The 57,671-nt window shown below is 44.6% G+C and carries 53 protein-coding genes and 2 tRNA genes (1 of these 55 running past the window's edge); 27 read left to right on the top strand and 28 right to left on the bottom strand.

The features are described from left to right. On the bottom strand, positions 1 to 58 hold the start of the coding sequence (locus tag LT679_RS13460; protein ID WP_232178124.1) for an ABC-F family ATP-binding cassette domain-containing protein. It extends 1,853 nt beyond the left edge of the window; 58 of the gene's 1,911 nt are visible here — the first part of the coding sequence; its start codon is at positions 56 to 58; its stop codon lies off the left edge, out of view. A 129-nt stretch (positions 59 to 187) separates the two neighbouring features. Between LT679_RS13460 and LT679_RS13455 the strand changes: the two genes are divergently transcribed. Continuing rightward, positions 188 to 1,225: a quinone-dependent dihydroorotate dehydrogenase gene (locus LT679_RS13455; protein WP_232178123.1), complete on the top strand. Its 1,038-nt coding sequence runs from the start codon at positions 188 to 190 to the stop codon at positions 1,223 to 1,225. Positions 1,226 to 1,263: 38 nt separating this feature from the next. Here the strand turns inward: LT679_RS13455 and LT679_RS13450 are convergent, their stop codons facing one another. The 3 genes from LT679_RS13450 to LT679_RS13440 form a co-directional block, all read right to left on the bottom strand. Then, entirely contained in the window at positions 1,264 to 1,434 is a 171-nt protein-coding gene (locus LT679_RS13450) for a spore protein (RefSeq protein ID WP_228950374.1), read from the bottom strand. A gap of 35 nt (positions 1,435 to 1,469) precedes the next feature. Further along, positions 1,470 to 1,540 (bottom strand) — tRNA-Cys (locus tag LT679_RS13445). A gap of 49 nt (positions 1,541 to 1,589) precedes the next feature. Next, complete coding sequence (locus LT679_RS13440; RefSeq protein ID WP_232178122.1) at positions 1,590 to 2,339, bottom strand: TrmH family RNA methyltransferase; 750 nt, start codon at positions 2,337 to 2,339, stop codon at positions 1,590 to 1,592. Between the two features lie 44 nt (positions 2,340 to 2,383). Here LT679_RS13440 and tamL point away from each other — a divergent pair, with 44 nt between their 5' ends. Then, positions 2,384 to 4,723 carry a translocation and assembly module lipoprotein TamL gene (gene tamL / locus LT679_RS13435; RefSeq protein ID WP_232178121.1) on the top strand — a complete coding sequence of 780 codons (2,340 nt, stop codon included), beginning with the start codon at positions 2,384 to 2,386 and terminating at the stop codon, positions 4,721 to 4,723. An 11-nt stretch (positions 4,724 to 4,734) separates the two neighbouring features. Here the strand turns inward: tamL and LT679_RS13430 are convergent, their stop codons facing one another. Then, positions 4,735 to 5,265, bottom strand: a complete 531-nt coding sequence (locus tag LT679_RS13430) for a hypothetical protein (protein ID WP_232178120.1) — start codon at positions 5,263 to 5,265, stop codon at positions 4,735 to 4,737. A gap of 45 nt (positions 5,266 to 5,310) precedes the next feature. Beyond that, entirely contained in the window at positions 5,311 to 5,811 is a 501-nt protein-coding gene (locus tag LT679_RS13425; protein ID WP_232178119.1) for a TspO/MBR family protein, read from the bottom strand. A gap of 82 nt (positions 5,812 to 5,893) precedes the next feature. Between LT679_RS13425 and LT679_RS13420 the strand changes: the two genes are divergently transcribed. Both LT679_RS13420 and LT679_RS13415 read left to right on the top strand, forming a co-directional pair. After that, positions 5,894 to 6,259 carry a cupin domain-containing protein gene (locus LT679_RS13420; protein ID WP_232178118.1) on the top strand — a complete coding sequence of 122 codons (366 nt, stop codon included), beginning with the start codon at positions 5,894 to 5,896 and terminating at the stop codon, positions 6,257 to 6,259. A 19-nt stretch (positions 6,260 to 6,278) separates the two neighbouring features. Further along, the gene (locus LT679_RS13415) at positions 6,279 to 6,680 is read left to right on the top strand and encodes a transmembrane 220 family protein (protein ID WP_232178117.1); all 402 of its coding nucleotides are present in this window, start codon (positions 6,279 to 6,281) and stop codon (positions 6,678 to 6,680) included. Between the two features lie 2 nt (positions 6,681 to 6,682). On the opposite strand, the gene LT679_RS13410 is transcribed toward LT679_RS13415, so the two are convergent. Together LT679_RS13410 and LT679_RS13405 are read right to left on the bottom strand one after the other, a co-directional pair. After that, positions 6,683 to 7,528, bottom strand: a complete 846-nt coding sequence (locus LT679_RS13410) for a transglutaminase-like domain-containing protein (RefSeq protein WP_232178116.1) — start codon at positions 7,526 to 7,528, stop codon at positions 6,683 to 6,685. A 14-nt stretch (positions 7,529 to 7,542) separates the two neighbouring features. Continuing rightward, positions 7,543 to 8,283 carry a peptidase gene (locus LT679_RS13405; protein WP_232178115.1) on the bottom strand — a complete coding sequence of 247 codons (741 nt, stop codon included), beginning with the start codon at positions 8,281 to 8,283 and terminating at the stop codon, positions 7,543 to 7,545. Positions 8,284 to 8,507: 224 nt separating this feature from the next. On the opposite strand from LT679_RS13405, the gene LT679_RS13400 reads away from it, so the two are divergent. Beyond that, positions 8,508 to 8,687, top strand: coding sequence for a hypothetical protein (locus tag LT679_RS13400; protein WP_232178114.1), 180 nt, complete (start codon positions 8,508 to 8,510; stop codon positions 8,685 to 8,687). Between the two features lie 21 nt (positions 8,688 to 8,708). Next, positions 8,709 to 9,554 carry an SPFH domain-containing protein gene (locus LT679_RS13395; protein ID WP_232178113.1) on the top strand — a complete coding sequence of 282 codons (846 nt, stop codon included), beginning with the start codon at positions 8,709 to 8,711 and terminating at the stop codon, positions 9,552 to 9,554. Between the two features lie 34 nt (positions 9,555 to 9,588). Here the strand turns inward: LT679_RS13395 and LT679_RS13390 are convergent, their stop codons facing one another. From LT679_RS13390 to LT679_RS13370, 5 genes are all read right to left on the bottom strand, one after another. Then, entirely contained in the window at positions 9,589 to 11,577 is a 1,989-nt protein-coding gene (locus tag LT679_RS13390) for a PAS domain S-box protein (protein WP_232178112.1), read from the bottom strand. 116 nt (positions 11,578 to 11,693) lie between these two features. After that, entirely contained in the window at positions 11,694 to 13,430 is a 1,737-nt protein-coding gene (locus LT679_RS13385; RefSeq protein ID WP_232178111.1) for a phospho-sugar mutase, read from the bottom strand. A gap of 179 nt (positions 13,431 to 13,609) precedes the next feature. Next, positions 13,610 to 14,299: a GNAT family N-acetyltransferase gene (locus LT679_RS13380; RefSeq protein ID WP_232178110.1), complete on the bottom strand. Its 690-nt coding sequence runs from the start codon at positions 14,297 to 14,299 to the stop codon at positions 13,610 to 13,612. Between the two features lie 79 nt (positions 14,300 to 14,378). Further along, positions 14,379 to 14,936, bottom strand: coding sequence for a hypothetical protein (locus tag LT679_RS13375; RefSeq protein WP_232178109.1), 558 nt, complete (start codon positions 14,934 to 14,936; stop codon positions 14,379 to 14,381). A gap of 85 nt (positions 14,937 to 15,021) precedes the next feature. Next, entirely contained in the window at positions 15,022 to 15,663 is a 642-nt protein-coding gene (locus tag LT679_RS13370) for a hypothetical protein (protein ID WP_232178108.1), read from the bottom strand. Positions 15,664 to 15,817: 154 nt separating this feature from the next. Here LT679_RS13370 and LT679_RS13365 point away from each other — a divergent pair, with 154 nt between their 5' ends. Continuing rightward, positions 15,818 to 16,216 carry a DUF1398 domain-containing protein gene (locus tag LT679_RS13365; protein WP_232178107.1) on the top strand — a complete coding sequence of 133 codons (399 nt, stop codon included), beginning with the start codon at positions 15,818 to 15,820 and terminating at the stop codon, positions 16,214 to 16,216. A gap of 57 nt (positions 16,217 to 16,273) precedes the next feature. Here LT679_RS13365 and LT679_RS13360 read toward each other — a convergent pair. Together LT679_RS13360 and LT679_RS13355 are read right to left on the bottom strand one after the other, a co-directional pair. Then, positions 16,274 to 16,345: transfer RNA gene (locus LT679_RS13360), tRNA-Arg, on the bottom strand. A gap of 93 nt (positions 16,346 to 16,438) precedes the next feature. Then, positions 16,439 to 17,020: an HPP family protein gene (locus LT679_RS13355; protein ID WP_232178106.1), complete on the bottom strand. Its 582-nt coding sequence runs from the start codon at positions 17,018 to 17,020 to the stop codon at positions 16,439 to 16,441. A gap of 216 nt (positions 17,021 to 17,236) precedes the next feature. Between LT679_RS13355 and LT679_RS13350 the strand changes: the two genes are divergently transcribed. After that, complete coding sequence (locus LT679_RS13350) at positions 17,237 to 18,544, top strand: hypothetical protein (RefSeq protein WP_232178105.1); 1,308 nt, start codon at positions 17,237 to 17,239, stop codon at positions 18,542 to 18,544. 56 nt (positions 18,545 to 18,600) lie between these two features. On the opposite strand, the gene LT679_RS13345 is transcribed toward LT679_RS13350, so the two are convergent. From LT679_RS13345 to LT679_RS13320, 6 genes are all read right to left on the bottom strand, one after another. Next, on the bottom strand, positions 18,601 to 20,301 hold the full coding sequence (locus tag LT679_RS13345; RefSeq protein WP_232178104.1) for a sodium/sugar symporter: 1,701 nt from the start codon (positions 20,299 to 20,301) through the stop codon (positions 18,601 to 18,603). 77 nt (positions 20,302 to 20,378) lie between these two features. Next, on the bottom strand, positions 20,379 to 21,869 hold the full coding sequence (gene araA / locus LT679_RS13340; RefSeq protein ID WP_232178103.1) for an L-arabinose isomerase: 1,491 nt from the start codon (positions 21,867 to 21,869) through the stop codon (positions 20,379 to 20,381). Positions 21,870 to 21,905: 36 nt separating this feature from the next. Next, a complete protein-coding gene (locus tag LT679_RS13335; protein ID WP_232178102.1) occupies positions 21,906 to 23,777 on the bottom strand; it encodes a glycoside hydrolase family 97 protein in 1,872 nt (623 codons plus the stop codon). Positions 23,778 to 23,823: 46 nt separating this feature from the next. Then, positions 23,824 to 24,525, bottom strand: coding sequence for an L-ribulose-5-phosphate 4-epimerase (locus LT679_RS13330; protein ID WP_232178101.1), 702 nt, complete (start codon positions 24,523 to 24,525; stop codon positions 23,824 to 23,826). Then, positions 24,522 to 26,222 (bottom strand): ribulokinase, encoded by a 1,701-nt coding sequence (locus LT679_RS13325; protein ID WP_232178100.1) that lies wholly within the window; start codon positions 26,220 to 26,222, stop codon positions 24,522 to 24,524. The genes LT679_RS13330 and LT679_RS13325 overlap by 4 nt, the downstream gene beginning before the upstream one ends. Positions 26,223 to 26,349: 127 nt before the next feature. Further along, the gene (locus LT679_RS13320; RefSeq protein WP_232178099.1) at positions 26,350 to 27,060 is read right to left on the bottom strand and encodes an NUDIX hydrolase; all 711 of its coding nucleotides are present in this window, start codon (positions 27,058 to 27,060) and stop codon (positions 26,350 to 26,352) included. Between the two features lie 306 nt (positions 27,061 to 27,366). Between LT679_RS13320 and LT679_RS13315 the strand changes: the two genes are divergently transcribed. The 9 genes from LT679_RS13315 (at position 27,367) to LT679_RS13275 (ending at position 42,624) form a co-directional block, all read left to right on the top strand. Next, entirely contained in the window at positions 27,367 to 28,503 is a 1,137-nt protein-coding gene (locus LT679_RS13315; protein ID WP_232178098.1) for an aldose epimerase family protein, read from the top strand. 77 nt (positions 28,504 to 28,580) lie between these two features. Continuing rightward, the gene (locus tag LT679_RS13310; protein WP_232178097.1) at positions 28,581 to 30,083 is read left to right on the top strand and encodes an alpha-N-arabinofuranosidase; all 1,503 of its coding nucleotides are present in this window, start codon (positions 28,581 to 28,583) and stop codon (positions 30,081 to 30,083) included. 29 nt (positions 30,084 to 30,112) lie between these two features. Continuing rightward, a complete protein-coding gene (locus LT679_RS13305; RefSeq protein WP_232178096.1) occupies positions 30,113 to 32,083 on the top strand; it encodes an alpha-L-arabinofuranosidase C-terminal domain-containing protein in 1,971 nt (656 codons plus the stop codon). A gap of 41 nt (positions 32,084 to 32,124) precedes the next feature. Beyond that, positions 32,125 to 33,756 carry an alpha-L-fucosidase gene (locus LT679_RS13300; RefSeq protein ID WP_232178095.1) on the top strand — a complete coding sequence of 544 codons (1,632 nt, stop codon included), beginning with the start codon at positions 32,125 to 32,127 and terminating at the stop codon, positions 33,754 to 33,756. 15 nt (positions 33,757 to 33,771) lie between these two features. Beyond that, positions 33,772 to 34,764: a glycoside hydrolase family 43 protein gene (locus LT679_RS13295; protein ID WP_232178094.1), complete on the top strand. Its 993-nt coding sequence runs from the start codon at positions 33,772 to 33,774 to the stop codon at positions 34,762 to 34,764. 8 nt (positions 34,765 to 34,772) lie between these two features. Continuing rightward, positions 34,773 to 37,127: a glycoside hydrolase family 127 protein gene (locus LT679_RS13290; protein WP_232178093.1), complete on the top strand. Its 2,355-nt coding sequence runs from the start codon at positions 34,773 to 34,775 to the stop codon at positions 37,125 to 37,127. A 4-nt stretch (positions 37,128 to 37,131) separates the two neighbouring features. Beyond that, complete coding sequence (locus tag LT679_RS13285) at positions 37,132 to 38,109, top strand: arabinan endo-1,5-alpha-L-arabinosidase (protein ID WP_232178092.1); 978 nt, start codon at positions 37,132 to 37,134, stop codon at positions 38,107 to 38,109. Between the two features lie 196 nt (positions 38,110 to 38,305). Continuing rightward, positions 38,306 to 39,205, top strand: coding sequence for a hydroxypyruvate isomerase family protein (locus LT679_RS13280; protein ID WP_232178091.1), 900 nt, complete (start codon positions 38,306 to 38,308; stop codon positions 39,203 to 39,205). Positions 39,206 to 39,240: 35 nt separating this feature from the next. Next, positions 39,241 to 42,624 (top strand): ThuA domain-containing protein, encoded by a 3,384-nt coding sequence (locus tag LT679_RS13275; protein ID WP_232178090.1) that lies wholly within the window; start codon positions 39,241 to 39,243, stop codon positions 42,622 to 42,624. Between the two features lie 63 nt (positions 42,625 to 42,687). Here the strand turns inward: LT679_RS13275 and LT679_RS13270 are convergent, their stop codons facing one another. Both LT679_RS13270 and ychF read right to left on the bottom strand, forming a co-directional pair. Continuing rightward, on the bottom strand, positions 42,688 to 44,457 hold the full coding sequence (locus tag LT679_RS13270; protein ID WP_232178089.1) for a DUF885 domain-containing protein: 1,770 nt from the start codon (positions 44,455 to 44,457) through the stop codon (positions 42,688 to 42,690). A 243-nt stretch (positions 44,458 to 44,700) separates the two neighbouring features. Further along, positions 44,701 to 45,801 carry a redox-regulated ATPase YchF gene (ychF, locus tag LT679_RS13265; RefSeq protein ID WP_232178088.1) on the bottom strand — a complete coding sequence of 367 codons (1,101 nt, stop codon included), beginning with the start codon at positions 45,799 to 45,801 and terminating at the stop codon, positions 44,701 to 44,703. A gap of 196 nt (positions 45,802 to 45,997) precedes the next feature. Between ychF and mgtE the strand changes: the two genes are divergently transcribed. Beyond that, complete coding sequence (mgtE, locus tag LT679_RS13260; protein WP_232178087.1) at positions 45,998 to 47,368, top strand: magnesium transporter; 1,371 nt, start codon at positions 45,998 to 46,000, stop codon at positions 47,366 to 47,368. Positions 47,369 to 47,375: 7 nt separating this feature from the next. On the opposite strand, the gene LT679_RS13255 is transcribed toward mgtE, so the two are convergent. After that, the gene (locus LT679_RS13255) at positions 47,376 to 47,975 is read right to left on the bottom strand and encodes a Crp/Fnr family transcriptional regulator (RefSeq protein WP_232178086.1); all 600 of its coding nucleotides are present in this window, start codon (positions 47,973 to 47,975) and stop codon (positions 47,376 to 47,378) included. A gap of 231 nt (positions 47,976 to 48,206) precedes the next feature. On the opposite strand from LT679_RS13255, the gene LT679_RS13250 reads away from it, so the two are divergent. After that, positions 48,207 to 48,785 carry a hypothetical protein gene (locus LT679_RS13250; RefSeq protein WP_232178085.1) on the top strand — a complete coding sequence of 193 codons (579 nt, stop codon included), beginning with the start codon at positions 48,207 to 48,209 and terminating at the stop codon, positions 48,783 to 48,785. Positions 48,786 to 48,860: 75 nt separating this feature from the next. On the opposite strand, the gene LT679_RS13245 is transcribed toward LT679_RS13250, so the two are convergent. Beyond that, complete coding sequence (locus LT679_RS13245) at positions 48,861 to 49,187, bottom strand: DUF3276 family protein (RefSeq protein ID WP_232178084.1); 327 nt, start codon at positions 49,185 to 49,187, stop codon at positions 48,861 to 48,863. Positions 49,188 to 49,318: 131 nt separating this feature from the next. Continuing rightward, positions 49,319 to 51,103 (bottom strand): ABC transporter ATP-binding protein, encoded by a 1,785-nt coding sequence (locus LT679_RS13240; protein WP_232178083.1) that lies wholly within the window; start codon positions 51,101 to 51,103, stop codon positions 49,319 to 49,321. A gap of 199 nt (positions 51,104 to 51,302) precedes the next feature. On the opposite strand from LT679_RS13240, the gene nusB reads away from it, so the two are divergent. The 8 genes from nusB to LT679_RS13200 all read left to right on the top strand — a co-directional run bounded on the left by nusB (position 51,303) and on the right by LT679_RS13200 (position 56,256). Next, positions 51,303 to 52,250: a transcription antitermination factor NusB gene (nusB, locus tag LT679_RS13235; protein ID WP_232178082.1), complete on the top strand. Its 948-nt coding sequence runs from the start codon at positions 51,303 to 51,305 to the stop codon at positions 52,248 to 52,250. A 38-nt stretch (positions 52,251 to 52,288) separates the two neighbouring features. Next, a complete protein-coding gene (locus tag LT679_RS13230) occupies positions 52,289 to 52,738 on the top strand; it encodes a DUF1573 domain-containing protein (RefSeq protein WP_232178081.1) in 450 nt (149 codons plus the stop codon). 38 nt (positions 52,739 to 52,776) lie between these two features. Further along, the gene (yajC, locus tag LT679_RS13225; protein WP_232178080.1) at positions 52,777 to 53,067 is read left to right on the top strand and encodes a preprotein translocase subunit YajC; all 291 of its coding nucleotides are present in this window, start codon (positions 52,777 to 52,779) and stop codon (positions 53,065 to 53,067) included. Positions 53,068 to 53,133: 66 nt separating this feature from the next. Further along, complete coding sequence (locus LT679_RS13220; protein WP_232178079.1) at positions 53,134 to 54,081, top strand: CdaR family protein; 948 nt, start codon at positions 53,134 to 53,136, stop codon at positions 54,079 to 54,081. Next, entirely contained in the window at positions 54,082 to 54,675 is a 594-nt protein-coding gene (gene coaE / locus LT679_RS13215) for a dephospho-CoA kinase (RefSeq protein ID WP_232178078.1), read from the top strand. It begins immediately after the preceding gene. Beyond that, the gene (locus LT679_RS13210) at positions 54,675 to 55,613 is read left to right on the top strand and encodes an MBL fold metallo-hydrolase (protein ID WP_232178077.1); all 939 of its coding nucleotides are present in this window, start codon (positions 54,675 to 54,677) and stop codon (positions 55,611 to 55,613) included. Before coaE ends, LT679_RS13210 begins: the two co-directional genes overlap by 1 nt. After that, positions 55,613 to 55,771, top strand: coding sequence for a DUF5522 domain-containing protein (locus LT679_RS13205; RefSeq protein ID WP_262909300.1), 159 nt, complete (start codon positions 55,613 to 55,615; stop codon positions 55,769 to 55,771). Before LT679_RS13210 ends, LT679_RS13205 begins: the two co-directional genes overlap by 1 nt. 35 nt (positions 55,772 to 55,806) lie before the next feature. Then, complete coding sequence (locus LT679_RS13200; protein WP_232178076.1) at positions 55,807 to 56,256, top strand: MarR family winged helix-turn-helix transcriptional regulator; 450 nt, start codon at positions 55,807 to 55,809, stop codon at positions 56,254 to 56,256. A gap of 6 nt (positions 56,257 to 56,262) precedes the next feature. Here the strand turns inward: LT679_RS13200 and LT679_RS13195 are convergent, their stop codons facing one another. Both LT679_RS13195 and LT679_RS13190 read right to left on the bottom strand, forming a co-directional pair. Beyond that, positions 56,263 to 56,973, bottom strand: coding sequence for a ZIP family metal transporter (locus tag LT679_RS13195; RefSeq protein WP_232178075.1), 711 nt, complete (start codon positions 56,971 to 56,973; stop codon positions 56,263 to 56,265). Next, positions 56,970 to 57,545: a phosphatase PAP2 family protein gene (locus LT679_RS13190; protein ID WP_232178074.1), complete on the bottom strand. Its 576-nt coding sequence runs from the start codon at positions 57,543 to 57,545 to the stop codon at positions 56,970 to 56,972. Before LT679_RS13190 ends, LT679_RS13195 begins: the two co-directional genes overlap by 4 nt. Positions 57,546 to 57,671 lie beyond the last annotated feature (126 nt).

The following is a 57,671-nucleotide window of genomic DNA, read 5'->3' as shown; positions in this document are numbered from 1 at the left end:
CTTCATCATACAACTTGCGAGCACCTATCTCAAACGTCAGATTATTTATTGCGATCATTTGCGCGCAAAGATACGAAACCCCACCTAAATCCTCCCCAATGGGGAGGACTTTTTAACGTGTGGTGTAATTGGCTACTAAAATCACTATTCACCAATCACCTTTCACTATAATACATACCTTTGCGGCATGTATAGTTTACTCAAGCCATTGCTGTTTCAGTTCGATCCGGAGAAGGTACATTATTTTGTTACCCGCAACCTGCGCAGGTTCAATAAATTTCCGGGTGGGGCGGCTGTTAGTCGCGCCACCTGGGATATGAAGGATCAGCGACTGGAAAAGGAAGTATTCGGCTTAAAATTTATCAACCCTATTGGCCTTGCTGCCGGTTTTGATAAAAATGGTGAAGTAATAGCCGAAATGGCTAACCTGGGTTTCGGTTTTGTTGAGGTGGGTACTGTAACACCCTTGCCGCAGCCGGGCAATCCAAAACCGCGTATGTTCCGCCTGCCGCCCGATGAGGCGTTGATTAACCGTATGGGTTTTAATAACCTGGGTGTTGATGTGGTTGCTGCGCGTTTGGCCGCCTATCGTAAAAACCGACCAAAGGGGCAGGAGGGTGTAATTATCGGCGGTAACATCGGTAAAAATAAGGTTACGCCTAACGAGGATGCCGTAAGCGATTACATAAAATGTTTCGACAGGCTTTTTGATGTGGTTGACTATTTCGTGGTGAACGTTAGTTCGCCTAATACACCCGGCCTGCGTGCTCTGCAGGAAAAAGAGCCGTTGATGCAGATTTTGAACACGTTGCAACAGCGTAATAACAAAGGCGGTGTCAGCAAACCAATCCTGTTAAAAATTGCGCCGGATTTGACTGACGAGCAGTTGGATGATATTGTGGAGATTGTTACCGAAACAAGAATTGCAGGCGTTATTGCCACTAATACAACCATCAGCCGTGAAGGATTGACCGGTAAGCACAAAGCCGAAACAGGCGGATTAAGCGGAAAGCCCTTAACTAAACGATCAACGGAAGTAATCGCTTACCTGCATAAAAAATCAAACGGCGCATTTCCGATTATCGGAGTAGGAGGTATACACTCTGCTGATGACGCTATAGAAAAGCTGAACGCTGGCGCTTCGCTGGTGCAGTTATATACCGGCTTTATATACGAGGGGCCGGGATTGATAAAGCGTATCAACAAAAAAATCCTGTCGGTATAACCAACAGGATTTTTTTATTTCAATAAGATATCTTTTACTTATTTGCTCAGGCTTGCTAAAACTTCGTTGTTTTTAGCTAACTGATCTTTAGTTGACTGAGCTGAACGGCTGCCTGGTTGAAGGTTAGTAGCCAGTTTCAGGAATTGAACTTCCAAACGTGAGAAAGTTTTATTTCTTCTATCTTTTCTTTTTAAACGAGTAACGCCCATGATACTTAATTTTTTAATACTTTAATAACCCTGTGAGGTCGGGAGCGGATTCGAACCGCTGTAAAAGGTTTTGCAGACCTCTGCCTAGCCACTCGGCCACCCGACCATTTTTTAAGGAACGCAAAAGTAGTAAATATTTTTATTGACTACCAACTTTATTTCAATGTATTTCTTTTTATTTCTGAACAAAATATGGCCGTAGCTATGCCAACGTTCAGTGATTCAGCCTGCCCGGCCCTTGGGATGGTTATTGCTTTTTGTATTAATCGTTCAATCGATGGCCTGATGCCGTTACCCTCGTTACCCATAATTACTAATCCTTCATCGCCAAAGTTCGTACTATAAATATTATTGCCGTTTAGCAGCGCGCCGTATACGGGCAATTGGGTTTGTTTTAAAAAGGCTTCAATATTAACATAGTGTACCTTTATGCGCGATAACGAGCCCATGCTGGCTTGTACTACTTTGGGGTTATAAGCGTCAGCAGTATCTGAAGAGCAGATAACATCGGTAATTCCAAACCAGTCGGCTGTGCGTATTATGGTGCCCAGGTTACCGGGGTCTTGTATGCCATCTAAAACAATTGAAAACTTTTTGCTTAGGCTTTGGTTAGTAAGTGCGGGCCAATCAGGTATTTTTACCAGTGCTACTACATCCTGCGGCGTTTTTAACGAGCTGATTTTTTCAAGATCATTAAGGGATATTTGCTGACTGTTTATTTTTTGCGATAAATTCAGCAATTTTGGGTCGGAAGTATACGTTTGGAAGATCGTATCAATCTGATAGTGCGAATTGGCAAACTCATTAACCGATTTGTGGCCCTCAACAAGGAACACGCCATGCTCGGTACGAAACTTTTTATGTTGTAAGGATTTTAATAAATTGATCTGAGATTTTGAAAGCATACATTCCCCCTGCTAATTATCGCCTTACAATATTAACCATTCTTTTGCTCATAATATCTTCGGGCTGTAGTTTAACCCGTAAACTTAAGGACGATCAGGCACTGGTGCGTAAGATCACCATTAAGGGCATTGATGATGATTATAAGGACCTTGCGCTGAATTATGTTGATAAGGAGCAGCAACCAAATAACTGGCTTAACCTGCAATTTTATTATCTCTTTAGCAAAAACGGTAAAAAAAATATTGGGGAGCCACCTGCCATATTGGATAGCAGCCTGGTTGAATACTCGCGCCTGCAAATGGAGAAATTCTTGCAGAACAAAGGCTATCTAAAAGCCAAGGTTAGCGATAGCATCCATATTAAAAAGAAGAAAGCAGAGCTGATATTTACAGCCGAGCAGGGGCCAATGTTCCATGTGCGTAATTATAAGGATAGTATTGGCGATGCCCGTGTACGCTCTTTATACGATGGATATAAAGGCAAGGCGCACGTAAAACAAGGTAGCCGGTTTGACAGGGATAGCCTGGCGTATGACCGCGATGAGCTTTACACCGTAATGAAACGTAACGGTTATTACGACTTTTACCGCCAATACATAAGCTACGATTACGATTCAACTTACAATAACAGTGTGGTTGATGTTAAGATAATTATCGATAACCCACCGGGGAAAAAAGAGCATCCAATTTATAAGATCAACAATACGCTGATCACTATTGCACGCAGCACAGGCCGTGCAACCGGGCAGGCCGACACTTTGCAGGTAGATACGCAATTCAGGTTTGTTGATTATTCCGGCCGTTTTAAACCGCGTACTGTGACCGATTATGTGTTCCAGAAAAAGGGTGAATTATATGATATCGATCGTCAGCAACTCACCACAGCTCGTTTGTCTGAACTGAACGTGTTCCGTAACGTACCCAACCCTACGTATACTAAACTTGCTGATAGCAGTAACCGCCTTGATACCCGGATAGACATCATTCCATTAAAACGTATGAACGACCGTATTGAGGGCGAGTTCCTTTTTAGCAGCGGCCGTTATGGTTATAATATTGGTAACACCTTTACCAATCGTAATATGTTTAAGCAGGCAGCTATACTGCAGCTTAAAATAAACTGGAGCGTTTTATTTGATAACGGAAGCAACTCCGCGTCTCGCGGTAGTATTGAAAACCAGGATTTCAAGGTAGGTTTAAGCCTAAGTTATCCAAGGTTGATATTACCTTTTACGGCGCCTATATTGGGTAAATATGGTGTGCCCCATACTACCTTTGCCAGTAACTACCAGTTGTTTTATCAGAAAGGCCTGGTAAAGCGGCAAAGTTTTGTTAACTCCATCACTTACGATTTTTTTGAAACGCCGGACAAGCGCCATACCGTTACGCCTTTGTTCATCGAGTTTTCGCGCGGTACCATTGATCCAACGGCGTATCGTTTACTGCTCAGTCAAAACCGGTTCTCGTATATCTACCTTATCGGGCGTACTATACTTACTTCAGGTAGTCAGTATACATATCAGCTGAATGCCAACAAATTGAACTGGCTTACCGACTTCCTGTATTTCAGAGGTAGCCTTGATGTGGGCGGCAATGCGTTTAGTCTGTTGAGCCATGTGTTCAATACCAAACCTGATAGTACCGGCCGCCGTACGCTGTTTGGCTACAACTATGCGCAGTACGCAAAAACTGAAATAGATCTGCGCTTATACCGTACCTTCTCGCACGAGCGGCAGTTTATTTTCCGTATAAACCCGGGCGTTGGTATACCTTATGGTAATAGCGATGAACTGATATTCGAAAAAAACTTTTACGCCGGCGGTGCAAACGATATACGTGCCTGGCTGCCGCGTACGTTGGGGCCGGGGCAGTTTAACCGTGCCAGCTACGGCAGCAACGCCATTGCCGATACCCTACGCAGCCAATTACGTTACATTGACCAGGTAGGCGAGGTGAAGATTGTAGGTAATGCGGAATATCGTTATCTGCTGGCCAATAACTTCTTTGGCTCAAAGTTAAAAGGCGCGTTCTTTATGGATTTTGGTAACGTTTGGCGGTTAAAAAAGCAGGAAGAGAGCCCGAATGGCGAATTCCGTTTAGGTAACCTGTGGAACTCGACGGCCATTGGTATTGGTACAGGCCTCCGTTTTGATTTGCAATTTTTTGTATTCCGTTTTGATATCGGCCTTAAGTTTAAGGACCCGCAGTTCAGCGGGTCAGACCAATGGGTGCTGATTAAACATGGCGATGAACTGTTCCGTACAGGCGACTTTAAGCGGGCTTACAAAGAGGCCAACAAAACCGGTGTCGATAAGGATGGCAACATTCTGGGCGACGGATACAGTTTTATGCAGCTAAACTTTGGTGTCGGGCTGCCATTCTAAATTGAAACTGTTTAAAACAATCCTTTCAGGCCATCAACAATACTTTCAAAAAAGCGGCCCATGCTTAAACCATTATGGTGGTTAAAGTAAAAGAAGATTATAAATATGATTACCGCGATGATAATAAAACGCTTAAACATATAAGCTAATAATATCAGCGCGCAAGGTATGGCAAGCAGCAATACCCAGCTTATATGCCACGGCGCCAATTTGCTACCGTTTTTATAAACGTAGTACAGTATAGAATGTGTACCGTTATCGTTTACATGCTTAGCATACAAAAAGGTCGACTTATCAATTTTATGGCGGTAAAAAGCGGTGCCTTTATCAAACTGCAGCGTCTCATTAAAACCATTCATCGTAAAGTTGAAGGTGCCATTAATATCCTCGCGCACCTTGCCTAACGAGTCGGTAGCCTGCACCGCAACTTCATCCTGTGCAAAGGGATTCTCTACAATGGCAAAGTGATCTATTGATATCGTATCAGCAAATGAGGTAGTAAACGCTAATAATGCTATGCAGAGAAGTAATAGTTTTTTCATGTGTGCAGCCTAACTGGTTTCGGCAACTAAAAATAGTGTTTTGCGCTATTTGTTAAGCAAATAAATACTAAAATTCAACACCGAGGCAAAGCTTACCCATAAAAGGTAAGGTACAAGCAGCCAGGCCGCCGCTTTACTGAAGCGTGAAAAGCATATTATGCAGCCAATAATACTTACAAGCAACATAATGATCACGATAAACGCACCCAGCATTTGGTGCAAGCCAAAAAACACCAGCGACCAGCAGAAGTTAAGCACAAGCTGAACGATGTAAACGTTACGCGCTTTAGCGTAAGCGGCGCTGCCATCTCGGCGTTGCCATACCAGGTAAGCGGCTATGCCAATCATAATGTAAAGCGTTGTCCATACCGGGCCAAAGAGCCAGTTGGGCGGGCTGAACGACGGTTTTTGTAAATCCGCATACCATCCGGGAATTTCGGGCCGTGTAAAATACGATGCCGTAAAACCTATTGCCAGCGTTATTGCTATGCTGATAATAAGCGCGCCCCATTGGAGTCCGCGTTGTTGTTGTGCCACTGTGTTCATATACGATAATTGTAATCAACAACTGTTGCCATGCTTAAGTTTGCGGTATTATTGTACTTTAGCAATTAGTAATATTACAGGCATGATAAGAGCTATTAAACTCTATACCGGGGATGACGGGCATTCGCATTTTATAAAGGGAACTTTGGTTGAAAATGAATTACACCGGGCAGGAAGCATACGCTTTCGCGAAACCGCGCCGGGTTCATCGTACGATTGGCATAACGCGCCTACCGAACAATATGTAATTACGCTCACCGGTACGCTTGAATTTGAAACGCGCTTAGGCGAAACATTTACGCTATCACCCGGCGAGGTGCTCATCGCCCTGGATACCACCGGAACGGCACACCGCTGGAAGATGCTGGGCAATGACCCGTGGAAGCGCGCTTATATAGCCTTTGATAAAAATGATGAGATAAATTTTGTGCCTGACGGTCAGGAGTAAGCCTTCCAAATTTTACAGTATGAAGATCTTCAATAGTATATTTATTGTGTTGTTCATAGTTTCCGCAGCGTTGCAGTACAATGATCCCGATCCGTATTTGTGGGTGCCGCTTTATTTGTATGCGGCACTGGTATGCTTGTTAGCCTTCAGGGGTAAGTATTATCCGGTGATGTATTACATAGGGCTTGCCGGTTACCTGGCTTATGCCATTTACAAAGTGTTTGACAGTAATGGCGTAATAGATTGGGTAACACAACACGATGAGGAAAGCCTGGTACAAACAATGAAGGCCGCCAAACCCTGGATTGAAGAAGCACGTGAGTTTTTTGGCTTACTGATTTGCTGGGCGGTGTTGCTTATCAACTTCATTCATTATAAAATTACAAGCAGGCGACTGCCCAAAAACAAGTATTCCTTTTAACTTTAGCTATAGCTGATGCCTTGCAGACTGCCAGAAGTATAGTAAAACGGCTTAAAGGCATCGTCGGCAAGTGTACAGTTAACCAGCATGGTGTTAAAAATTATATCGCCAAATATATTGGCTAATGCCGCATCTGCAGCATCGCGGCCGGTAGCCAATTTAACCATACCGTTAAGCGGTACGAGTTTCGTAGCATCAAATAATATCCAGCTGCCGCCTATATAAGCTTCAAAACAGGCATGAAAATCTGCCGGATGAAGTTTGTAAGCATATCCGGTAAAATATCTCGCGGGGATGGTAAGTGCACGGCAAAGCGCGATGCCCAAATGCGCAAAATCGCGGCAAACGCCGGCCTGTTCGGTAACCGTATCAAAAGCTGATGTCTCTGAGTTGGTTGATCCGCTGAGGTATTGTATGTTGGTGTATATCCACTCCACCATATTAATCACAGTCACAAATGGGTTATCGATATCGCCAAACATATTATGTGCAAGCCTGAATAGCTTATCGGACTGGCAATACCTGCTTGGATGCAAATAAGTTAATACTTCAGGAGGTAGTTGATGTACAGGTGTTTCCTTGATTCCGCTCATATCAACGAGGCGCCAGCCGTTATCAACAGTAGCATGATAGCTGATATCGATATTGCAGGGCTCGCTTATCTGCATGCGGATCAGGCGGTTTTCACCGGCGATGTCTTTCAACTCTTCCTCGTCCATCTCAGGCGTAACCCTTAACTCTTCAGCCACTACGCTTTGCGTAGCGTTGTTCAGGGCGTTTATATTCAATATAAGCGTACCGGCTGTATTTGCCGTGTAGGTCATTTCAGCCTGTACTTTAAATTTCATATTGGGGTAATGGCTTAAGGAGTGTTTTTGTTTTCGGAAGGTAATTTATCAAAGGCAACGTTCATCCAATCTTCCGATACGTTTATCAGGGCGTTTTTCAATTCGTCATCCCATTGTGCTGATATGGCATCCAGGTCGCGCGCCTCATAGCGTTGTTCCACCAGTTCATAACTGTCTTTTTTATACAGTACCACATCAATCGGGTAGTCAACATTGTTAGAGCTTACGCGGGTTGAATCAAACGATAAAAAACCGGCTTTAAGTGCAAGCCTCATACTGGAGCTTTCGCTGAGTACCCGGTTTAATATCGCCTTACCATGGCCCGAATTGCCGATTACTACATATGGCGCGCCTTGCCCGAGTTCAACCCAATTACCTTCCGGGTAAAGTAGGTATAGCTTATGTTCGGCATCATCCTTTAGCTGGCCGCCGATTATGGTGTTAAGGTCAAACTTGAAACCGGCTTTCTCCAGCGCGGCGCCATCTTCTAATGCCGCCCGCTTCACCTGCTCGCCAAAGGCATTTACGGCTTTGTATAACTTATTAAACTCTTGAGTATCCAGCAACTCGTTAAAGTAAACCATGGCCTTGTCACGTACAGAGCGCAGGCCGCTGGTCATTATAAAAAGCGAAAAACCGTCACGCTGTTCAATGGTGACTTTCTTTTTGTTGGTAGTTTCAGTACCTGAGGTAATACGGGTATCGGCTATGGCCACCAGCCCTTCCTTAACTTTTATTCCTAAGCAGTAGGTCATGTAATAATGTGCATTGGTGCTTAGCCCAAATTAACGATTTTAACTTATAACAGGCAGGTTTTTTATTAATACTGTAACATTGGGCCCGAGTGGTTATCTAAAAAATAAGCCGGGTCAGGCGGGACCCGGCTTGGTTGTTATGTGTTTCTATGAAAACAGAAAAAACACATGTAAATATACGCAATAACCATTTTTTTATAAAAAACGAAACTGTATTTTTACATATGAAGCACATTCTGATCCTTGTTGCAGATGTAATACTTGCTACGTTATTCTTTTCCTGGGCGGCAGCAAACATATCAAAGCCGAGCAATTTATATGTGGGCATTGGTATATTTCAGGCGCTGGTAGGGTTGTTATTCGTAGCTTACATCATTCGTTACATATACCGCAAACTAACTTGATAATTATATTTTACTTTTTTAATGGAACCTAATAACCTTAAACGCGTGTTTCGCATTGGCGGGGTAGTGATTGTACTTGTTGTAGCCCTGTTTATTCAACCTTTTACTTACGAAAACATTGATGCCGGTAACGTAGGCATAAAAATTAACCTGTATGGTAGCGACAGGGGAGTGGACAATATTACCATTGTTACCGGTCGTGTATGGTACAACACATGGACTACAAAGATCGTGGAGTTCCCGACCTACACGCAAAACGTGGATTATGAGCCGTTTGTAATCACCACTAAGGATGCTGCCGAGTTTCAGGTAGACCCTAAGCTGAATTACCATGTTAACGCTAACCTGGTACCGCAAATTTACAGGCAATACCGCAAGCCGCTTGGCGAAATTGAGCAGCAATTTATGCGCAATACCATTTATGATGCTTATCGTATTGTGGCCAACAGCTTTACCTCAGACAGCGTAATGAGTAACCGTGAGCGTTTTGAGGATAAAATACAGATGCTCCTTACTAAAAACCTGGCCAAAGATGGTTTTGTGTATGATCAGCTTACATCGGCCATTACGCCGCCGGCGTCATTAAGAAGGATGATCGATGAAAAGAACGCCTCAATACAAGCACGCTTAAAGGCGGAGAACGAAGCCAAGCAAGCCATTGCCGAAGCGCAGGTAAGTAAGGCTAAAGCCGAAGGTGAAGCGGCCGCGCTATTAATTAAAGCGCGCGCCGAATCTGAAGCTAACAAGCTAAGACAGCAAAGCCTTACACCGTTACTGGTACAAACTCGTATGATAGAGAAGTGGAATGGCCAACTACCTACCTACGGCACCGTACCACAATTGTTTAAAGATATCACAAAAGAATAAATACATAAAAGCTCCGGATAACCTCCGGGGCTTTTTAGTTTAAAGGGATTTGGAAAGAGAAGGTAGCGCCATGCCCTAACCGGCTGTTTACCGAAAGTTGGCCGCGATGCCGGTTGATGATTTCGTTGCAGATGTATAAGCCTATACCCAGCCCGGATATATGCGCTGCCACATGCTCCACCCGGTAAAAACGTGAAAAGATGTGCTTTTGATCATTAGGATCGATCCCCATACCGAAATCCTGAACGGAGATAGTGGCTTGTCCGTTATGGTGGTTTAGCTTAACGAGGACCTCGTTAGCCTGCGGCGAATATTTAATGGCGTTTGATAACAGGTTGACGATAACCTGCTCAATACGCTGCTGATCGGCATTAACAATAATGGGCTCTTCAGGCTGTTCAACGGTTATATTGTGCGTAGTGCAGGTTTGCTGCATAACCTCGGTGCACTCCGCCAGTAAATCTTTTAAATCAAATTCGGCGTATGATAACGGTAACTGACCGGTAATGATCTTGGAAACATCAAGCAGATCAGAAATGAGATTGCTCAACTTACCCACCTGTACCCGTGCCTTGGTAATAAAAGTGGCGTTGCGATCGGTTCCTGCTAATGATCTTTCTATTATTTGCAAATAGCCATTAATGGTAGTTACCGGTGTTTTTAATTCATGGCTGGCAAGGCCTATAAACTCATCTTTGCGGGCGTTGATTATCCTGATCTCTTCATATAACTTAGCATTGTCCAAGGCTATTGCTGCTTGCGCCGCTATGCCATCAACCAGTTGCTCATGCTCCTGCGTAAACATGGCGGGTTGGCTATGGCCATATAATAATCCACCAATCACACTGCCGTTCTTAGATATTACAGGTACGGCAAGGTAGCTCGTTACCGGTAAATGCCCTTTCGGCATTCCATGATGGGGGGCATATTTTCCGTATCTGGCATCTTTAGTTATGTCATCAACCCGGATAATACCTTCGCCCCGGAAGGTTGTTTTAAACACATCGGTATTGCGCGGCATGCCCAGCTTCTCAAAAGCTTCTTTTGGCGCGCCGGAGAGGGTGTAGAGCATATAAGCCTCGCCATTCTCGTTTAGCTTATTATAAAAGAATGCGCCATATTCAGCGCCGGTTAGTTGCGTGGTGGCATCGGTAACCTTTTGCAGGATGCTCTGTACATCAAGATTTTCCGCTACAGTTTTGCCGAAAGAGTTCAGTATCTCCAGGTTTTGCGCATAATGCTGCAGTTGCTGCTCGGCCAGCTTTTGCTTGCTGATGTCGCGCGCTGTTTTTGATGCGCCGATGATGTTGCCACTGGTATCCTTAACGGGCGATATAGTGAGCGAAAGCGGTAAAAGCCGCCCTGATTTATGTCGCCTAAACGTTTCAAAATGCTCAACTACCTGGCTGTTGCGTACCTGATTAATAATGTGGTCTTCCTCGTTTAGCCTTTCTTCAGGTATCAGCATGGTGATTGGCTTACCAATTGCTTCCTGTTCGGTATAGCCAAATAACTTTTCGGCAGCATGGTTCCAACTGGTTATAGTACCATTAAGGGTTTTGCTGATAATGGCATCCTCAGACGAAGTTACTATAGCTGCCAGCATAGCCTGTTTGCCTTCATCCTCTTTTTGTGTGGTGATATCAATCAGCGTATTAATAACGCCGGTAACTGATCCTTGGCGATTGCGAATAAGTGATGTATGATGGTTGATATATTTGCGGCTGCCATCTGCCCTCTCTATTATAAATTGTTGTGCTGGTGTATCGGTTTGTGTTAAAATGCTATGTGCTGGTAAGCTTTCACCGGGCGATACCGACGTGCCATCAAGCGTATAGGTTTTAACAGCACCGAGCCAGCGTGTTTTGCCAAGTACAGGCTTGTTCGTCCAGAGTTGCTCGGCAAGTGGGTTGTAGGTGGTGATCAGGCCTTCGTTATTGCAAATGTAAACAGCCACGGGCAATCCGTTAATAATTGCAGAATCCGTATTGCCTATACCGGCTGCTTCATCCATTTCTATCATGTGTGGCGAAAAAGAAAATCAGAAATTGGTTTGTGTGTAAATATAAAATATTTCGTTTTAAAAAATAAGGCACCTGCAATTAAGCAAATGCCTTAAAAATTTATAGTCTTTTATGGTTATACGCCCAGATCGTTCATTATAGCGTCAATCTTCGCTTCCAGTTTTTCATCAGTTTGCTTAAAGGCTTCTTTACTTTCAAGCTTGCCATTTACGCTGCAGTAAAATTTAATTTTGGGCTCGGTGCCTGATGGGCGTGCCGAAATGATACTGCCATCCTCGGTAATAAATTGTAACACGTCCGACTTAGGCAATTCAATAGGTGTAGTAGTATTAGTAGTCAGGTCAGTTTCCACACGCAATTCGTAATCCTTTAATGTAATTACCTTTGAGCCGCCCAGGGTTTCCGGCGGGTTGTCGCGGAATTTTTCCATCAAAGCCTTGATCTCCTCGGCACCGGTTTTGCCTTTTTTGGTAATGGAGATTAGTTTTTCTTTATAGAAACCGTATTTGATATAGGTATCCAGCAACGCTTCAAACAGGCTGCTGCCTTTGTCTTTATAGTATGCAGTCATCTCGGCAATAAATGCTGCTGATACAACGGCGTCTTTATCGCGTACAAACTCACCTACCAGGTAACCATAGCTCTCCTCGCCGCCACCAATAAAGGTTTGCTGGCCTTCAAACTTTGTCATTAGCTCGCCAATGTATTTAAAGCCGGTTAAGGTGTTATAGTAGGTAACACCTTTCTCGCGGGCAATGGCTTCAATCAGGTTTGAAGTTACAATGGTTTTAACAATATACTCGTTACCTGTTAATTTACCGCTCTCCTGCCAGGCAGTCAGCAGGTAATTGATCAGCATACTGCCGGTTTGGTTACCGTTAAGCAGGATGAATTCGTTATCCGTATTTTTTACAGCGATACCTACACGGTCCGCATCAGGGTCGGTTGCCAGCACGAGGTCGGCATCCACTTCCTGAGCTTTTTTAAGGGCGAGGGTAAGGGCCTCTTTTTCTTCCGGGTTAGGGTAAACCACAGTCGGGAAATTACCGTCAGGTGTTGACTGCTCCTCAACCAATACCACGTTTTCAAAACCGAACAGCTCCAGCGCTTTTGGCACCAGTGTGATGCCCGTGCCATGTATAGGCGAGAAAACTATCTTCAGGTCCTTTTGGCGTTTGATGGCTTCCGGCGATACCGATAGGGTAACTATCTTTTTCAGGTACTGCTCGTCAATGGCCGTGCTTATCAACTCGATATTGCTTTCTACACGCTCAAATTTAACTTCATCGATGCTTTTAATGGCTGCAACCTCGTCCATCACGGCTTTATCGGCAGGAGATACAAACTGACCACCATCTTCACCATAAGCCTTATAACCGTTATACTCTTTCGGGTTATGCGACGCGGTAAGCATTACTCCGCTTTTGCAACCTAATGTACGTATAGCGAAAGACAGTTCAGGCGTAGGGCGCAGTGCCTCAAAAAAGTAAACGTATATGCCGTTGGCCGAAAATACCTCAGCGGTAATACGCGCAAATAGATCAGAATTATTACGGCTATCGTGCGCAATGGCTACCTTAACCTGCTCGTTCGGGTAGGTTTTTTTAAGGTAGTTAGCCAGGCCTTGCGTAGCCGAGCCAATGGTGTATTTATTAATACGGTTTGAACCCGGGCCCATAATGCCGCGCAGGCCGCCTGTACCAAATTCAAGGTCTCTATAAAACGAGTCGGTAAGCTCTGTGTAAGCTTTATCGTCAAGCAGTTTGCGGATATCCTGTTTTACTTGCTCGTCATAATTACCTTCGAGCCAGGTGTTAACTTTTTCAAGAATGATAGGATCAATTTCCTGCATATGGTGATGTTTTTGGATGTTAAACTATAAGCAATGTTCAAATAAGCTACAAAGCCAGCAGAGTTGCTAATATGGCGAGTTTTTTTAGCTTTTGAAAGCCTTAACAATCACCTTTTGCATTAAGTTTTTGTGACGGTAAAAGAAATCTTTTACCAATTTTAGCAAGCGGCGGATGCTGATTACGTTTTAGCTTTTTTTATGACATGGAAAAACAGTTTGCGCGTTGCGGTAAATCCTAAACTTTTATAAACACCGATGGCCCGTTCATTATCATGCCTTACATGCAGATATGGTACACCGCCGGATTTTAACAACCGTTCAATCTGACTCATTAACAACAGTTTGGCGTAACTCCTGCCCAAATAATCCGGATGGGTACAAACAGCGCTTAGTTCGGCGTATGGCGACGGGGTAAGCCTTTGGCCGGCCATGGCTACCAGTTTATCACCATCAAAAATGCCTTTATAATGCCCGAACCGGATAGTTTGCTGCGAGAACGGGCCCGGATTGGTTGCTTGCGTCAGGGCTAACATTTGCGGAATATGCTCATCGGTTAAATCGACTACCGCGACTTCGCCGGCAGATATTTTTACAGCCTTACCGCTAAAAACCATTTGATAACACTCCACGCAATTTAAAACCTGCCAAGGGGCGGGAACGGAGATTTGTGCCGGATCAATAAAAACGCAAACACGCTCGTGAGGCAATAGGTCGGCTAATTCGGTAAAATTATCTGTGGTATTGCTCACCAAGCCAACAAACGGTGATACCTCTTCATCAAAAAACTTTACTCTTTCGCTGCCAATGGCAAGCGGTGCATTACCCGTTAGCAGCGCATGCCAAGCCGGGTTTTCAAGAACATTGATCATGGGGGCGAAACTATCAAAAAATCATTTGACTTTTTGGGTTCGCTGTTGATTGGCTGGTGTTGATAATTGCAGCACAATACTAATAAACACGATTAACCGTGAAATGAATAGCTACAGTTTTAGCCGTTTTAAGCACGTTATATTGATCATAATAATATACATCGGCGTACTGGTCAGTAAATGAAATCCTGTTTTCTGTAAAACTTTCTATTTGTAATGAGGCATTTGTCGAACCAACCCCAGTCATCACTTTGAAATATCGTATACTTAAAATATACTTGTCCGCCGGTTTTTTTAAACCATAGTCCTCAGTAGTGTAACCGCCTGTATTAAGTCGGTCAGATACCATAAAAACTTTTCCGTTATCATAAAACGTTAAGTATCCCCAGCCGATTGTGGATGATTTAAAAACAACCTTATCGTTTTCGTCTTTATAATCAAAAAATATCTCGTCTACCTTCCAACGCCCTAAGAGTTTTTCTACAACATCCTTATAAGCGGTAATTTGTTTTTCCTCCGGCTCAGGTTCTTCCTCTTTTACTACTTCCCGTATGATAACGGTTTCTTTTTTGCATGATGCAAAAGTTAATACCAGGATCAATAAAGTAATGGCGCGAAGGGAATATTTTTTTAACATGACAGATAAAGTTTTCGCTAAATTACAAAAAGGCCCAAAGTATTTGCATAAAACTTAAGAGATTGTGTTAGCTGCCGGATAAAGGTCAATCAGCAAAGGCGGATTGTCTCGCGGCTGAACGGCGAAGATTTAGCGCTCCGTTTTTGTCGTAACCGTTAACCTGAACAGCCTGTCCAACGTAGGTAAATGAGGTATTTCCTATGCTTTTAATCTTTCCCTTATCCTCATCTCGGCCAAAACGATCATAATAAGTAATGTTTACATTGCCGATTGATTTGATCAGCCCTTTGGTTTCGTCCCATCCAAAGCGGTCGTAATAGGTAAAGTTTATGCTGCCTATTGATTTGATCTTGCCACGCAGCTCATCCCAACTAAAACGGTCGTAATAAGTGATGTTTAAATTGCCTATGCGTTTTAAACGGTCACTTAACTCATCAAAGATATAATCGTGCGGATAGTATTCCACTTCGCCGAAAGTAAAAGTATCGTCGGTATGCGTCGGGTCATAATAATTGTCGGCGGCATCCGCATAAACATCTCGCAGGCGGCCAAGGTTGTCAATGTAAACAGTCACACCTGCATCCGCCAGGTAAACCGAATTAATGCGGACAGCACCGCGTGATAAGTCGGCATCTATCTTAATATTGTTTTGTGCTTTGCTAAAGCTGCACATAGTTATAGCCAATACTAATGTTAGAAAGAGTTTGCGTTTGAATATGGTGTTCATGGTTCGGTTGATTTGTACAGTTAAGAACATAATTTATTATGTTGGTTTAACCGCCAGCCAAATAAACTTAGTTCAATAAACTACCATTCATAAATTTTTATATTTATATAATAATTGAGTTTGCGCTACATTTTTTAATAATTACTAATAAAACATGTTCACTTTACAGCAGATGCAGGCGGCACACGCCCAGGTTAAAAGCGGTGCCGATTTTCCGCTTTATATTCAAACGATAAAAAGGTTAGGCCTAAAGCGTTACGTGTATAGCGTTATTGATGGCTCTACAATATATTACGGAGACAATGGATATCAGGTGTCGGCATCGGCTATTTACGAGCCAAAAATGATAAACGCTGAGGCTTCACCGAATGAATTGCGCCAAGTGATCACCATTCATCAGCAGGGCCAAACTGATTTTAATACTTTTTGTGAGCAGGCTGCCGCTGCAGGTGTAAAACAATGGGTAATAGATACCGACCACATGCTCTGTATATATGAAGATTTAAGCGGTAATGATATATTAGCCGAACCAATACCTTTTATAGCTTATTAATTAAGCATACACCAGTAAATAAAAAAGTCCTTTTACCGATGTAAAAAGACTTTATAGTGTTCCCGACGAGATTCGAACTCATATCATCAGAACCGGAATCTGACATTCTATCCATTGAACTACGGGAACGTGGCGCAAATATAAATTTATTTCTGTTCCGTAACGTTATAATTATAGCCGATTGATTTTATTCTATCTGATAGCTGTGATTAAGAGGCAAGCCTAATTATACTTACGGAGCCATATCTTATACCATCCTTTATTTCTGGGATAGCTACGGTATGATGTAGCATTGTTGCATATCATCGCAACAACAAATAGCACGAGTACCCCTAAAAGCACTGGGCTAAGTACATAGAAATATCCCAACGCCTTTATTTTGGCTGAGCCGATATTCGCAATTAACGCTGTCGCGCCACCAGGTGGATGCAGCGTTTTGGTGATCTGCATGGCAACAATTGAAAATGACACTGATAACGCGCAACTGAGCCATAGCTCATTTGGAATGAATTTATGCACAGTTACCCCGATAATGGCACAAACTACATGCCCGCCAATTAAGTTACGCGGTTGTGCCAGCGGACTATCAATCGCACCGTAAATTAATACTGACGACGCGCCAAATGAGCCGATCAGGAAAAGATTATCATAAGCGGTGAAGTACTGGCTGTTTAAAAAGCCTACAATACCAATGCCGAGAAACGAGCCAATGAATGTCCACAGATGCTCTTTAAAATCAACGAGTGTTTCTTTATAGATGATGTATCTGGCTCTTTTGGCGTGATGTTTAATTATTCTCTTCATAAAAACATTGCGAAGTTAATATGATCTGAGGAAACGCACTTACAGTGTTAATTAATTTATTTGCCTAAACAAGGTGGTAAATGTTATTGTTAAACAGGCATGACATATTTGCGGATCCTCAGATTTACAATAATAGTGTGGTGCACATTGCTATTTGCTGATGTTGTAAATGGCCAAACTAAAACATTAAATGGCGTTTACGCCGGGGTAAAACTCATGCCCTCGGTAACACCGGGTGGCGGCATGAACCGCATTGATGAGGTTTACCTTTTCAGGCCTGACGGAACGTTTAATGACGAGCTCGACAAACCCGACTGGCAAAAGCGAACTACCGGGCGATATAGCATTTCAGGTAAAAAGCTAACGCTTAAGTACAGTGCGGATGGTGACGTATCTGACTATGACATTGCGAGCAGCGATAGGATAGATGCGGGAAGCTTTTTCCTCCTGAAGCAACCTATGGATAACAGTGTGCCAAAGGGATTCCTGAAATTTACAAATATGACCAGCATGGGCGGCATCGGTACAGGTACAACTTATGTTGGCACTTCATCCACCCGCGGACTGTACTTTGATGGCAAAGGCCGTTTTAGCACCAATAGCGAAAATACATCCGTAATAGCCGGTGAGGGTATAGGCGGTGGCGGAACCAATAAAAAAGGCGGCGCAGGTACCTATAAAATAAACAAGGGCGTGCTTACGCTTACTTTTGATGACGGCAAAACACAAGTGCACTCCTTTTACTATCGCGCGTCTGAGAAACCGGTGATGGCCGTTATTGATGGCGATATCTATTTCATGAAAGATGAAAAAGAGATGGCCGCTGAAAGATCCAAATCGTCGTCATCTGCAAGCAAAAGAGAAAGATCTGCCACAAACAGCAGCTTAAGCAATGAAGCGGCAACAAAAACAGCCGATGCAAAAGCATTATTGCTGAAAGCTAATGCAATACATGGCGGTGCTAAGCTCGATAATATCAAGACACTCACCTTTGAGGCAACCTTACAAGGCATAACAGTTACCGGTTATGTTGACGTTGCCGTTGAGCGGCTGCGTTTGGAGATGAGCAAAGAGGGTAAATTATTACAGGTACAGCAATTGGACGGTAATAGCGGCTGGGAGTGGCAGGGCGGTAAAACCGCAGCGCTTTCCAGTGCACGGGTTAATGAAATGCGTACATCCTTTTATACCGGAATTTTAGGTTTGCGAAAATCAGAGATAGAAGCGCTAACGGTAGAGAACGTTAAATCCGGCAAGGCAGGCACGGCAATAGTTTGTATGCAGAATGGCAAGCGATATGCTTTTATTATAAATGATAAAGGTGAAATGTCGGCCTCGGGCGATATGGCGACTAAGGTGCCGCTAACAACTGTTTATTCAGATTTCAGGCAGACGGATGGCATCCTGATGCCTTATAACGAGTTGAACACGACCGGTAAACAGCGGCTATCTACGCAATATTCAAACTTCCGCATAAACCCGGTAATACCGGCACAAACATGGAATAAACCGAGCGTAAACTAAAAAAGGCAGCCCTGATATACAGGGACTGCCTCTCGATTATTAAACGGAACAAAATTTTACCAGAAGCGCACGTAAAGTGCTGTTATCATTAATAGGGTTAATACAATAAGAGCCAATGTTGAAGGGGCAACCTTGAACATTGAGGTATCCAGCACAAATGCTTTCGGGTTCACCTTAGGGCCGCGAAGACTTATTAGTATCATCACGATCATGGTGAATAAGAACGATAAGCCCATGCAAATCAGGAACGGTATTTCATAACCGCCCTTGCCGTTAGGATATGCGGTATACAATAAGGTTTCGTTACCAAATAGCTTAGGAGCATAGTTATTGAACAATACCGACATTCCGAAACCGGTAAGTATACCCGCGATAGCCGCCGCGCCGGTAGTGCGTTTCCAAAACATACCCAGCAGGAACATGGCAAATATACCCGGACTAATAAAGCCCGTATATTTTTGGATAAAAGTAAAACCACCCTCACCGCCAATACCCAGCAAATCCTTCCAGGTTAAAAGGATGGAAAGCAGCATTGCCGCAAAAATGGTGATACGGCCAACAATTACCAGTTTCTTTTCGCCTGCTTCTTTGTTGATATACTTCTTGTAAATATCCAGTGTAAAAATGGTTGAAATACTATTTGCCTTACCCGCAAGTGATGCCACAATAGCTGCTGTAAGTGCTGCCAATGAAAGGCCTTTTAATCCCGTAGGTAAAAAGCCTAATATAGCCGAGTAAGCATTGTCTGCATTAAAGTGGCCACCGGGTGCCATTTCAGCTTGTATACCACCGTTTTTGTATAATACATAGGCGGCAATACCAGGCAACATTACAATTACGGGCATACCTAACTTCAGGAAACCTGCGAATAAAATACCCGTACGTGCTGTTTTCAGGTCGGCACCTAAAGCGCGCTGGGTAATGTATTGGTTACAGCCCCAATAGTTTAGGTTCACAATCCACTGGCCTGCAAAATACATGGCAATGCCCGGCAGCATCAGGTATTTATTAATGTCGCTTTGAGATGCACCCGGTTTTGGTTTTTCAATGATCATTTTAAAGTGATCCGGAGCGTCTTTCATCATCGCGGTAAAGCCGCCCCATACATCTTTGCCTAAGCCAAATTTTTCGCTCACCAATGTCAGCGCGATGTAGGTGGTAGCTAAACCGCCTATTATCAATACCAGCACTTGTATAACATCGGTAAAACCGATCACTTTCATACCACCCAAAGTAATAACCAAGGCGAAGATTGCCATTACGATGATAATAAGGTGGAAATAACCACCGCCGGCAATGTTATCAATAGCAAGCGCACCCAGGTAAAGAATGGAAGTGAGGTTTACAAATACGTATAAAAACAGCCAGAAGATAGCCATAATTAAGCTCACCGTTTCGTTATACCGGGTTTGCAGAAACTGCGGCATGGTGAATATCTTGTTTTTAAGATACACCGGGATAAACCAAACAGCTACGATAATGAGCGCGATGGCAGCCACCCATTCGTAAGCCGCAACGGCAATACCTACCACAAAGCCGTTACCACTCATGCCGATAAATTGCTCGGCAGAAATGTTGGAGGCGATGAGCGAAGCACCGATAGCCCACCACGTGAGCGATCCCTCGGCCAGGAAAAAGTCTTTTGAATCGGATACGCCCTTGTTGCGTTTAAGGCGGTATACCCATATACCGTAGCCTGTTACCAACACGAAGTAGATAACGAACACAACGATATCAATAGTTGAGAATTTACTCATAAAAAATTAGGGTTAAAAAATTGGTAAAAAGGCCGGCACTCAAAATCCCATCCTGAAATGCCGGCCTGCTAATATAATTATTTGTAAGCTACTTCGTTCCAGCGAAGCTCGTTACGGAAACTTTCAATAGTTGTGCCTTTGCCTATGCGTAAAAACTCAATATCGGCCATGTCGGCAAAATCCTGTATCATTTCGGCAGTAAGGTTTTGGCTGTAGGCGGTATGATGCGCGCCGCCGGCGTAAATCCACGCGGCACAGCCGGTTTTCATATCCGGCAATGGTTTCCATAATACACGGGCTACCGGCAAGTTAGGCAGATCGTTTTGCGGTTCAACGGCTTCAACCTCGTTCACTAACAAACGGAAACGGTTGCCCATATCAATTAACGATGCGTTTAATGCCGCGCCTCCGGCTACGTTAAATACCAGCCTTGCAGGGTCGGCTTTACCGCCAATACCCAACGGGTGCACCTCTAAACTTGCTTTACCACTTGCTAATGAAGCATCAACTTCCAGCATGTGCGAGCCTAAAACCAGCGCGTTGTTCGGGTCAAAGTGGTAGGTATAATCTTCCATAAAAGCATTGCCACCTGGCAGGCCACTGCCCATTACCTTAAAGGCACGCACAAGCGCAACGGTTTTCCAGTCGCCCTCACCGGCAAAGCCATAGCCATCAGCTAATAAACGTTGTACGGCAAGCCCCGGCAATTGTACCATGCCGTGCAAGTCTTCAAACGTATCGGTAAAGCCTTTGAACTTGCCGTCCTCTAAAAACTTGCGCAAGCCGAGCTCAATTTTAGCAGCCTCGTATACTGATGAATGCTTTGCCCCACCGCGTTTTAAATCATCGGCAAGGGTATAGGTGCTTTCATATTCGTCTAACAGCTTGTTGATAGCATCTTCGCTAACGCCATCTATCAAAGCTACCAGATCGCCAATACCATAGCTGTTAACCGCGAAACCAAATTTCAGTTCGGCCTCAACTTTGTCGCCATCGGTTACCGCCACATAGCGCATGTTGTCGCCAAAACGGGCAAATTTAGCGCCCTGCCAGTCGTGCCAGCCTGCGGCGGCGCGGGTCCATGAACCAATTTGGGTCAGTACTTCTTCATCCTGCCAGTGACCAACAACCACTTTACGGTTTTTACGCATACGCGAAACCATGAAGCCGAATTCCCTGTCGCCATGCGCGCTTTGGTTCAGGTTCATAAAATCCATGTCAATTGAACTCCATGGAATATCGCGGTTAAATTGAGTATGCAGGTGCAGCATCGGTTTTTTAAGAATACTCAGGCCACGAATCCACATTTTAGCAGGCGAAAAAGTGTGCATCCAGGTGATGATACCGATCACGTTTTCGGCAACGTTGGCTTCCTGTATAGTAGCGTAAATTTCTTCAGTAGTTTTTACAGTAGGTTTGTAAACCACGCGCACCGGTATCTGGCCGGCACCGTCAAGCGCGGCAGCTAACTGCTTAGAGTGCTCGGCAACCTGGTTCAGCGTTTCCTCGCCATACAAATGCTGGCTTCCGGTTAAAAACCAAACCTCAAGTGTTTTTAAATCGATCATGTTAATATTAAGTATTAAATAAGTTGTTTCAAATTTTTATTCCAGTACGATCACGAAGCCGCCATTGCCTTTCATAGTAATCTTTGCCGGGTTGTTGGTAGGTACGTTGCTTTCCGTAAAGGTTAGTGGTTCCGCGCCATCTGCAATTAGTTTAGCTTTGGTGGCTTTAAAATCTTTCAGGTTGATGGTAACTTCTTTGCCGTCATTTTCGCCGTTAATACCTGCTATGTACCACTTGTTGCCGCTTTTGCGCGCTATAACCGCGTACTTACCCGGGTAGCCGTCAACAAAGCGTACATCATCCCAATAGTTAGGCAGGTTTTGCAGAAATGATACTACATACTCCGGTTGGTGCGACATGCCCTCAGGCGACTCGGCATAATGTTGGATGCCCGACAGGAATACCACGCTTGTAGCCAGTTCAAATCCACTGGTAGTTTTGCGCTTTACCTGTGTAGGTATTTTATAGAGGTTCATTGGCGTAAAATCCATCGGATCAAACGCGTTGCGTGTGAACGGCAGCATAGCACAATGATTGGCCTGTTTATCAGCATCACCCTGGCCAAAGGTTACCATCTCAAAGCCTTTTACCGCCTCGGTAGTCATCAGGTTGGGGTAGGTGCGAGCCCATCCGCGTGGTAAGGTCGCGCCGTGAAAATTCACCAGCAAACCATGGGCGGCAGCATCGTTCAATATATCTATATAATATTGAATCATGGAGCGTCCATCGCCACCAAAGAAGTCAATTTTTACACCCTTTATACCCATTTCTTTCAAGCGGGTAAATTCCTTTTCACGCTCCTCGTGGGTGAGCAACTTATCCTTGGGTGTGTATTTTACGGTATTCCACGGGCCTGCAGAATTGTACCATAATAGTATGCCCACGTTTTTGGTTTTTGCGTAGTCGGCCAGTTGCTTTATTTTATCGTAACCTATTTTCCTGTCCCAGTCTGCGTCAACCAGGCAGTATTGCCAGTTCATTTTATTGGCCAGATCAACATAGCGTATTTGCTCGGTGTAGGTAATCGAATCATCCTTACTCATGATCCAGCTCCAGGCCGCTTTACCTGGTTTAACTATTGATGTATCTTTAAGCGAAATAGCCGGTGGCGCAACATCGGTACCCAGGGTCGATTCAACAATGGTTTTCAAACTGCCGATAGTAATTACCCGCCAAGGCGTATAGGTTACGTTTTTAGGCAGCAGGTCTCTACCGGTGTAAATTTCGCGCGCGTCAGGAAAGCCGATCTTATATTTGCTGCTTCCCGAATCGTTTTTTAACGTAGTACCACAATAGCTTCCGTCTTGTCCGGCTTCTGTTATAAGCGCCCAGTTATTACCGGTTTTAAATAGTGCAGGATAGATCCAGCCGTTTTTAGCGGATTTACCTGCGGTAACATCCTGATCATAATTTTCTTCGTATGATGGATTGGTGTGTTCCCAGCCGCTTTTCGGTTCGGCTTTAGGTTGCAGCCAGGTTTTTGTGGCAGGGGCAAAGTGATATTCGGTAAATTCCTTGTTGATCACCGCATCGTTTTTGCCGCCATCAGGAAAATAATAGCGAAAAGCCACACCGTCATCTGATACCCGGAAGATTACGTCCATTTGCTTACCTGCGGCATTAAGCAAACTGTAAACACGCTCACTATATTTGTAGTTAATGTGGTGCTTTTTGGCGTTCACCATGGAATACATTTGTCCGCCCATACTGCTTTTTGATGATTTGAGCTTTAAACCGCTGTAAAAGTTGCCGTTGCTCTGATCAATACCTAAGGCTGACGCCGCTATAACCGGCTCTCCCTTGCGGGTTACTGAGTACACAGGTTTACCCGCGTTAACATTTAATGTTACCGTAATGCTTTTGTCGGGACTGCTAACAGTTTGCGCTTTCGCGCAAACCGCTAACATGCCCGCACACACTAAAAAAATATATTTGTACATATAGGGGGCTTATTTATTGGCCGTAGTAAGAGTTAGGGCCATGTTTACGTTCAAAATGCTTTTTTATCAGGGCATCCTTAAGGCGTGGCGCCGAGGGATTTATCTGCTCAGTAAGGTAAGCCATTTGCGCAACGCTTTCTAAAACGGCGCTATTGTATACAGCTTTATCGGCCGTTTTTCCCCAGGTAAAAGGGGCATGGTTACCTACCAGTACCATCTCCACATCCTCGTAACTCAAGCCTTTTTCCTTAAAGCAATTCATGATCTGGAAACCGGTTTCATACTCATAATCGCCTTTTATCATTTCATCATCCATTGGTGGCGCGCAAGGCACATCAACCGTAAGGTGATCGGCATGGGTAGTGCCGAAGATCGGGATATCGCGCTGCGTTTGTGCCCAGGCGGTAGCATAGGTAGAGTGTGTGTGCACAATACCGTTTATATTTTCCCAGTGTTTGTAAAGTACGGCGTGTGTCTTGGTATCTGATGATGGGCGCAAGTCGCCATCTATAATATTACCGTCAAAATCAACTATCACCATTTTCTTTGGCGATAGCTTTTCGTAAGGCACGCCGCTTGGCTTAATGGCGAACACGCGCTCTTCACGGTCGGCAGCGCTTACATTGCCGAAGGTAAACAGCACCAAACCAAGCTTGGGTAATTGCATGTTAGCCTCGTAAGCGCTCTCTCTTATATCATGATATTTTTTGCTCATGCTGTAACAGTATTTGCCTGGTTAGCAGTTGTTTGTTTGGCAATGTCGGCACCTAAAGCCTTGTAGTGCTGGTAACGGTCGGCATAAATGGCGGCATTATCCGGGTTAGGGATGTACTCCACATCAAAACCACGACCCATCGCTTCCATGGCTTCCTCTGTTGATGAGTACACGCCTGATGCAACTGTGGCAAACATGGCTGCACCAAGTGCGCAGGTATGTTTAAACTGGTGAATGCGGATAGGCATACCCAAAACATCGGCCATCATTTGCATTACAAACGGCGATTTTTTGGCAACGCCTCCAATGCCGATAATACCTTTAACTGGTATACCTTCCTCTATAAAACGATCAACAATGCTTTTGGCACCAAAGCACGTAGCCTCAGCCAACGCACGGAAAACACGCGGCGCATCACTGCCCAGATTTAAGCCGGCAATCGCACCGGTAAGCAACTGGTTAGCGTCCGGCGTGCGGCGGCCGTTAAACCAGTCGATAGCCAGTTCGTTATCACTTTCAATCGGTAATAAAGCGGCCTGGCGGCTTAGTTCTGGGATGATCTGATCGGCTATTTCTTCTTTCAGTTTTTCGGCGGTAGCTTCATCTATCAGTTTTGATTGTCTTAGCAAATTATTAATCGGCCAGCTCACCAAATTTTTAAACCAGGCATAAGTATCGCCAAAGGCGGATTGCCCGGCTTCCAAACCGATCATGCCCGGAATTACCGAGCCGTTAACCTGTCCGCAAATGCCGCGTACCGTTTTGCCTTCAATATCCTCAGCCGGAACCACCATCATATCGCAAGTTGAGGTGCCCATTACCTTGCTCAGGTAGTAAGGCTCAATCTGGCCGCCTACCGCGCCCATGTGCGCGTCAAACGCGCCAACGCCTACTACCACATCAGTTGGTAAGCCTAATCTGTCGGCCCATTCCTGGCTAATATTTCCGGCCGGAACGTCAGATGTATAGGTCTCTTTAAAAAGTTTGCCGGTAATGCCTGTCAGCAACGGGTCTAATGATGAAAAGAACTCATCCGGCGGTAAGCCGTCAAATTCTTCGGCCCAGAGTGCTTTATGTCCCGCGGCGCAACGGCTGCGTTTAATCTCCTTAACATCGGTACCACCGGTAAGTAAAAAAGGTATCCAGTCGCAATGCTCCACCCATGAGTGCAGGGCGTTGTTCACTTCTTCATCAACACGGATAATGTGCAGCAATTTTGCCCAAAACCATTCAGACGAATAAATGCCACCTACATATTTAAGGTAATTGGTATCAAACTTGGTAGCATGCTCGTTTATTTCGGCTGCCTCGTCAACAGCGGTATGGTCTTTCCATAAAACAAACATGGCATTAGGGTTCTCTTTAAACTCGGGGCGTAGTGCAAGCGGGTGGCCGGTTGCATCAACCGCTACCGGGGTTGAGCCGGTTGTATCAACCGCTATACCTTTAACAAGCGCTGCAATATCAGCACCTGCCTGGCTGAGGCAATCCTTTATAGTTGTTTCCAATCCCTCAATATAATCGAGCGGATGCTGGCGGAACTGGTTCTCTGCTGCATTACAGTAAAGGCCCTTTTGCCAGCGCGGATAATTGTATACGGATGAGGCTATTTCCTGCCCGTTGGCAGCGTCAACAATAACCGAGCGCACGGAGTCTGACCCGTAGTCGACGCCGATCACATATGCTTTATTGGTCATGATTAGATTTATAATGAGTGTCGAATTAACACTTAAATTTTGATAAATAAAAATTTTAATTGCATTTTTTTCAAAAAAAATACAGCGGCTTTTTATCGCCAACGATACCCGTTGCAGGCAAATTATATCAGGATGCCGAAATACTGTCGGGGTTTGGGATGAAGTTCATAAACGCCTGGAACTTTGAATAGTAATTATGCATATTCAATTGGTAGTAATATGCGCCGCGTTTTGAGCCCGCTTTATCTTTTTCGTTCAACTTTATCAATAAGCCCGTGGCCAGCACGCGTTTACTGAAGTTACGCTTATCAATCGCCGTGTTAAAAACGTTTTCGTAAAGGTTTTGTAGCTGGGGAATTGTGAATTTTGACGGCAGCAACTCAAACAGGATGGGGTGCATGGCCGCTTTGTAACGAATACGCTTTTTTGCAAGCTCCACCATTTCCTGCTGGTCAAATATTACTTTAGGCGTACGCTTCATGGTAAACCATTCGGCATGGTAGTCGTCACTTATCTGCTTTTTGTATTTGTTAATATCGATAAGTGCAAAGTAAGCCACTGATACCGTGCGTTCAATAGGGTCGCGCTGCGGATCGCCAAAGGTGTGGAGCTGCTCCAGGTAAACCCCCTCGAGCCCGGTAAGTTCCTTAAGTATACGGTTTGATGCCTGGTCTAAACTTTCGTCGGGCTGCACAAAGCCACCCATCAGGCTCCAGTTTCCTTTTTCGGGTTGAAAACCTCTTTTAATCAGCAAAATCTTCAAAGCTTCACCGTCAAAACCAAAAACAATACAATCAACTGCAAGGAGTAAACGGGTTTGTTTGGAGTATTTCTGCATTTTTTATTTTGTAATAAAGGCTGTTGCGTAATTGCAAATGTAATTATTAAGCGTAAAAAAGTAAATAAGTTTAATTATGCCTGGTTAGCTACTAATAAGTTCGATTTAGCAATATTGTTTGCCACGTTTTATTGAGAAGGCAAAAACAAAAGTGTAATTTTTTTAAGTGTTTTTATCACAATTAAATTTTATTTTATACTTTCGATGCATTGCAGGGCATTAAACCATCCCTGTTCTTGTAGCGCCAATTATAATCTTTAAACCTGTTAATTTCATTTTATGAAAAATAAATCTGTACAGATAATTATGAGCTTAGTAATAGCCACAGCCATTACCGCCTGCGGCGGTCCCGAAAAACAATCTGCCGAAAATACCGACACCGTTGCTGCAGAGAGTACAACTACTAACATTAAAGGCACTGTTGATGGCAAAGAGGTTAGCTTGTATACCTTAAAAAACAGCAAGGGTGTAAGCGTAGCTATTACCAATTACGGCGGCAGGGTGGTTAGCCTGAACGTGCCCGATAAAGATGGCAAGCTTACGGATGTTGTTTTAGGCTACGATTCGCTTAAAAGCTATCAGAAAAAAGGCGAGCCTTATTTTGGCGCTTTGATAGGTCGTTACGGTAACCGTATTGCCAAGGGCAAGTTCACACTGGATGGTAAACAATATCAGTTGGATATTAACGATGGTGTAAACACGCTGCATGGTGGCTTCAAAGGGTTTTTCTGCCAGGTTTGGGATGTTAAAAAGGCTGATGATAAAACGCTTGAACTAAGCTATGTTTCAAAAGATGGCGAGGGCGGTTACCCTGGCACGCTTACCGTTGATGTTACCTATGAACTAACCGATGATAACGAACTTAAAATAGCTTACAAAGCTACTACAGATAAGGCTACAGTTGTAAATTTGACCAACCATGCTTATTTTAACCTGAACGGGCATACCGGCGCGGCAATTACCAATCACCAGCTATATATCAATGCTGATAAATTTACGCCGGTTGATAATACATTGATACCGGCAGGTAAGTTAGAGGCGGTTAAAGGCACGCCGTTTGATTTTACCACGGCTAAAGCTATCGGCAAAGATATAGAAGCTGATAACGAGCAGCTAAAGTTTGGCAAGGGTTACGATCATAACTTTGTGCTTAACCAGCACGATTTTGAAAAACCTGTAGCCAAAGTATCAAGTCCGGAAACCGGTATTGATATGGAGGTGTACACCACAGAGCCCGGTATACAATTTTACAGCGGCAACTTTTTAACAGGTACTGATAAGGATGGCAAAGGTGGTGTAGCTTATGCACACCGCTCAGCATTGTGCTTGGAAACCCAGCATTTTCCGGATTCTCCAAATCAGCCAACTTTTCCAACCACAACGTTAAAGCCTGGTCAGGAATATAAAACCTATACTACTTACAAATTTTCGGTAGGCAAATAATTCTGTAACCAACTACAAAACCTTAATAAACCCTGAGTATGAATTTATTTGGTAAGTCTGCTAAAATATCTGCAGTTATGCTACTGTTAGCCTTCGGCGCTAACGCACAGCAAAACACGGCGGTAATACGTGCCGGGCAAAATAAAACAGTTATCAGCAAATACATTTACAGCCACTTTGCTGAGCATTTAGGCCGTTGCATTTATGGCGGATTTTATGTGGGCGATACTTCAAAAATACCAAACACTGCAGGTGTTCGTAATGATATTGTTGCCGCGTTAAAAAAGATGAAGATACCATCGTTGCGCTGGCCGGGCGGTTGCTTTGCCGATACTTACCACTGGAAAGATGGCATCGGCCCTAAAGATAAGCGCCCGTCCATCGTAAATAAATGGTGGGGCGGTGTTACCGAGGATAATAGCTTTGGTACGCACGACTTTTTAAATATGTGCGAACTGTTAAATACCGACCCATACCTGGCGGGTAACATTGGCAGCGGCACCGTGCAAGAACTGGCCGACTGGGTGCAATATGTAAGCTCAGACAATAAGAACCCAATGTCAAACCTGCGCCGCGAGAACGGGCGCGACAAACCATGGGATGTACGCTTTTGGGGTGTAGGTAATGAAGCCTGGGGCTGCGGCGGTAACATGACACCGGAATATTACGCCAACGAGTTCAAAAAATATTCTACCTTCATGACAGGCGATAAGCTGTTCCGCATCGCATCCGGCGCTAACTCGGCTGATTATCATTGGACAGAGACGCTGATGAAAACTATTCCCTCACACCTGGTGGAAGGCGTTGCATTGCACCACTACTCGGTTATCGACTGGAATAAAAAAGGCCCTGCGGTAAAATTCACCGAAGACCAGTACTTCCGCACCATGAAAAGCGCGCTGTTTATGGAAGAACTGGTAACTAAGCACTCGGCCATTATGGATAAGTACGATCCGCAGAAAAAAATAGCTTTGGTAGTTGATGAATGGGGCGGTTGGTATGATGTGGAAGAGGGTACCAACCCAGGCTTCCTGTTCCAGCAAAACACCATGCGCGACGCGCTGATTGCCGGTGTTACACTGAACATATTTAACAACCATGCCGACAGGGTGCGTATGGCTAACTTAGCTCAAGCCATTAACGTTTTGCAGGCGGTTATTTTAACCGATAAGGAGAAAATGATACTTACGCCTACATACCATGTACTGGAAATGTACAACGTTCACCAGGACGCGACCTTATTGCCGGTTGAACTAACTACTAAGGATTATGTTTTTGGCAACGAAAAGCTTCCGGCGGTATCAGTATCGGCATCTGCTGATAAGGCAGGTGTAGCACATATCTCATTAACCAATATCGACCCAAAGAATGCACAGGAGATTGAGATCACCGTGGACGCTTCGGCTTATAAAAACTTAACAGGCCGTATTTTAACCTCAAAAACATTGCAGGATTACAATAGCTTTAGCACGCCTGATAAGTTAAAACCTGTGGCATTTAAGGAAGCATCGCTCAAAGGCAGTAAATTAAAAGTTAAACTGCCGCCGATATCTGTAGTCGTACTGGAACTTAAGAAGTAAGTTTTATTTGAACTAAGTATAACGTTTTGATGATAAATATTAAATTAGGCAAGTTAGCGATGGCAGTTGGTGCCATGTGCTTATCAACAGCGGCTTTCGCCCAAACAAGTGCCGTTTATACCATTGATCCTACACAGCTAAAGGCCACGGTGCAACCCACTATGTATGGTGTCTTTTTTGAGGACATCAACATGGGTGCCGACGGCGGTTTATACGCTGAACTGGTTAAAAACCGCTCTTTCGAGTTTGACCGCAATTTAATGGGCTGGACAATTAAGGGCGATAGCAGCGCCGTTAAGGTGATTGACCGCAAAACTGAGCGCCCTGATAATCCCCATTACATTAAAGTTGCCGCATCAACGCAAGGCATAATGCTGGTAAATGAGGGTTTCCGGGGTATGGGCATACGTAAAGGCGAGGCTTATAACTTTTCGGTAATAGCCCGGCAACCGGCAGGTGGTAACGTAACATTGCAGCTGCAACTGCTTGATGAAAGCGGTAAAGTTATCGGCACCGCATCAGTACAGCCAAAATCTGCTGAGTGGAGAAAGTTCAAGGTGAGCATTCCGGCATCAGCACAGGCTGCTAAAGGCAGTTTGGCTGTTGTGGTGCAGGGAAAAGGAACTATTGATCTGGATATGATCTCGCTATTCCCGCAGCGCACCTGGAAAAACCGTGAAAATGGCCTGCGTGCCGACCTGGTACAAATGCTGGCCGATATGAAACCCGGCTTTATCCGCTTCCCCGGTGGATGTATTGTGGAAGGCCGCTACCTGGTAAACCGTTATCAGTGGAAAAAAACTGTTGGCGATGTAGACAAGCGCGAAACCATTATTAATCGCTGGAATACCGAATTTAAGCACCGCTCAACGCCTGATTATTTTCAGTCGTTTGGTTTAGGCTTTATGGAGTATTTTATGCTGGCCGAAGATATTGGCGCCGAGCCCTTGCCGATTTTGAACTGCGGTATGGCTTGTCAGTTTAACAGCGGCGAGCTGGTTCCGGTTGATCAGATTGACCCTTACGTACAGGACGCGCTCGATTTGATCGAGTTTGCCAATGGCGATGCCAGCACCAAATGGGGCAAGCTGCGTATCAGTCTTGGCCATCCGGCTAAATTCAACCTGAAGATGCTGGGTGTTGGTAACGAGAACTGGGGGCCAAATTATGTTGAACGCTGGACGCTGTTCCGCGATGCCATCAAAAAGAAATATCCGCAGGTGAAAATTGTAACCAGCACAGGTACTGACCCTGATGGTGCGAGGTTCGATACCCTAAACACAGCCTTCCGTAAACTTAATGCTGATATTTTAGATGAACACTATTACCGCCCGCCGCAATGGTTTAGGGATAACGCCAAACGGTACGACAGTTATGACCGTAACGGCCCTAAAATATTTGCCGGTGAATATGCCGCGCACGTACCGGGCGTTGATGATGCTTTAAAGAAAAATAACCTGGAGGCTGCACTGGCTGAAGCAGCGTTTATGACCGGCCTTGAGCGCAATGCCGACGTGGTAAACATGGCTTCGTACGCGCCCTTGTTCGCCCATGTGGATGCCTGGCAGTGGGCACCTGATCTTATTTGGTTTGATAACCTGAAGCATTATGGTACGCCAAACTACTACGTACAAAAGTTATACTCGTTAAATAAAGGTACAAACGTAGTGCCGATGTTGCTAAACGGCCAGCCGATAGCGGGGCAGGCTGGTATTTATGCCAACGCTACCGTCAACAACAAATCAGGTGAGTTGCTTATTAAGCTGGTTAACGTATCAGGCAATAGCCAGAATGCTGATCTGAATATTAAAGATCTTAACAAATATCAAAAAACTGCCTGGGTTACTACGCTTAAAAATGCTAAGCCTAATGCTGTTAACTCATTAGCCGAGCCGCAGTTGGTGTCTCCGGTTGATAGTCAGGTAAGTATAACGGGCGATAAGCTTGCCATAGCTGCTGAGCCTTACTCGTTTAAAGTGATCAAATTAAAACTTAAATAAACATTTGCTTCCTCAACGTAGGCAAGCTTTAAGAATTACTGATGGATAGAAGATCGTTATTAAAAACAGGACTGACCGGCTTATCAGCGCTGTACCTTTCCAAATCAAAAGCGGGCGGGCTGCTGAATTTAGCCGGTGATGTTAAAGGGCCTTTCCAACCGACCTGGGCGTCGCTCGAAAAATATGAGGTGCCAGATTGGTTTCGCGATGCCAAGTTTGGCATTTGGGCACACTGGGGCCCGCAGTGCCAGCCGGAACATGGCGACTGGTATGCCCGCGGCATGTATGAGGAAGGCAGCGATCAATACAAATTTCATTGTGAAAAATACGGACATCCGTCAAAATTTGGTTTTAAGGATGTAATAAACGAGTGGAAGGCCGAGCGCTGGAACCCTGAAGAAACGGTAGAGCTATACAAAAATGCGGGTGCAAAGTATTTTATGGCGCTTGCCAATCACCATGACAACCTTGACCTGTATAATAGCAAACACCAGCGTTGGAATTCAACCAAAGTAGGGCCTAAGAAGGATATACTAAAAGGTTGGGCAGCCGCCGCAAAAAGGCAAGGCCTGCCGTTTGGTGTTAGCGTACACTCCGCGCACGCCTGGCGCTGGTATGAAAGTTCGCAACTATCAGATAAGAGCGGCCCATACGCAGGTGTGTCTTACGATGGAAAGTTAACTAAGGCTGATGGCAAAGGCAAATGGTGGGATGGTTTAGATCCGCAGGAACTTTACGCGCAAAATCACCCCTTAAGCAAGGATAGCCAGAACTCCGGCGCCATACACGGGCAATGGGGTTGGGAAAATGGCGCTTATCCGCCCTCAAAAGCTTATTGTGATAATTTTTATAACCGGATGATCGACCTGATAGATCATTATGATCCGGAGCTGATGTATTTTGATGATACCGCCCTGCCGCTATGGCCGGTAAGCGATGCAGGCCTTAAAGTAACGGCTTATCTGTATAACAAGAGCATCAAAAAATATGGCAAAAACAGGGCCGCTGTGTTTGGAAAGATACTGGACGAGCAGCAACGCAAATGCATGATATGGGATATTGAACGCGGGCAAAGCAACAAGATCGAATCATTCCCTTGGCAAACCGATACCTGTATAGGCCAGTGGCATTACGACAGGCGGGTATATAACGATAATGGTTACAAAACGCCAAAAACAGTGGTGCATACCCTTGTCGACGTAGTGAGCAAAAACGGTAATTTACTTCTCAATGTTCCGCTTAGGGGTGATGGCAGTATGGATGAGAAAGAGCGTGCTGTAGTTGATGGCATTACCGCCTGGATGAAGGTGAACAGCGAAAGTATTTACGGCACGCGCCCCTGGAAAGTATACGGCGAAGGGCCTGCAATGGCATCTGCCGCGCCGCTTAGTGCCCAGGGCTTTAATGAGGGTAAAAACAAGCCTTATACTGCCGAGGATATGCGTTTTACTACAAAAGGCGATGTGGTTTATGCTACGCTGTTGGATTGGCCTGCTAATAATAAAAGCATCATCAAAACAATGGGCAACGCGGGTAAAGTTACCAATGTGCAACTGCTGGGCAGTAACGCGAAGTTATCCTTTCAACAAAGTGCGGATGGGCTTAGCGTTGAACTGCCAACTGAAAGGCCATGCAATGACGCCTATGTTTTAAAAATAAACGGCGCTGTTTAATCAATATTTAAATTGATGAATATCAAACTATTTAAAATATCTTTTCTTGCGGCTTTAGCCTTTGGTCAGCTAACAGGGGTTTGTCAATCCGCTAAAAAAGATAACATGCCGGATACATTGGCGCGTAATCCGATAATCAAGGACAAATACACGGCAGACCCTGCTGCTTTTGTTTACAAGGACAGCGTTTACCTGTACACCGGGCATGATGCGCCGCCGAACGACAAGAACTATTATTACATGAGCGAGTGGCTTTGCTACTCGTCGGCAGATATGGTGAACTGGAAGGAGCATCCATCACCATTAAATGTAAAGGAGTTTAAGTGGGCCAAGGCAGATGCATGGGCATCGCAGGTAATTGAGCGCGATGGCAAATTTTACTGGTATGTAGCCGTTGAACACGGTACCGTGAACGGAAAAGCCATTGGTGTTGCCGTTGCCGATAAACCGACAGGCCCATTCAGGGATGCCCGCGGGTCGGCGTTAATCACCAATGATATGACCAAGCAAACCGGCATCACCTGGGATGATATTGACCCATCGGTAATTATTGATGACGACGGCCAGGCTTACCTGTTTTGGGGCAATACGGCTTGTTATTATGCCAAGCTTAAACCGAATATGACCGAGCTTGACGGACCTATAAAAGCGATAACCGGCCTGCCTAACTTTACCGAAGCGCCATGGATACATAAACGTAAGGGCTGGTATTACCTGTCATACGCCTATCAGTTCCCCGAAAAAATAGCTTACGCAATGAGTAAAAATATTAATGGCCCGTGGGTATTTAAAGGGATTATCAACGAGGTGGCCGGTAACTCCAATACCAATCATCAGTCGATAATTGATTTCAAGGGGAAATCTTATTTTATTTATCATAACGGAGCTTTACCAACTAATGGCGGCAGCTACAGGCGGTCGGTTTGCATTGATTACTTGTATTACAATGCAGACGGAACTATAAAGAAAATTCAGATGAGCACGCAGGGTGTTAAGCCTGCAAAATAATTTGCGTGATGAAGGTATTGAGCGGGCCGTTGATGGCGGCGATTGTTTGTGGGGTAAGCCTAACTAATGTAAAAGCGCAACAACAGGTTCAGCAGTTTCCGGTATCGCAGGTGCGCCTGCTACCCGGGCCTTTCCAATCTGCACAGCAAACTGATCTTAATTATATTCTGGAACTGGATGCCGACCGTTTGTTAGCGCCTTATTTGCGTGAGGCGGGGCTAACGCCGAAAGCCAAAAGCTATGGTAATTGGGAAAATACCGGGCTTGATGGGCATATCGGCGGGCATTACCTTTCGGCTTTAGCTTATATGTATGCCTCAACCGGCGATAAGCGTATAAAGGAGCGGTTAGACTATATGGTGGCTCAACTTGCCCTGTGCCAGCAAAAGGATAGCGATGGCTACATTGGTGGCGTTCCGGGTGGCAAGGCTATGTGGAAGCAAGTCGGCTTAGGCGATATTCAGGCTGACAATTTTTCGCTTAACAAACATTGGGTACCGCTGTACAATATCCATAAAACATTTGCCGGGTTGATTGATGCCTATCAGGTTGGAGGTAACCAGCAGGCCAAAACGGTATTGCTTAAGTATGCTGATTGGGCATACCGCCTCACCTCAAAACTTAGCGATGCGCAGATACAAAGCATGCTTACCAGCGAGCATGGCGGCATGAATGAGGTATTTGCTGATATAGCAGCCATAAGCGGCGATAAAAAATACCTGGAACTGGCGAGGAAGTTCTCGCACAAAAAAATATTGAACCCACTGCTGCACCGGCAGGATTCGCTCACCGGTATACATGCCAATACGCAAATTCCGAAAGTTATTGGCTACATGCGCATTGCCGAACTGGCGCATGATACCGCCTGGGCCAATGCGGCAGATTATTTTTGGCACGATGTGGTAGAGCACCGAACAATATCTATTGGTGGCAACAGCGTAAGCGAACACTTTAATCCAATAAACGATTTTTCGGGAATGGTGGAAAGCCGCGAGGGGCCTGAAACCTGCAACTCTTATAACATGCTCAAGCTTACCGGCCATTTATTTATGGCTAAGCCGAAGGCAGCCTATATGGACTATTACGAGCGTACGTTGTACAATCATATCCTTTCATCGCAAAACCCTGACGGCGGCTTTGTGTATTTTACGCCGATAAGGCCGCAGCATTACAGGGTTTACTCGAGCCCGCAGCAAAGTTTTTGGTGTTGTGTAGGCAGCGGGCTGGAAAACCACGGCCGCTATGGCGAGTATATTTATGCGCATACCGCAAAGGATGTTTTTGTAAACCTGTTTATTCCATCAACATTAAACTGGGCAGAAAAGGGGATGAAACTGGAGCAGCAAACCCAACTGCCTTACAACGATGAATCGACCATTAAGCTTACGCTAAAACAGCCGCATACCTTTGCATTGCATCTTCGCTACCCGGCCTGGGTACAAAATGGCGCTATGCAGGTTTGGGTAAATAATGTACAAATTAAGTTAGTTAAAGATGCTAACGCCTATGTAGCCATAAACCGTAAATGGAAAACGGGCGACGTAATCAAGGTTAAGTTGCCGATGGAAACTAAGGTTGAGGCCTTGCCTGATGGCTCGGAATGGGTATCGTTTATACATGGTCCGGTGGTACTTGCCGCCGCTACAGACACGGCCGATCAACGAGGTTTATTTGCTGACGACAGCCGCATGGGGCACGTTGCCGGCGGACCGCTCCGTCCGCTTAACGATGCACCGCTGATTGTTGCTGACAAGGCAGAGCTACCATCTGCCGTACAAACTGTGGATAGTAATAAAATGATATTTAAGCTTACCGGCATTGAACAGCCTAAGTACCAAAACCTGAAGCTGGTGCCGTTTTATACGCTATATAACACCCGGTATGTATTGTATTGGCCATACACCAACAAAGCCGGGTTAACCGCCATGAAGGATAGCATGCGCAGGGTAGAAGAGGCCAGACTGAAACTTGATGCCATTACGATTGACAGGATAACCGCCGGTGAGCAGCAGCCCGAAAACGACCACGCTTATAAAGGCGAAAACACCTGGACGGGTACTTATAAGGACAAGCATTTCCGCACGGCGCGGGGTTGGTTTACCTATACGCTTAAAAATCCGGATAAGTCGGCCAAAACACTGTTGATAACTTATCGTAAAGCTGATAACCGCGCTTTTGATGTTTACGTGGATGGCATTAAACTAACGTCTGCAAAGGTGGGTAACACAGATAGTAAAGGCTTTTATACGGCGGAGTTTGATGTGCCTCCATCAGCAATGCAAAAACAAAATATGGAGCTTTCATTCCGCGCGCAGCAAGGTTCGCAAACTGAAGATGTTTTTGAAATACTGGTGGTTAGATAAATTGATGAGCCGTTGGTTATCGCTTTGGTGCATAGTTTTATTGCTTTTGAGCGGGCTATGCGCCAGTGCGCAGGTTTTGCGTAAAGACATCTCTGTGCATGACCCGGTTATCATCAAGCAGGATAGTACTTATTACATTTTTTGTACGGGTAACGGCGTTGCGGTTTGGTCGTCAGTTGATATGCTGAACTGGAAGCGTGAAAAGCCTGTTTTTGCCCAAGCACCTAAATGGGCAGTCGATTCCATTTCCGGCTTCAAAGGTTACATTTGGGCACCGGATATTTCTCTGCACAACGGAACTTACTACCTGTATTATTCTGTTTCGGTATTTGGTAAAAATACATCGGCTATAGGCGTGGCAACTAATAAAACGCTTAATCCAGATAGCCCCGATTTTAAATGGGTTGATCATGGCCTGGTTATTCAATCGCGCCCCGGTAAAACTAACTGGAACGCCATTGATCCAAACCTGGTAACTGATGACAAAGGCGCGCCTTATTTGATATTCGGCTCTTTTTGGGGTGGTATCAAAATGGTGAAACTTAATGCCGACAGGCTAAGCATAGCAGAGCACATTGACCATTTACCAACTATTGCCAGCAGAAAAACTAACCGGGAGAATGAAGCTAATGCCATTGAAGCGCCGTTCATCTTTAAAAAGGATAAATACTATTACCTTTTCGCATCTATTGATTATTGCTGCAAAGGCCCTGAGAGTAATTATAAAATGATTGTCGGCAGGTCCAAAAATATAAAAGGGCCTTACCTGGATAAACAAGGTATCGATATGAACAATGGTGGCGGAACGGCTGTGTTGAAACCGGATAGCAAATGGTATGGGGCAGGGCACAACGCAGTGGCAACTTTTAATGGGAACGATTACCTGGTATTTCACGGGTACGATGCGCATGATAACGGCAAACCCAAACTTCGCGTTTTAAAAGTTGACTGGGAAAACGGCTGGCCTGTTGTGCCCGATTAGGTATTTTTACTGTTACAAATACCCCTTTTTTGAACCTTATTTTTTATCAAATTAGCTTTTTGTCACAGGATATTGACCTAATTGCAACAGGTTGTTTGATATGTGCTTAAAAATAGTAGTTTTGACATTTATTCCTTTTATTGTACATTTAAATCCACCCATTTAAACCGGTCATTAATAACCCTTGACTAAGAAAATGAAAACTGAAAATCAACCCTCATCATCACGAAGAGATATGATCAAAAAAGTGGCGGCAACATCCGCAGCGGCTTTTGTTGGCCAAAGTTTATTTAACCGCGTATCGGCTGCCGAAGCTTTATTGAGCGACGACATGAAAGGCCGTATCAACCATTCGGTATGCCGCTGGTGCTATGGCGATATTTCGCTTGATGACCTTTGCAAGGCAGCTAAAGCCATGGGCATCAAATCCATCGACCTTACCGGTCCTGAAGAGTGGCCTACGTTAAAAAAATATGGCCTGGTTTGTGCGCTTACACAAGGTGCCGGTAAAGGCATAGCTGAAGGCTTCAACAACCCTAAACTGCATGATGAGCTGGTAAAAAGCTATGAGGAGGTAATTCCGAAAGTAGCTGCCGCAGGTTTCAAGCAAATCATTTGTTTCTCTGGTAACCGCAATGGTATGGATGATGCCGAAGGACTGAAAAATTGCGCAGTTGGCCTTAAACGACTAATGCCGATAGCTGAGAAACACAACGTGGTAATGGTGATGGAGCTACTTAACAGCAAGGTTGACCATCATGATTACATGTGCGATCATACCAAATGGGGCGCAGCTTTATGCGATGCTGTAGGTTCTGAAAACTTTAAGCTACTGTACGATATCTATCACATGCAAATTATGGATGGCGATGTAATTGCAACTATCCGTAAGTACAATAAATATTTCTCGCACTATCATACCGGGGGTGTACCCGGCCGTAACGAGATTGATGAAACTCAGGAGCTATACTACCCTGCTATTATGAAAGCCATAGTTGATACCGGCTTTAAAGGTTATGTAGCGCAGGAGTTCATCCCTAAAAAGAAAGACAAGCTGGCTTCGCTTAAACAAGGTGTTCAAATTTGTGATGTTTAATTAAGGCTAACTGCTATTTACAATAAACAAGGTATATGTTTAAATCTGTTTACCACAAAGTATTATCATTAGTATTGATAACCGGCTGTATATCGGCCGTTTTTTATGCCTGTAAAACGGTATCCCCGCAAAAATCGGGATCAAATAAAACACCGCGCATACTGGTGTTCAGCAAAACCAAAGGTTGGTATCATACCTCAATACCAAAAGGTATTGCTGCTTTGCAGCAATTAGGCAAAGCTAACGGGATGATCGTTGATACTACCAAAAACGCCAATTATTTTGTTGATGACAGCCTTAAAAACTACAGCGCGGTAGTTTTCCTGAGCACAACCATGAACGTGCTTAATGCCGATCAGCAGGTGGCTTTTGAGCGTTACATTGAGGCTGGCGGCGGTTACGTAGGTATACATGCCGCGGCTGACACCGAGTACGATTGGCCTTGGTATAATAAACTGGTTGGCGCTTACTTCAGCAGCCATCCAAACAACCCGAACGTACGTGCAGCTACAATTGATGTTATTGATACTACCCATATATCAACCAAAGGCTTGCCAAAACGTTGGGAACGTAACGACGAATGGTATAACTACAAAAGCATCCAGCCTGACCTTAAGGTGTTAGCCACTTTAGATGAAGATAGTTACGAAGGTGGTACCAATGGTGCCGAGCACCCGATAGCCTGGTACCATGAGTATGATGGTGGCCGTGCGTTTTATACCGGCGGTGGCCATACCGACGAAAGCTATAGCGAGCCATTATTTTTACAGCACCTGTTAGGTGGTATTAAATATGCTGTTGGTAACAATGCGCCGCTTGATTATACAAAAGCATACGCCGAGAAAAAACCGGAAGATAACCGCTTCACCAAAACCATCCTTTCAAATGATTTGAATGAGCCGATGGAACTTGCTGTAGCTCCGGACGGCCGTGTATTCTTTATTGAGCGTGCCGGTAATTTCTATGTTTATACCCCCTCAGACAATAAGACTACTTTGGTGTACAAATTCCCGGTTAAAGCTGTGGATGAGTACCTGAACGGTTTGTTGGGTATGACCATTGACCCGGATTTCGCGACAAACAACTTTATTTATTTCTTCAACACCGCGCAAGCCGATGGCAAAACCAAGCAGCACATCTCACGCTTTACCATAAGCAAAGACAGCCAGCTTGATCTTAAGTCAGAAAAAGTATTGATAGAGATACCTATAGAGCTTGAGGTAAGTGCCCACACCGGTGGTTCACTGGCCTGGGATCGTAACAGAAACCTGTTTATTTCAACAGGTGACAATACTGTACCCTTTGAATCTGAAGGTTATGCGCCGATTGACAAGCGCCCTAACCGTGTTACTTTTGATGCGGAGCGCTCAGCTGGTAATACGAATGACCTGCGTGGAAAGATTTTGCGTATTCACCCTGAAGCGGATGGCACTTATACTATCCCTGAAGGTAACCTGTTTAAAAAAGGGACGCCAAATACCCGCCCCGAAATTTATGTAATGGGCTGCCGTAACCCTTACCGTATTTCGGTTGATACAGCTACCTCGTATGTTTATTGGGGTGAAGTTGGACCGGATGCCGGTAATGATGGCAAACAAGGCCCGCGTGGTTATGATGAGTTTAACCAGGCAAAAAAAGCCGGTAACTTTGGCTGGCCTTACTTTGTGGGCGACAGCAAACCTTACAAGGATTATGATTTTGCAACCAAAGTAATAGGCAACGATTTTGACCCTAAAGCGCCTAAAAATACATCGCCTTACAATACCGGTTTAAAAGATTTGCCGCCTACTACGAGCGCAATGGTTTGGTACCCTTACGCTGCTTATGACGAGTTTCCGTTATTGGGGCAGGGTGGCCGTTGCGCTATGGGTGGCCCGGTTTACCACTTCGATCCTAAAATTCAATCATCAGCAAAAATGCCTGAGTATTTTGATAAAGGCTGGTTTGTGTATGATTGGATGCGTAACTGGGTGTTTGTTATCCGCATGGATGAAAACCACAACTATAAACGCATGGAGCGCTTTATGGAAACCAATGGCGATTTCCGTCGCCCGGTTGATATGGAGATCGGTCCGGATGGCTCAATATACATGCTGGAGTACGGTTCAGTTTACGGTATCGACAATGTGGATGCCCGATTGGTACGTATCGACTATAACGGCGGTAACCGTGCGCCGTTCGCCAAAATTGAGACTAAAGATACCATCGGCATTGCGCCGTATAAAGTGGCTTTCAATCAAAAAAGCTTTGATTATGACGAGGATGACAAATTGAGCTACGAGTGGCGTTTTGAGGGTGATAATGTTGGCTCTACTGAATTAAACCCTAATTATACCTTTACCAAAAACGGTACTTACAACGTAACCCTTAAGGTTACCGACCAGGCAGGTAAAAGCAGTATGGATACCGCGAAGATAATTGTGGGTAACACTACGCCTCAGGTAGCCATTACTACTGACAAGAACAGCACATTCTTCACTCCGCAAACGCAAGCCATTAAATACAAGGTTGATGTTAAGGATAATGAGGACAAAACCATCGATCCTAAACAGGTGCGTGTGGTGTTGAATTATATTGCCAAAGTACAAAGCAACAAGGCTTTGATTGGCCACCAGGCGCTTACGCCAACTTATAACTACGGTAAAGAGCTTATTGCCAATAGTGATTGTAAAGCCTGTCACCAGGTGGACGCTAAATCTGTAGGCCCGTCTTTTGTTGACGTAGCCAAACGTTATGCTAACGACAAAGGCGCTGTTGACAAGCTGGCCGATAAGATCATCAAAGGTGGTGGCGGTGTTTGGGGTGAACACTCTATGGCGGCTCACCCACAACTATCAAAACCTAATGCGCAGGAAATTGTAAAATACATCCTGACGCTGAACAACCGTAAAGAGGATGTAATACTACCTGCTCAGGGTAGCATCACCCTTGATCAGCACCTTAAAAATGCTGATGAAGGCCGTTACATCTTATCAGCCGCTTATACCGATAAGGGTGCTACCAACGCGCCTAAACTTACCGGCGGAAAGAGCTTAATCTTCAGGCCTGCAAAAGTATATGCTGGTGAAGCCGATGTGCATTACAACATGAGCATTCAGGGTAAAAAGATTGGCGAAGTAGGCAATAAGGCGTTTTTTGTTTTGAAAGATGTTGATTTGAAAGGCATTGGCCAATTAACTTATCGCTACGCATCATTGAATAGAGCAGGAGTAGTTGAAGTACACGTTGGATCACCTAAAGGGCAATTGATCAGTACGCTGAACTTTACGCCTACCGGCGAATGGAACAAGTACACCGAGCAAAGCACACCGGTAAGTGATCCAGGTGGCCGTAACGACCTGTACTTTGTCTTCATTAAAAAAGACAAACCCAACCAACACCTCATCAGTGTGGATTGGATAAACTTCGGCAGCAAGTAATATCTGCCGGATTGTAAAAGCGAAAGGCCTGAGTTATTCAACTCAGGCCTTTTTTGTGTTAAACTATTTAGCTTTTTCGGCAGGGATTAACTCATCCATTACCGCCTGACGTATCAGCTTGGGTGGTAATAAACCTTGGGACAGTATAAAATCGTGAAAGCGCAGCGTGCTGAACTTATTGCCCAGAGCTTTTTCCGTATCCTTACGTAATTGTATCATTTTGGTAAAACCATAAAAATAGCTGTTGGCCTGGCCGGGCGCACGGTTGGTATAGCGCTCCACTTCCTGCTGTGCAAAGGCGTGCGATTGAACCACATCCTTCATCAGCACATTCAGTGCTTGCTCTTGGGTGATCTTTCCGGCTTGCAATTCCGGATCGAGGAAGGCGCGGGCGGCGCGCAACAAACGGTAATCTAATGATACCAGTTGCCCTTCCAGCGGCATATAAGGTTTGGTAATATATTCGGCATACAAACCCCAACCCTCGGCATTAGTAGAGTTGAAGGCATACAGCGATCGCGCGGTTGATACGCCTTCTTCCACCATCTTATCAAACTGCAGTTCATGACCGGGGCGCGCCTCGTGGGCTACCAAAGTCCATGACGCGGCCTCAAAGGTAAAGTCATCATATTTGTCGGCTTTCTCACCCGGTTTAGGCGGCATATTAAGAGGCAAAACAAATACGCCACGTTGACCGGTATTATTTAAAAATGGCGGCGGCTGCATGTAAGGGGCAGGACGCTGCGCCGTTTCGGCTTCAGTAGCCAGCCGAATGATGGCCGGGCGGTTGGGGAGGGTAACCAGTTGCTGCTTACGGATGATGTCCTCAACTCCGGCAAGCGTACGTTTGTACAGCGGCATAATGGAATCGCCATGCACCTGTGCCTTTTTCAATTCGCGCATTACGTCGCGATAATCGGTTGATGGCAGGTTGCGCTTTTTAGCAATCTGGACGGCAATATCCTTCATCTGGTTCTGAATGTCTGTAAAGGCAAGGTGCGCCATTTTAGCAACCTCCGCAGGGGGAATATCAATACCATAACTCTCCAGCTCCATGGCATATTCCTCCGCAGGTAAGCGGAAGTCAGTACGGGCTTTAGGCAGAATGGTAGCCTTGGTCCATTCGTCAAAAGCGAGCAGTTGTTTTTTAAGCAGATTGTATGGCTCTTCCCAGCCCTTTAGCGCATACTTTTTGCAAAGCTCGGCAATGCCCTCAACCACGCTTGCGTTGCGCGACAGGTCGGTTTCCATGCGTTGTTTTGCAGGGTAGATCATGTTCGGCTTAGCCATTTGCTGCTGGGCGCGTTCCTTCAACACATCAACCAGCGGGCGGTAGCCTTTTTCCATACCGGCATACTTACGTAAACGTATAACGGCTGCCGCATGGCGAGAAGCATCGGTCTGCTCATCAAGCAACGCTTCCAATCCACCATAAACCGAAGTTGTAGCGTTATAAAACGGTACCTTACGGCCACGGTTAAAATCCTGCTGACGGAAACCAAGTTTGAGGTGGTCTATCAATATTTGCAGATCCTGCTGCACATGACTTTCCTTTTCAGTTTTTAGTGCCTGTGTATAGCGTTGTACTAACGCTTCTTCCTCCTTACGCTCGGCAAGGTCATTAGCCAAAGTAGGTACAGCAATCAGTGTATCATACTCCGCCAACCCTTGCGACGAGCCATACTCCGGCGAATACTTTTTGTCCAGCTCGATCAGCATCTGCGTGTACTTATCGGCTGTTTTTACCCAGTCCTTATTATGCTGGGCCTGTGCGGCAGCAGGCAGCAGCGAAACAGCCAGCGCGGCAGTAAATAAGTGCGAAAGTTTTATCATGTATGAGTTTTTATCAGTTAATGTTAAGATGGCGATTTACAAAATAAGTTACAAAAAGAAAAAGCCACCCAAAGGTGGCTTCTGTATAAATAATTGCTATAAATTTTATGTGTCATTTCGAACGAGGTACGAGGAGAAATCTGTCCGCTTATTTATAAACGCAGTTAGATTCCTCTCTATCGTTCGGAATGACAAGGAATTATTTAGTTTTAAACTCCCCCCCCCCTTTAGGGGGCTGGGGGGCTATACATTAAACCTAAAATGCATAATATCTCCATCCTCAACTATATAAGTTTTACCCTCAACGGATAGCTTACCAGCCTCTTTACAGGCGGCTTCTGAGCCGTAGTGCACAAAATCCTTATACTTAATTACCTCGGCGCGGATAAAGCCTTTTTCAAAGTCTGTATGAATAACGCCTGCGGCTTGTGGGGCGGTAAAGCCCTGGGTTATGGTCCACGCGCGAACTTCCTGCACACCGGCGGTGAAGTAAGTCGCCAGGTTAAGCAGTTTGTAAGCGGCCTTTATCAGTTTATTAACACCCGATTCGGCAAGGCCAAGATCTTCCAGAAACATCTCACGTTCTTCGTAAGTTTCCAGTTGGGCAATTTCTGATTCTATCTGTGCAGAAATAATTAGCACTTCGGCATTTTCTTCCTTAACTGCTTCGCGTACAGCTTCAACGTATGCGTTGCCGGTGTTTACATCGCTTTCGCCAACGTTGCAAACGTACATTACGGGCTTAACGGTCAGTAAAAATATGTCAGCAATGTATTCCTGGTCTTCCTCGGCAACAGGCGCGGTACGTGCCGATTTGCCTGATAGCAGGTGATTTTTGTAAGTGGTTAATACCTCAAAGGCTTTTTTAGCTTCTTTGTCGTTACCAACCTTGGCGGCCTTTTCAATTTTTTGTATCTTTTTTTCTATCGAGTCAAGGTCTTTTAACTGTAGTTCGGTATCGATAATTTCCTTGTCACGGATCGGGTCAACCGAGCCGTCAACGTGGATTACGTTATCATTATCAAAGCAACGCAATACGTGGATGATAGCGTTGGTGGCGCGGATGTTAGCCAAAAATTGGTTGCCTAAACCCTCGCCTTTGCTGGCACCTTTTACAAGGCCGGCAATATCAACAATCTCGATAACGTTGGGCACTACGTTTTTAGGGTTTACCAGTTCGGTGAGCTTGGTTAGGCGCTCATCGGGCACGGTAATTACACCCACGTTGGGCTCAATAGTACAAAACGGAAAGTTGGCAGCCTGCGCCTTCGCGTTTGATAAGCAATTAAAAAGTGTTGACTTGCCCACATTCGGCAAACCTACTATACCACATTGTAAACCCATTTGTTTCTAACAGTCCATAGTCGATAGCCGATGGTCCATAGCCTGGTTAAGTTGCTTTTTGCCATCGACAATGGTCTATGGGCTATGGACTTGAAAACGCCGCAAAGATAACACAAAAAAATTCCTGTATTTTGAAAAAATAAACGACTTTTGCCAGCGGAAAATCAGGTTTATAACAATGTAAAACGAGGGGCTTATGGAAGAAATGGTTGAACAGGTAGAACTCATACTGGAGCAGGAGGATGATGCGGCGCTACAGGAATACTTGAACAACCTGAATATATCAGATGTTGAACAACTGATAGACGAGCTTCCGGAGCATGGCCCCAAATTCATCGAGATACTCTCCGTAAACCGCGCGGTAAATGTTTTTAGAATATTAGATTTCCGCAAGCAGGAGCGTATAATCAAAAAAATTTCCGGAAGTAAGGTAGCCGAGATCATTAATGGTTTACCGCCCGACGACCGTACTGCGCTATTCAGCGAGTTGCATGGCGACGCTGTTGCTAAGTTAATATTGCACCTGCCACCTGCCGACCGCAGGGAAGCGTTATCCCTGTTAGGTTACGAGGAAGAAAGTGTTGGCCGTTTAATGACGCCTGACTATATCGCCGTTAAAAAAACCTGGGATGTAAACCGCGTGCTATCGCACATACGCCGCTTTGGTAAAAACTCCGAAACCATTGATGTTATCTACGTGGTTGATGATAACCGTGTGTTACTGGATGATATACGTATCCGCGAGATATTGCTGGTAAAACCCGAAACCAGTGTGAGCGACCTGATGGACGGCCGGTTGATTGCCTTGCACGCTGCTGACCCGCAGGAAGAAGCCATTAACACCTTCAGGATGAACAACCGTGTGGCGCTGCCCGTGGTTGATGATGATAACGTACTGTTAGGCATAGTTACCGTAGATGATATTTTGTGGATAGCCAACGAAGAGTACACCGAGGATATACAAAAAATTGGTGGTACCGAAGCGTTGGATGAGCCTTACCTGGATGTATCATTATTCACCCTCGTTAAAAAGCGCGTGGGCTGGTTGGTGATACTGTTTTTAGGGGAGATGCTTACCGCTACCGCAATGGGCTTTTTTGAAAAGGAGATAGAGAAAGCCGTGGTGCTGGCCTTGTTTATTCCGCTCATTATATCCAGCGGTGGTAATAGCGGTTCGCAGGCCTCAACACTGATCATACAGGCTATGGCACTTGGCGAAGTTACCCTGAGCGATTGGTGGCGCGTTATGCGACGCGAATTAATGGCCGGCCTGATGCTCGGTTTAGTACTTGGCGCTATCGGTTTTTTAAGGATCTATGTGTGGTCGTTATTTTCAGATATTTATGGTCCGCACTGGTTCTTAGTGGGGCTGACCGTAGGAATTACGCTGATAGGGGTGGTGCTATGGGGCTCACTAAGCGGATCAATGCTACCCATCCTGCTAAAGCGTTTGGGTGCCGACCCTGCCACATCATCCGCGCCTTTTGTAGCTACGCTGGTTGATGTTACCGGTTTGGTGATCTACTTCTCGATAGCGGTAATGTTGCTGCGGGGTATAATGCTTTAAATAAGTGTTACCCTGCATTCTTCTTTTCGATACGCTTGCGCATACGGCTTAATGATGGGTTGGTTATACCCAGGTATGATGATATGTGATACGCCGGTATGCGCTCAATAATATGCGGGTGCTCTTCCAGTAATCTCCGATAACGTTCTTCATGCGAAAAGAAGATGAACTCTTCAGTACGAGTTTGTGCCATGGCAAAAAACGACTCAGCCAGCAACCTGCCGAATTTGCTCCAATTAGGGTGGGTGTCATAAAGCGCATTAAGGTCGGTGTGTGATATAAAATATATCTCCGAATCTTCCATCGCCTCAATAAAATACCAGCAGGTAGTTTGAGAAATGAAACTCCGGAATGATACCACAAACTGGTTTTCTGAGAAGAAAAAGATATTTTTTTCCTCGTTCGTCTCCGGGTTGCGGTAGTATATACGGAAGATGCCCTTAACAACCAGCCCCAGATCTTTACAAACCATTCGCTGCATATTAAAGTAATCACCTTTAGCAATCTTTTTCACCTTCCATAGGTGCCTGCTATCAGCAATGTCCTGATCGTTTAGCGGGGCAAACTTTTTCAGTTGCTCGAAAATACTATCGTTCTTATCCATCATGTTCTTTTTGATTGGTAGATAAAGCAAATGTCATTACAAAGCTCCAAAGAGTTATTCATCCATTAGATTAACTTAAGTAAATCAGAATGAATACGAAAATAGAGCTATGTGCTTTTTTATTTGTATGGTAACTGCAATCGCAATGTCAGCTTTTATGTGTATTTTAACTTAAGTGAAAAATGGGTTTAGTGATAAGGCAGATTTTTGAACCAACAAAAACACTTAAATATCATGACAGCAAGTACACAACCTAACACAACAGTAGCAGGAAGCGCTGTTGCTACCTCTACATCGTTACGTAACCTTTATTTTACGCGCGCCGCATTCTCCATAGTATGGGTTATTTTGATGGCCGTAGTTGGCAAAGCCCGAACGGATATTGCCGAAATTCTATTGATAATTTACCCGGCCTGGGATGTTGTAGGTACCTTTTTAGATATGCGTGCCAACCATGGCAGTTCGCCAAAAACTACACAATATGTAAATGTGGCAATTAGTACCATAACCACCATAGCGGTAATATTTGCCCTGCAAAAAGGCGTGCCCGAAACATTGATAGTATTTGGTACCTGGGCAATAGGCACCGGATTGATCCAGCTTGTATTAGGCATTCGCCGTAAAAGATACCTAACCGGCCAATGGCCCATGATCATCAGCGGAGCGCAATCGACACTGGCCGGTACCTCGTTCATCCTGCTGGCGCATGACCCGACTAAAGGCATAACCAACCTGGCAGGCTACGCCGCCTTTGGCGCGTTTTATTATCTGTTGGCCGCGTTCAGGTTGAATAAAACAGCTAAGGCTGCGTAAATATTGAAGATTTATATGATATAAAAAAAAGCCCCGCATCGCGGGGCTCGTATTCAGTTATTATTAACAGGGTTATTAAATCTCAAAAGAAAAATCTTCGTCGGCTTTGGCTGTTTCTGATGCTTCGTTAAATTCGTAACGCTTCTCGTTAACTTCTTGGTTAGCTTTGATGTAATCAACCGTGTCTTTCAGTCCTTCAGCAAATTTCTCGAAATCCTCTTTGTATAAAAATATCTTGTGTTTGATAAATGCACCGTCTTCCAGTCGTTTTTTGCTCTCTGTTATGGTGATATAATAGTCGTTTGACCGGGTTGCTTTAACGTCAAAAAAATAAGTTCTTTTCCCTGCTCTTACCTTCTTTGAAAAAACCTCCTCACGCTCTCTGTTTTCAAAATCTCCCATGTTAAGTAATTGTTGTTTTTAGAATTGACTGGCATAAATATAAAGAAAAATTCAATTAGCAACTATTTTGATAATAATATTGTTAATTTTTTCAAACTTTTGCCATCAACTTTTGTATTGGTTTGCTATTCTCAGGCGTTTTCCTCTTCCAGTAATTGATTTTCGTACAAAGCAAAATAAGCGCCTTTTTTTGCCATCAATGTGTTATGGTTTCCTTGTTCGATAATGCTGCCTTCATCAAGCACCAGTATGTTATCGGCATTTTTTATGGTGGAGATGCGGTGGGCTATAATAATGCTGGTTTTGCCCTGCATCACTTTTCCAAGGTTGTTAAGTATTTCTTCCTCAGTCCGGGTATCGACTGCCGAGAGGCAATCATCAAACACCATGATCTGCGGGTGCTTTAATATGGCGCGGGCGATAGAAACCCGCTGCTTTTGACCGCCGGAGAGTGTAATGCCGCGTTCGCCTATCATGGTATCAAAACCCTGCTCAAGCTCTATAATGTTATTATAAACGGCAGCGTCTTGCGCAGCTTGCTCAACCCGTGGCATATCCATCACATCAATAGCAAAGGCAATGTTACGGGCAATGGTGTCAGAAAACAGGAATATAGATTGCGGTACAAAACCGGTTTGCGAGCGGTAGGTGTCCAGGTCAAGCTTGTTGATCGGTGTGCCGTCAATCAAAACTTCGCCGCCGGTGGTATCATACATACGCATCAGCAGGTTAGCGATGGTTGATTTACCCGAACCTGTACGCCCGATAATAGCCAGCATTTGCCCCGGCTTTATACTGAACGACACTTGGTTTAACGCTTTTATGCCGGTTTCAGGGTAGGTGAATGATACATTTCTGAATTCGATATGCCCTTTAACTGTAGTTTTGATGCCGTTTACTGACGTAATCTCAGGTTGCTCGTGCAAAAATTCGTTAATGCGCTTTTGCGAAGCTGCGGCCCTTTGTATTAATGAGGTTACCCAACCCAGCGCCATCACCGGGAACATTAACTGACTGAGGTAAACAATAAACTCTGCGATATTGCCGGGCGTGATGTTGCCATTCATTACCTCAATGCCGCCAACATACAGCACGATAACATTGCTCAATCCAACCAAAAGCAGCATCAGCGGAAAAAATAAGGCTTGTACGCGCGCCAGTTCCATGGAGTGGGTTTTGTAATCTTCGCTTTCGGTGGCAAAGCTTTTGCGGATAAAGGCTTCGCGGACATATGATTTTACCACGCGTATGCCCGAAAAGGTTTCCTGCACGAAGCCCGAAAGGGATGACAGCCGTTGCTGGATCATCTCACTGCGGGTGTTGATGATGTTGTTTACATAATAGATAATTCCTGCCAGTATGGGCATGGGGAGCACGGAATAAATAGCCAGCTTAACATTCACCGTAAGCATGGCATATATAACCAATATAAACAGCACAACGGTATTCACGGTATACATAATGCCCGGCCCCAGGTACATCCGCACACGGGTAACGTCCTCGGTTACGCGGTTCATCAGGTCGCCGGTATTATGGCGGCGGTAAAACGCCATTGACAGCGCCTGGTAGTGACTATATATCTCGTTCTTCAGATCGTACTCTATATGCCGCGACATAAGGATGATGGTTTGCCGCATAAAAAATAAAAACATCCCCCTGATAAGCGCTAGCGCCAGTACCAGTAAGCCAAACAGCAACAGGCTCGACCCGAAAATATCATAGATAACCTGCTGACGATCAAAACCATCATAAAGGCGGTACAAATCGATGTTTTCGGCAACCAGATCAAACGCTACCCGGATAACCTGCGCCGGCAATACACCAAAAATGTTAGATGCTATAACGAAGAGTATGCCCGGCAGCAAGCGCCAGCGGTATTTTATAAAGAACTTATTAAGGTAAGCGAGGTGTTTCATAAGTCGAGGGCGTAAAGATAAATAATTTGCGGTGGCATGGGCGGCAGTAAACCGTCAGCTTTTTGTACAGAAATTGAGTGTTAAAAAAACAGCTTTGCGCATATTAAAAAAACACCTACTTTTGCTGCGTACAATAAATAGTAGTAATTTATCGTACATAAGTACAAAACAAGCTCAATCCAAAGATCGTTCTTACACAATGTTAAACAGAAGGCACTTACGCGTAAAGGTATTACAGGCGCTATACGGATACCACCAGTCAAGCAACCGCGACATTAAACTCCATCAAAAAGGTCTTTTAAAAAGTGTAGATTCCGTGTACGAGATGTACATCTGGATGCTTTCACTTATTCAGGAAGTAGTTGGCTATGCCGCCAACGATGCCGAGGAACGTGCCAACAAGCACCTGCCTACAGCCGAAGACCTGAATCCTAATCTGAAAATTCTTGAAAACCGTTTTGTGGCCTCATTGGCTGCCAACAAGGAATATGTTGCCGCGGTAAAAAAGTACAAGATTGATTGGACGTTTGATCCGGAGCTATTTAAATCGTTATTTAACACGCTAAGGGCAGCTCCAGAGTATAGGGAGTATCTTGACCGTACCGATGATAGCCTGCACAGCGATAAGGACATCATCAAATTCATCTTTAAAAAGGTGATATTGAAATCGTCTCTTGCCGAGCAGGTGTTTGAAGATAAATTTATTAACTGGCCGGTTGATCGTGATGTATTGCAGGCGTTGATCGCTAAAACCTTTAAAAACTTCTCGAACGATAATTACGAGCTGAATAAACTGGCCGAAGTTACCGTTAATTGGGAAGAGGACAGGGAATTTATTGTTGACCTGTTTGACCAATGCATCCGTCATGACGAGGAATACCAGGAGCTCATCGCGGTTAAAACTCAAAACTGGGAGCCCGATCGTATCGCGATGATGGATACTTTGCTGATGAAAATGGCGCTTACCGAGTTCCTGAACTTTTCATCAGTGCCGGTTAAGGTTACTATCAACGAGTACCTGGAAATTTCAAAGGAATTCAGTACACCGAAAAGTAACTCATTCATCAACGGTATATTGGATAAAATTTTGGCTGAGCTTAAGGCAAGTAACAAGATTAAAAAAACCGGTAGAGGTTTAATTGAATAAATAGTAATATTGAACTTCTGTTAACCAATAATATAAAAATGAAAAAAATATTATTTACCCTGGCCGCATCTGTTGTTATTCTGGCAGCTTGTAATCAGCGTAATTCATCCAATACCGAAGGTATTGACACTAACAGCAATAGCACTGCCGTAACCGAGGTTGACTCAGCTAACGCGCCTATCGCTAAATTTCAGAATGAAACGCATGATTTTGGTAAGATAAAACAAGGCGAAAAGGTAAACTTTGAATACAAATTTACTAATACCGGTAAATCGCCATTGGTTATTACCAACGCTACTGCAAGCTGTGGCTGTACCGTGCCCGAATGGCCTAAAACTCCGGTTAAACCTGGAGAGAGCGGAGCTATAAAGGTTACGTTTGATAGTGCCAACAAAAATGGCTTACAGGATAAGCTGATCACCGTTACCGCTAACACAGTACCAGCCCAAACCGTAGTACATTTGGTGGGCGAAGTGGTAACCAAGTAATTAACCGCATATTAATTTAAACATTTAAATACAATACTATGGGTAATCCACAACAACTGATTATGATGGGCCTCATCATATTGGTGTTCTACTTTTTTATGATACGTCCGCAGATCAAAAAACAAAAGGATCAAAAGAAATTTGTTGACGATCTTAAAAAAGGTGATAAAGTAGTTACAACAGCAGGTATACATGGCCGTATAGTTGATCTGGCCGAAACAACAATATTAATTGAAACCGAGGGCGGCGGCAAAATCCGTTTTGACAAAACCGCTATCTCTCTTGATGCTTCAAAGGCGCTTAACGCCCCTGTGGCAACAAAATCATAAAATAAGTTGTTAAATTTATTGTGCCGTTCAGTTGTTATAAATTGAACGGCTTTTTAATTTATAACGATGCCCATTATAAAATTATCACCGGCAGAACGCAGACGGCTTACGGCATTCACAACCTGTATTGTACTGGCTGTGGTTGCCTGGGTTTTTGCTGTGCTATCAACCCCGCATAATTTTACGGTGCCTAAGCTAATTGTATTTAAAAATGCGCCGCAGCGTAGGGCGTTTCATTCCTTACAGTCTGACACGGTGAATGCAACCGTACAGGGTAACGGCTGGCAAATGTTATTTTCGCGATTTAACGATGATGAAAACCAGTTGACGGTTGATTTGCATACGCTTGATCAGCGTGATTATGTAGTGCTTGGGTCGCAAATGCGCCGAATTAATGCTGCGCAACCGCCGAACAGGCAGATAATAGCATTTGACCCGGATACGTTATATTTCGACTTTTCGAGCCGCCGGGTTAAAAAGGTGCCTGTTGAACTGCTTACCTCTATCGATTATAAAAAGCAGTTCGCCCAATCAGGGGATATTGTGCTTAAACCCGATTACGTTACCATTAGTGGTCCGTCAGAACTGATCGGTCGTATAAGATCATGGAATACCGATACCCTTCAGCTGGATAATGTTAGCGAACCGGTAAGCAAACAGTTAAAAATGCAATCGGTAAAAGAGGTGAACATGACCGTTTACCCTAAAACCATACAAGTTAAAATTCCGGTTGATGAATTTACGGAAAAAACGCTTGAAATTCCGGTGAAGGTTGTCAATAACCCGCACTATTATAACGTTAAGATAGTACCCCAAAAGGTAAAGGTTACCTTTATGACCTCGCTGAGCGACTACCCCGATATGGACGATGCGTTTTTTGAGGCTACGGCCGACCTAAGCCTGTGGGAGCAGAAAGGGTATCATGCACTCCCCGTTAAATTAAAACGCATACCACCTTATTGCCGCATTGTTAAAATTGAACCGGCAGTAGTTGATTTCATTATAAAAAAATAAATGCTGAAGATAGGATTGACGGGCAATATAGGCAGCGGTAAAACCACCGTGGCTAAAGTATTTGAGGTATTGGGCATCCCGGTTTTTTATGCCGATGCCGCCGCCAAAAGTGTAGTGGCGAGCGATGCGGAATTGATTGACGGTGTTAAACGTACCTTTGGTAGCGAAGCTTACTTTGCCGACGCGACGCTGAACCGTAAATATATAGCCGATATTGTTTTCAATAATGCTGACGAACTGGCCCGGCTAAATGCGTTAGTACATCCGGCGGTTTTTAGGGCGTTTGATGAATGGACGCTATATCAAACCAAAGCACCATATGTAATTAAGGAAGCCGCGATATTATTTGAGAGCGGATCATATAAAATGTGCGATCAAATCATTTTGGTAGCCGCTCCGCTTGATCAACGCTTACGGCGCGTTATACAGCGCGATGGTATAAGCATGGAAGAGGCCGCCGGCAGGGATGCACGGCAAATGAACGAAGAAGAAAAAAGTAAGCTGGCCGATCATATAATTAACAACAATGGCAGCCGGTTAGTTATACCACAGGTGCTCGCACTGCACCAGCAATTTTTAGCCGTAAAAGCCTGATGATACTGGATGATTTTGTGCAGTTTGATGCCAATGGCCTCTACTGCAAGTACGGCGGTTTTTATATCGACCCGGTGCAACCCGTTGACAGGGCTGTAATATCGCATGCCCATGCCGACCATGCTGTTGCGGGCAACCGCGAAGTATGGTGTACCGCCGGTACGCAGGCATTTATGCAGTTGCGCTATACCAAAAATGCGGCAAAGGTATTCAATGTGACGGCTTACGGTCAGCCATTTGTTGTAGGCGGTGTGGAGATCACTTTCGTCCCAGCAGGCCATATGCTTGGTTCAGCCCAGCTGTTGATGGCTTATCAGGGCACCACTTACCTATACACCGGTGATTTTAAATTACAACCCGACGCCACCTGCGAGCCTTTAGAATGGGTAAAAGCCGATGTACTCATAACGGAAAGTACTTTCGCCAACCCTGCAACGCAGCACCCTGACCCTATAGCGGAGATCAGCAAGCTGAAGGATATCAAGATCAACATACTGCTTGGTGCTTATGGCCTGGGCAAAAGCCAGCGACTGATCCGGTTGATTAACGATTACGCGCCGCAGAAAACCATATTGATGCATCACCGTATAATGCCGTTAAATACTATATATGAAAAGGCAGGATACACTTTAGGGAAATATCAGTTATACAACCGCAAACTGATGAAAAACCAGCAGGACTATGTTTATATAGTGCCGCCCTTTACGTTTGACAGTTATATAAGGGCCACGGGTGTAAAACGCCTTTTTGCATCGGGATGGAAAAACCTGCAGGTGAATAGCCAGGATACGCTTTATATATCAGACCATGCCGACTGGAGCGATATACTGGAGATGATCAAGCAAGTGCAGCCAACCCAGGTTTGGACGCTGCATGGCGATGGCAAACATTTACGCGAACACTTTAATAATACCCTGTTTGTAAAGTTGTTGAACTAATGCTTAAGGAAGGGACAGATTATTATTTTAATACCGATGGCTTAATGGTATTCACCAAAGAATATCATCAAAAACGCGGTTATTGCTGTAAAAACCAATGTTTGCACTGCCCATGGAACTATCGGGCGAAAAAACAATATACGCAAATTAAAAAATAATAAACATATTTGCTTTTTACGCATTTATATACACTATGCGAATAGAGGACGAGATACAAAGTACTAATTTTGAGGATAATTACCATAAGGTAATTATAAATGTTGGATACACGCAAAGCTGGTTAAGTAACATTTCGCGCGCGTATTTCGAGAAGTATAATCTTACATCGCAGCAGTTTAATGTACTGCGTATTTTGCGCGGACAGTTCCCAAAACCGGCAACCATCAACCTGCTTAAAGAGCGCATGATAGACAAAATGTCCGACGCATCGCGCATTGTTGACCGTTTAGTGCAAAAGGGACTGGTATCGCGCTGCACCAATTCAAAGGACAGGCGAGCAGTGGATATCCAGATCAGTCAGCAAGGCTTGGACATTTTAAGCAAAATGGACCTGGAATTTAAATCGAAAGATCTTTTAAAAGAGCATCTCTCCGAGGATGAAGCCGCACAATTAAGCGATTTGCTGGATAAGCTAAGAGGATAAGTACTATTACAGTAAAAATCCCACCAGGGCAATACCTATACCTAATAAAACAGCAATCATTTTACGCAGGTTGAATTTATGATCAGCGCTTGACTCAAACAGGATGGTAGTTGATATGTGCAGAAATATACCGATTACCAAGCCCATTATCCGGTTAAAATATTGCTGAAGGTTTCCTATACCGCCATTGCTTAATGAGTTGCTGAACAAGTAACCTGCAGGCGTCATAAGGGCGAATAATAGAAGAAAGAACACTATGCGGCCTTTACTTTGATGATGGGCCAACAATACGCTGCCCAAGGCAAACGATGCCGGAATGTGGTGTAATGCGATACCAAAAACAAGTTCGTGCTGATGCCCTTCGGCTATAGGCATTCCCTCTAAAAACGCATGCAGGCATAAGCTCAACATAATTCCAAACGGAAAAGCGCCATGCTCATGCGCATGCTTGTGAATATGGCCGTGCTCAATACCGTCAGAAAACTGTTCGAGCACGATCTGGAATATAAAGCCGATCAGGATAAAAACGCCCACCATGTTATCATTGCTATGGTAAGCGTCGGGTATTAAATGTAAAACCGTTATGCCAAACAAATAAGCGCCGCTGAATGCCAATACCAACTTCAGGAACTTATGGTTTCCTCCTTTAAATAAAAAAACAGCCGTGCCACCTAAAAAGGCACTTAAAAACAGGAGTAAAAGTTGCAGGTTGTTCATTTATTGTAAAAGAAGCCGGGTTGAAATTTTTTGAAAAGTTGTGCAATGCCAAAGCCAACAACGAGGCCGAACAGCGCGCCGCCCATAACATCAATAGGAAAGTGTACGCTTACATATACTTGGGCAAAGCAAATACTAGCCGCCCATAGCATGCTTACCCACCAGATCCACCGCCAGCGGCGGCTGAAAACCATACTCATAAAAGCGGCCATAGCAAAATGATCGCTGGCATGAGTGGACGGAAAGCTATATCCGGAACCGCACCGAACACGTGGAATATCTTTTTCGGCGGTAACAGGATCGCGGCAGGGGCGTACCCTGTGTATAACAGGCTTGATGACGCTTGCGCTAACAAAATCGGCAACGCCTGCACTGGCGGCCAGCATTAAAACGATGATTACCCCCACCTTGCGATATTTATAGATACAAAAACCGATAATAAATATATATAAGGGGATCCAGAAACGGGCGTTACGCAAAAGTGGCATCAGCCAATCGAAAAACGGGTTCGATAGGTCGTGATTAATAAAGTAGAATAAATGCCGGTCGAGTTGTAAAAGTTGTTCGGGCATCAGGATGTTGTTAGCGCCAATTTTTTGCGAGTGCAAATATAGCCATTAAATTGTCGCTTAAAACAACATCGGTATTACATTGTGTCAGCTAAATATAATTACTTTTGCGCCAAACTTTATTTGCAT

It is taken from the genome of Mucilaginibacter roseus, assembly GCF_021215455.1.
GTDB classification, from domain to species: Bacteria; Bacteroidota; Bacteroidia; order Sphingobacteriales; family Sphingobacteriaceae; genus Mucilaginibacter; species Mucilaginibacter roseus.
Note: the sequence above shows the minus strand (reverse complement) of the source record. Positions and strands in the feature narration are given on the sequence as shown.

What these genes read in the sequence shown, in the direction of transcription:
- LT679_RS13455 (WP_232178123.1), top strand. Translation starts at nt 188, where the DNA reads ATGTATAGTTTACTCAAGCCATTGCTGTTTCAGTTCGATCCGGAGAAG.
- LT679_RS13450 (WP_228950374.1), bottom strand. Translation starts at nt 1,434, where the DNA reads ATGGGCGTTACTCGTTTAAAAAGAAAAGATAGAAGAAATAAAACTTTC.
- LT679_RS13440 (WP_232178122.1), bottom strand. Translation starts at nt 2,339, where the DNA reads ATGCTTTCAAAATCTCAGATCAATTTATTAAAATCCTTACAACATAAA.
- LT679_RS13430 (WP_232178120.1), bottom strand. Translation starts at nt 5,265, where the DNA reads ATGAAAAAACTATTACTTCTCTGCATAGCATTATTAGCGTTTACTACC.
- LT679_RS13425 (WP_232178119.1), bottom strand. Translation starts at nt 5,811, where the DNA reads ATGAACACAGTGGCACAACAACAACGCGGACTCCAATGGGGCGCGCTT.
- LT679_RS13420 (WP_232178118.1), top strand. Translation starts at nt 5,894, where the DNA reads ATGATAAGAGCTATTAAACTCTATACCGGGGATGACGGGCATTCGCAT.
- LT679_RS13415 (WP_232178117.1), top strand. Translation starts at nt 6,279, where the DNA reads ATGAAGATCTTCAATAGTATATTTATTGTGTTGTTCATAGTTTCCGCA.
- LT679_RS13410 (WP_232178116.1), bottom strand. Translation starts at nt 7,528, where the DNA reads ATGAAATTTAAAGTACAGGCTGAAATGACCTACACGGCAAATACAGCC.
- LT679_RS13405 (WP_232178115.1), bottom strand. Translation starts at nt 8,283, where the DNA reads ATGACCTACTGCTTAGGAATAAAAGTTAAGGAAGGGCTGGTGGCCATA.
- LT679_RS13400 (WP_232178114.1), top strand. Translation starts at nt 8,508, where the DNA reads ATGAAGCACATTCTGATCCTTGTTGCAGATGTAATACTTGCTACGTTA.
- LT679_RS13395 (WP_232178113.1), top strand. Translation starts at nt 8,709, where the DNA reads ATGGAACCTAATAACCTTAAACGCGTGTTTCGCATTGGCGGGGTAGTG.
- LT679_RS13390 (WP_232178112.1), bottom strand. Translation starts at nt 11,577, where the DNA reads ATGATAGAAATGGATGAAGCAGCCGGTATAGGCAATACGGATTCTGCA.
- LT679_RS13385 (WP_232178111.1), bottom strand. Translation starts at nt 13,430, where the DNA reads ATGCAGGAAATTGATCCTATCATTCTTGAAAAAGTTAACACCTGGCTC.
- LT679_RS13380 (WP_232178110.1), bottom strand. Translation starts at nt 14,299, where the DNA reads ATGATCAATGTTCTTGAAAACCCGGCTTGGCATGCGCTGCTAACGGGT.
- LT679_RS13375 (WP_232178109.1), bottom strand. Translation starts at nt 14,936, where the DNA reads ATGTTAAAAAAATATTCCCTTCGCGCCATTACTTTATTGATCCTGGTA.
- LT679_RS13370 (WP_232178108.1), bottom strand. Translation starts at nt 15,663, where the DNA reads ATGAACACCATATTCAAACGCAAACTCTTTCTAACATTAGTATTGGCT.
- LT679_RS13365 (WP_232178107.1), top strand. Translation starts at nt 15,818, where the DNA reads ATGTTCACTTTACAGCAGATGCAGGCGGCACACGCCCAGGTTAAAAGC.
- LT679_RS13355 (WP_232178106.1), bottom strand. Translation starts at nt 17,020, where the DNA reads ATGAAGAGAATAATTAAACATCACGCCAAAAGAGCCAGATACATCATC.
- LT679_RS13350 (WP_232178105.1), top strand. Translation starts at nt 17,237, where the DNA reads ATGCCCTCGGTAACACCGGGTGGCGGCATGAACCGCATTGATGAGGTT.
- LT679_RS13345 (WP_232178104.1), bottom strand. Translation starts at nt 20,301, where the DNA reads ATGAGTAAATTCTCAACTATTGATATCGTTGTGTTCGTTATCTACTTC.
- araA (WP_232178103.1), bottom strand. Translation starts at nt 21,869, where the DNA reads ATGATCGATTTAAAAACACTTGAGGTTTGGTTTTTAACCGGAAGCCAG.
- LT679_RS13335 (WP_232178102.1), bottom strand. Translation starts at nt 23,777, where the DNA reads ATGTTAGCGGTTTGCGCGAAAGCGCAAACTGTTAGCAGTCCCGACAAA.
- LT679_RS13330 (WP_232178101.1), bottom strand. Translation starts at nt 24,525, where the DNA reads ATGAGCAAAAAATATCATGATATAAGAGAGAGCGCTTACGAGGCTAAC.
- LT679_RS13325 (WP_232178100.1), bottom strand. Translation starts at nt 26,222, where the DNA reads ATGACCAATAAAGCATATGTGATCGGCGTCGACTACGGGTCAGACTCC.
- LT679_RS13320 (WP_232178099.1), bottom strand. Translation starts at nt 27,060, where the DNA reads ATGCAGAAATACTCCAAACAAACCCGTTTACTCCTTGCAGTTGATTGT.
- LT679_RS13315 (WP_232178098.1), top strand. Translation starts at nt 27,367, where the DNA reads ATGAGCTTAGTAATAGCCACAGCCATTACCGCCTGCGGCGGTCCCGAA.
- LT679_RS13310 (WP_232178097.1), top strand. Translation starts at nt 28,581, where the DNA reads ATGCTACTGTTAGCCTTCGGCGCTAACGCACAGCAAAACACGGCGGTA.
- LT679_RS13305 (WP_232178096.1), top strand. Translation starts at nt 30,113, where the DNA reads ATGATAAATATTAAATTAGGCAAGTTAGCGATGGCAGTTGGTGCCATG.
- LT679_RS13300 (WP_232178095.1), top strand. Translation starts at nt 32,125, where the DNA reads ATGGATAGAAGATCGTTATTAAAAACAGGACTGACCGGCTTATCAGCG.
- LT679_RS13295 (WP_232178094.1), top strand. Translation starts at nt 33,772, where the DNA reads ATGAATATCAAACTATTTAAAATATCTTTTCTTGCGGCTTTAGCCTTT.
- LT679_RS13290 (WP_232178093.1), top strand. Translation starts at nt 34,773, where the DNA reads ATGAAGGTATTGAGCGGGCCGTTGATGGCGGCGATTGTTTGTGGGGTA.
- LT679_RS13285 (WP_232178092.1), top strand. Translation starts at nt 37,132, where the DNA reads ATGAGCCGTTGGTTATCGCTTTGGTGCATAGTTTTATTGCTTTTGAGC.
- LT679_RS13280 (WP_232178091.1), top strand. Translation starts at nt 38,306, where the DNA reads ATGAAAACTGAAAATCAACCCTCATCATCACGAAGAGATATGATCAAA.
- LT679_RS13275 (WP_232178090.1), top strand. Translation starts at nt 39,241, where the DNA reads ATGTTTAAATCTGTTTACCACAAAGTATTATCATTAGTATTGATAACC.
- LT679_RS13270 (WP_232178089.1), bottom strand. Translation starts at nt 44,457, where the DNA reads ATGATAAAACTTTCGCACTTATTTACTGCCGCGCTGGCTGTTTCGCTG.
- ychF (WP_232178088.1), bottom strand. Translation starts at nt 45,801, where the DNA reads ATGGGTTTACAATGTGGTATAGTAGGTTTGCCGAATGTGGGCAAGTCA.
- mgtE (WP_232178087.1), top strand. Translation starts at nt 45,998, where the DNA reads ATGGAAGAAATGGTTGAACAGGTAGAACTCATACTGGAGCAGGAGGAT.
- LT679_RS13255 (WP_232178086.1), bottom strand. Translation starts at nt 47,975, where the DNA reads ATGATGGATAAGAACGATAGTATTTTCGAGCAACTGAAAAAGTTTGCC.
- LT679_RS13250 (WP_232178085.1), top strand. Translation starts at nt 48,207, where the DNA reads ATGACAGCAAGTACACAACCTAACACAACAGTAGCAGGAAGCGCTGTT.
- LT679_RS13245 (WP_232178084.1), bottom strand. Translation starts at nt 49,187, where the DNA reads ATGGGAGATTTTGAAAACAGAGAGCGTGAGGAGGTTTTTTCAAAGAAG.
- LT679_RS13240 (WP_232178083.1), bottom strand. Translation starts at nt 51,103, where the DNA reads ATGAAACACCTCGCTTACCTTAATAAGTTCTTTATAAAATACCGCTGG.
- nusB (WP_232178082.1), top strand. Translation starts at nt 51,303, where the DNA reads ATGTTAAACAGAAGGCACTTACGCGTAAAGGTATTACAGGCGCTATAC.
- LT679_RS13230 (WP_232178081.1), top strand. Translation starts at nt 52,289, where the DNA reads ATGAAAAAAATATTATTTACCCTGGCCGCATCTGTTGTTATTCTGGCA.
- yajC (WP_232178080.1), top strand. Translation starts at nt 52,777, where the DNA reads ATGGGTAATCCACAACAACTGATTATGATGGGCCTCATCATATTGGTG.
- LT679_RS13220 (WP_232178079.1), top strand. Translation starts at nt 53,134, where the DNA reads ATGCCCATTATAAAATTATCACCGGCAGAACGCAGACGGCTTACGGCA.
- coaE (WP_232178078.1), top strand. Translation starts at nt 54,082, where the DNA reads ATGCTGAAGATAGGATTGACGGGCAATATAGGCAGCGGTAAAACCACC.
- LT679_RS13210 (WP_232178077.1), top strand. Translation starts at nt 54,675, where the DNA reads ATGATACTGGATGATTTTGTGCAGTTTGATGCCAATGGCCTCTACTGC.
- LT679_RS13205 (WP_262909300.1), top strand. Translation starts at nt 55,613, where the DNA reads ATGCTTAAGGAAGGGACAGATTATTATTTTAATACCGATGGCTTAATG.
- LT679_RS13200 (WP_232178076.1), top strand. Translation starts at nt 55,807, where the DNA reads ATGCGAATAGAGGACGAGATACAAAGTACTAATTTTGAGGATAATTAC.
- LT679_RS13195 (WP_232178075.1), bottom strand. Translation starts at nt 56,973, where the DNA reads ATGAACAACCTGCAACTTTTACTCCTGTTTTTAAGTGCCTTTTTAGGT.
- LT679_RS13190 (WP_232178074.1), bottom strand. Translation starts at nt 57,545, where the DNA reads ATGCCCGAACAACTTTTACAACTCGACCGGCATTTATTCTACTTTATT.